The sequence below is a fragment of the Hoeflea sp. TYP-13 genome (genome assembly GCF_040932035.1).
Lineage (GTDB): Bacteria > Pseudomonadota > Alphaproteobacteria > Rhizobiales > Rhizobiaceae > Hoeflea_A.
On sequence record NZ_JBFRBB010000005.1, the window covers coordinates 230,686 to 288,356 of the forward strand.

A 57,671-nucleotide genomic window follows, 5' to 3' on the forward strand; every position below is an offset into this window, starting at 1 on the left:
GATATTCGTGCCGACAATGTGTCAATTTCGCCATCTGTTCTGTCGGCTCGCCGCACCTGTTCGGCGATATAGTCTTCCTGTACCGACCCGAATTGCACGATATCGCGATAAATCGCCGCAATCAGATCCGCATGCTGTGCCGGCGTGATTTTGCGGTAATCGGGCAGCGCGCACACGTCCCACAGCCGCTCCACGGTTTGCGGTGTTGTTGCAAGACGGGCGATATCGGCATCGCGGACAAGGTGGTCCAGCGCCTGCCGGTCAACCGCCGGCAAGGCCCGGCTCAGCCCGGTGATTGACGGCGCGGCGTCGAGGCTTGCGCAGAGCGCATCGACCGAGCTGAAATCGAGATCCTTGCTGCGCCATTGCAGCACTTTGAGCGGCTCGAAATCATGCCCCTCGATGCGTTCGACCAGATCTTCGGCGAACGGATTGACCCGGCCGGTCACGCCGAACGTGCCGTCATGCATGTACCGTCCCGCCCTGCCGGCAACCTGACCAAGCTCAGCCGGGTTCAGGTTACGGAACTGATAGCCGTCAAACTTTCGGTCCTGGGCAAAGGCCACATGGTCGACATCGAGGTTGAGCCCCATTCCAATGGCGTCGGTGGCGACGAGATATTCGACGTCGCCTTCCTGATAGAGCGCCACCTGCGCATTGCGGGTGCGCGGGCTGAGCGCTCCGAGAACCACCGCCGCACCGCCGCGCTGGCGGCGGATGAGTTCGGCGATCGCGTAGACCTCGTCGGCCGAAAAAGCGACGATAACCGAGCGCCGCGGCAGCCTGGTTATCTTCTTGGAGCCGGCATAGGCAAGATGCGACAGCCGCGGACGGGAGACGACGGTCAGTCCGGGCAGAAGATGTTCGAGTATGCCGCGCATCGTTCCGGCACCGAGCAGCAGCGTCTCCTCGCGGCCGCGCAGGTTGAGAACCCGATCGGTGAATACGTGACCGCGCTCCAGATCACCCGCAAGCTGAACCTCGTCTATCGCAACAAATTCGGCATCCGTTTCCTTCGGCATCGCCTCGACGGTGCACACGGAGTAGCGCGCGCCCTGCGGGCTGATTTTCTCCTCGCCCGTTATCAGCGCCACATTGCCCCGGCCCGCCTTGGCGCAGATACGTTCATAGACCTCCCGCGCCAGCAGCCGCAAAGGCAGACCTATGACGCCGCTTTTGTGAGCGACCATCCGCTCAATCGCGTAGTGGGTCTTCCCCGTATTGGTCGGTCCGAGAACCGCGGTCACGCCGCGGCCGCTGAAAACCATCGGATTACTTTTGGCAGGGGTGTTTTGGGGCATCAAACAGAAAACATCTTCAGATTGAACGGGCGCGTCTTATCACAGCAAGATGGTGTGTCGCACGGCAATTTTCATGGCATCAGTTAACATTTGGAACAGGGATGGAACGAATCGGCGACGAATCGCTGACTCCGGGTGATTCAGGGTTTGTTCACGGCAAAATATTCCGTTTTGCAATTGAGGCCCTACTAGATACTGATTCCCCTTGTCAAAGGACATTGGCAATAAGAGGCGAATTCGCGCATCTTGTTAACCTTTGGTCACAGTCTCGCATCCGGTGTCGATTCTTATGGTTAACCAATTGTAAACGCAACTATATTCTGAACAGTTGGTTAATGGAACCACCGTAAGAAATCACAAATTTCGTTAGGAATGCGACCAAATCCGGAACGAATCGGCGACGAATCGCTGACCAGCATATGTTCAGCTTTTGTTCGTACCACATCTGGCGTTTTCAACAAAGGCAGGCACTAATTTTCCGGTGCATTCTGCTGGATCAGCAGATCCATGCCCCGGCATCCGTTAACACTTCGCGTCTGTCGGCCTGAATTGACGGGCCGCAGGCAACCGTTCGTGTTGAACGCAGGCAACCAAATGCGAATCACATGCCAAACAAAACGGTGCCCGCCGGGGGCGCCGTTGAAAATCACGTTTATGCTGAGGTTAGGCGAAGTACTGACCGCCATTGGCCGACAGGGTCGAGCCGGTGATGAAACCGGCATCATCCGATGCCAGGAACACGACACAGCGGGCAATTTCCTCCGGCTCGCCGAGGCGGCCGACCGGGATGAGCGGCAAAATGCGCTCGTTGAGAACCTTCTCGGGCACGGCACGCACCATTTCCGTTCCGATATAGCCCGGGCAGATTGCGTTGACGGTAATGCCCTTGGCGGCCCCCTCCTGGGCAAGCGCTTTCGTCAGACCGAGATCGCCGGCCTTGGCCGCCGAATAGTTCGCCTGACCCATCTGGCCTTTCTGGCCGTTAATCGAGGAAATGTTGATGACACGGCCAAAGCCGCGGTCCCGCATGCCCGGCCAGATCGGATGGGTCATGTTGAACAGACCGGTCAGGTTGGTATTGATCACATCGCTCCACATATCCGGTGTCATCTTGTGGAACATCGTGTCCCTTGTAATTCCGGCATTGTTCACGAGCACATCGACCGGACCGAGGTCGGCTTCAACCTTGGCAATGCCGTCAACGCAGGCCTGGTAGTTCGACACATCCCATTTATAGACGGCAATTCCGGTCTCGTCCTTGAATGCGTTGGCCTTTTCGTCATTGCCGGCATAGCTGGCGGCAACCTTGTAGCCGGCTTCCTTAAGACCCACCGAGATTGCGGCGCCTATGCCGCGCGTTCCACCTGTGACGATTGCTACTCTGCTCATGACACTTCCCTGATGCTTGGACAAAAGAAAGGCAGCCTTGCGGCCGCCTTGTACTCAATTTCGTTAGTCGCGCTCGATGCACATGGCAACGCCCATGCCGCCGCCGATGCACAGGGTTGCGAGACCCTTTTTGACATCACGCCTCTGCATTTCGAACAGCAGCGTATTGAGAACCCGTGCTCCCGACGCGCCGATCGGATGACCGATGGCGATCGCCCCGCCGTTCACATTGACGATCTCCGGATCCCAGCCGAGGTCCTTGTTGACGGCACATGCCTGGGCCGCAAAAGCCTCATTGGCTTCGACCAGTTCCAGGTCGCCGACCGACCAGCCCGCTTTTTCAAGCGCCTTCTTGGACGCCGGGATCGGGCCCGTTCCCATGATCTGCGGATCGACACCGGCGGTCGCCCAGGAGACGATCCTTGCCATCGGCTTGATGCCGCGCTTTTGCGCCTCTTCTTCGCTCATCAGAACAACGGCCGCCGCGCCGTCATTGATGCCCGATGCATTGCCGGCGGTGACCGTGCCTTCCTTGTTGAAGGCCGGACGCAGTTTCGCCATCTGGTCAATTGATGCGCCGTGGCGAATATACTCGTCCTGGTCGACAACCGTTTCGCCCTTGCGAGTCTTGACGGTGAAGGGAACGATCTCGTCTTTGAAGCGCCCCGCCTTCTGGGCTGCTTCAGCCTTGTTCTGCGAGGCAACGGCAAACGTGTCTTGGTCTTCGCGGGTCAGTTGCCAGCGTTCGGCGACATTTTCCGCTGTGTTGCCCATGTGGTAGCCGTAGAACGCATCGGTCAGACCGTCCTTGATCATCGAGTCGATCAGCTTCATGTCGCCCATTTTCTGGCCGAGGCGCATATGGGCGACATGCGGAGCCATGGACATCGATTCCTGGCCGCCGGCGACAACGATAGACGCATCGCCCGTCGCAATCTGCTGCATCCCAACCGCCACGGCACGCAGTCCCGAGCCGCAAAGCTGGTTGAGACCCCAGGCCGTTGCCTCCTGCGGCACACCCGCCGACATGGCCGCCTGGCGGGCGGGGTTCTGTCCCTCGCCGGCCTGAAGGATCTGGCCCATGATCACCTCGTCAACATCTGCGGGTTCGACACCCGCCCGCTCCAATGCGCCGGAGATGGCCGTGGCGCCGAGCTCATGCGCGGGAACTGTTGCAAAGGCGCCGTTGAAGGAACCGACGGCCGTACGGGCCGCACTGGCGATTACGATGGATGGATTTGTCATAAGTCTTCCCTGAAGTTTGGGTTGCATTCCAGGATCGTGCCTGCCTTGAAAGTGAAGCAGGTTGCTCCGGAAGTCAAACGCACCTGCAGCATAAGCGCAATTCCTTGCGCACATTCGGTTCCCGCCGCATTGATGGACCGCATGCACTGCATTGCACAAATCATTACAAATAATGCTATACTTTTGATCACACTCATGTTCATGTTGTTTTCGGCACCCGATATTACGCGAAATTTTTGGCGCTGGCTCCGGGGCAAAAAGTACAATGCTTCCCGTTACGGGCCTTGCGCCAGAGGTCCAGAAGGGGCGTAAAACCGGCATCAGCCGACAGGGAGGTGGTATGCATGGCTAAAGCTGATGGGCAGATTGTAATAAAAAAATACGCCAATCGTCGGCTCTACAACACCGGCACAAGCACATATGTCACGCTCGATGACCTTGCGGTGATGGTCAAGAACGGCGATGACTTTGTTGTTCTCGACGCCAAGTCAGGCGACGACATTACCCATTCGGTTCTCACCCAGATCATTTTCGAACAGGAATCGAAGACCGGCAATACACTGCTTCCGGTTTCCTTCCTGCGTCAGCTCATTTCCTTCTACGGCGATCAGATGCAGATGCTCGTGCCCAGCTATTTGGAGCAGTCCATGAGCGCGTTCACGGAGCAGCAGGATCAAATGCGCGAGCAGATCTCCAAGGCCTTTGGCGAAACTCCCATGGCCCGCAACATGCAGATGCCGATGGCCATGATGGAAGAACAGGTACGGCGCAACACCGAAATATTCCAGCAGGCCATGAAAATGTTCTCTCCCTTCGCCGGCGGTCCGGCCGGCACGCAGAAAGCGGCGGAAGAGGAAAAGCCTAAAGCCGACAGCAAGGACCTGAAAGATCTCAAGGACCAGCTGCGTGCGCTCCAGGACAAGCTCGATTCCATGGATGAATAGGCCTGCGGGCTAGCCGATACGGCTGCGTGTGGCGCGCGATGCGCCCTGCGGCGCCAGCACCGGCACGAACACCCTGCGCGAAGCACGCTCGGCAACAGGCAATCCCTGATAAAGCCGTTTCTGCGCCTCAACGAGAACAAGACCGCTGAAGAACGGCCAGTAGCGCCGGCCGAGCCGTTCGGTGGTGCGCGCCATGCTCTGGACAGCCTTGTGCCTGGACGGCGGAAAGAACAACGCCTCCGCAAACGCACCCGGTGTAAAGCTTGCTTCGCGCAAAAGCCCGGTTATCTGGTTGCGCGAATAGGGCGTTCCGGAACCGAAAGGCGTGTGTTCAAGCCGCGCCCAGACGCCGCGGCGGTTCGGCACGACGATCACCAGCCTGCCGCCGGGGGCAAGCACGCGCCAGGCCTCCATCAGCGTCTCACGCGGATTTTCGGCATATTCGAGCGAATGAACCATCAGGATGCGATCCAGCGACGCATCGGGCAGCGGCAGTTCCTCGTCGAACACCAGCGCTGTCGCGGACGCCTCAAGCGTCGGCCAGTTGATGGCCCCCTGTCCGGCCGGCATGAAGGCAAATGTGCGCTCTGCATCGGCCCTGAAACGGTCGAGATAGGGTGCAGCGAATCCGAGCCCCATCAGCCGCTCACCGGGAAGTTCGGCCCACAGCGAGGCAAGCGCCATGGCAATCGCCTCCTGGGCCAGCTTGCCGAGCCGCGTGTGATAAAACTGACGTAAATCAACGATATCCGTGTGCATAGCCAAAACCTAGTGCATGTCGAGGCCTGTTTGAACCTTCCTCTTTATTCCGTTTCGATTTGACGTTAACGGCGTGACAGGACACACGGCACCGGTTTATGTTGCAGCAAAACCGGGAGATGAATGTGGCCAATTTGCAGATTGAACTCTTTCCATGCCGCGAGGACAATTTCGGCGTTCTGATCCATGACCCGCAAACGGGTGTAACCGCGTCGATAGACGCGCCTGAAGAAGCGCCTATCGTCGAAGCGCTGAACCGGACCGGTTGGGAGCTCAACCACATTCTGATCACCCATCATCATTACGACCACGTCGAAGCCAATTCGGTGCTGAAGGCAAAATACCGGGCGGATATTACCGGACCGGCATCGGAAGCGGACAAGATACCGGGCATCGACAGGACGGTACGCGACGGCGACAGCTTCCATTTCGGCAGCTTTTCGGTTGAGGTCATCGAAACGCCCGGCCATACGCTGGGTCATGTCTGTTACTACATACCCGACGCAGCGGTGCTTTTTGCCGCCGACACGCTATTTGCGCTGGGCTGTGGCCGGGTGTTCGAGGGAACACCGCAGCAGATGCACCACGCGCTGCAGAAACTTGCCGCGCTTCCGGGCGAAACGGAAGTCTATTTCGGTCACGAATACACCGAGGCAAATGCCAGATTCGCCGTCACCATCGACCCGGAAAACGCCGCCCTGGTGCAACGGGCCTCTGAAATTCAGAAAATGCGCGCTGCCGGCATTGCCACCTGTCCGACAACGATCGAGGCGGAAAGGGCGACCAATCCGTTCCTGCGCGCCGCGGATCCCGCTGTCAGGGCCAACCTGGGCATGGAAGATGCCGATGACGTTGCGGTCTTTGCCGAGATCCGCAAGCGCAAGGACAATTTCTAGGCAAGCCCGAGCACCGACAACGCAATCAGCAACTGCGCCAGATAATAGCTGATCCACACAAAAAGCGCGCGCGGATGCGGTGCATCTTCCTGCGGCAACAGGAACTTCTGCGCCGCCAGAACTGTATCCGACGCCATGAAAAGAACAGCCCCGCCGACAACGCCCCAGCCCGGTGTCGACAGCGCCGCGAGCCCCATCGACAATATGACGAGGATGTAGGCGGCCACCGGCAATTTGAGGTCGCCCACGGCCGGCAGCAGCCGTAGGGCGATCATCACAGTCGATAAGATCATGACCGCGGCAATCACCAGACGCAGCGGCTGTGTCGCAAGCCCGATATCGCCGCGGCTGACGAAGACAATGACGTAGAGAACGTGACCGGCGAGGAACGCGGCAAGACCGGCGAGGAAAGCACGGTCGTCCTGCGCCAGGAACGCATCGCCCGCTGCGCAGGCCAGCAGCGCCGCCGTCAGAAGCACTGGTCCGTCGACGACAACCGAAAGCACGCCAAGCAGCGCCACCGACAGCGTCTTGACGCCGGTGCGCCGCGCCGATGGCGGCCTTGCCACCATGAAGAGGTAGATGAAGGCAGCGACAGCGGAAAACAGCAGCGTGCCGAGCTGCGGGGAATCAAGACCGTACTCGAATATCTGCATCACTCGTCAGCCTGCCCCTTTATTGTCGCGCGTGCAAAAAGCAGATCCTTGGCGGCCAGCGCCGCACCGCCGGTTATCAGAACGCAGGCAAGGGCAATACGCCAGTCTGCCTGGCCAACACCCGCGGCAATGAGAATGAGCGTCGACAGCAACGGCGCGGCATAACTTGCGGCACCCAGAACCTGGATATTGCCGCGCTTGACGCCAAAATCCCACGCGTAAAAGGCTGCGCCCACCGGCAAAAGGCCAAGGCCAGCGACGGCAAGCCACTGACTTGTCCCTTGCGGCCAGACCGTCTGTTCCAGCGCCAAATGGCAGGCGAGCGACAATATGGCGGTCAACGCGCAGAAGCCGGTGACAACATCGGTCGGAACCGCACCAAAACGGCGCGACAGCAGCGAATAGCCGGACCAGGTAAAAGCGCACAGCAGTGCAGCGCCATACCCGAAAGCGAAACTGTCATTGAAGGAAAGGCCGTTTTTCGAAACGATCAGCACCGTTCCCGCAAGCCCCGCCAACGCGCCGGTTATATGCTGCCAGCCGAGCCGTTCCCCGGGAAGAAGCGCCGAGCCGACAACTATCAGCAGCGGCCACAGATAGGCGATAAGCCCGGCTTCCACGGCGGGGGCGTTGCGCAGGGCTGTGAAATAGAGGAAATGATAGCCAAACAGACCGCCAACACCCAGACACCAGACCCGCATTGGCTGGCGCAGATTTCGAAATCCGGAAGGTTTCAACGCAAGCGCTATCAGCCCGATGGCCGTGCCAATGGAAAAACACATGGCGGCAAGCTGAAACGGCGGCACCTTTCCGGACGACGCCGTCAAAAGTGCCAGCAAAGACCACATGATGATGGCGCTAAATCCGATCAGCGTTGCTTGCATTGTCGCTTGCTTTCGATATTCGCATCTGGACCTGAAAAGACACAAAAACCGCAAGCGACTGGCAGACAGGCTTGCGGCACGCAATTATCTAGCCTAAACGGCCCGAAGGCACCAGCTTTGACTTGACGCGCGCCCTGCCTGCGACTATAGAACCGCGACTTTCCAATTACAGGCCAGGAAGCTGCGGCCGGAGCACGGCACCGGATACGCATTGCAACAGGCCATCAGACTGAAGGTGAAACCCATGTCCCGCAGTTGCGAATTGACCGGCAAGGCCGTCCAGTCGGGCAACAATGTCAGCCACGCCAACAACAGAACACGGCGCAAATTCCTGCCGAATCTGTGCAATGTGACCCTGATCTCCGACGCTCTCGGCCAGCGCTATCGCATGCGCATTTCCGCTGCCGCTCTGCGCACAGTCGAGCACCGTGGCGGTCTTGACGCTTTCCTCCTGAAGGCAAGCGAAAATGAACTGTCCATGCGCGCGCGCCTTTTGAAGCGGCAGATTGCCAAGAAGGTTGCCGAAGCGGCTGCCTGATTGATTGCATGTTGATATGCTAATAATGGCGGGCTGATTAATCAGCCCGTATTCTTGTGGCCGCCCCTCATCGGGCAACGGCTTCGCTGGTGGCATACCCCAGGATAAAAAAATGCTCAGCTCTTCTGCACGCTCGGCCTTCGGCCTTGTCTCCCGCGTTTACCCGTACATGCTTGCCATGGCCGCAGTGGTGATCGCATCGAATTATCTTGTCCAGTTTCCGGTCATGTACACGGTTGGTCCTTTCATTCTGGAGGACCTGTTGACCTGGGGTGCATTCACCTATCCGGTTGCGTTTCTTGTCACTGATCTTTCAAACCGGCATTTCGGCCCGGCCAAGGCGCGCGTCATCGTCACTGTCGGCTTCGTGCTCGCTGTCGGCATTTCGATCTATGTGGCAACCCCGCGTATCGCTATTGCTTCCGGCACAGCATTCCTCGTCGCCCAGCTTCTGGACGTGTCGATCTTCGACCGCCTGCGTCATTCGCACTGGTGGCATGCACCGTTGATCTCATCGGTTCTCGGATCGATCATCGATACGGTGCTGTTCTTTTCGCTTGCCTTTGCGGCCGGTCTTGCCGTGCTTGGCGCCAACGACGCATTTGCCATCGAGGCAGCTCCGCTGGTCGGCTTCTTCCAGATGGAAGCGCCGCGCTGGATGTCCTGGGCTGTTGGGGACCTGACCGTCAAGCTGCTGGTTTCGTTGGCAATGCTGGCGCCCTACCGGGTGTTTCTCTCGGTATTCCAGCTGCACAAGGCAGCAGACCAGAACTCCTAGATCACATTGAATCCAGCAGCTTGAACTCGAGCAAGAGGCTGCGCTGCAACAATGAATGATTGTCATCCGACGCCAGCATGATCCGCGTGCCGCCGTCGGATGCTTTATAGACGTCTAGGCTTTCCATGTTGTCGATCTGGAAGCCGAAATCCGCTTCTATCACAACGTCACCATCCACGGTCTTGCCGGGCGCTATATCGGCAGCCGCAATGCGTCGGATGCGCATGCCTATGCCGGCGAGCGAAAAACTCCGCTCCAAAACCAGCAAATCCCCATTGGGCAGAAAATCGCCATCCGTGATGTCGTAGGGCGCGTAGCGGCGCACAAAAAAGACACCCCTTTTTGGGCCATTCACGACGGCGGCAAATATGTCGCCTTTCTTGTCGAGGCTCTTTTCGCTGACGACCACGAGCGCGCCGGCGAGGGGCGAATCCGCCGGTGAGATTGCAATGGCTTCCATGCCACGATTGTTGCGGAATTCATAGTTCGGGATCGGATGCGGTATTTTTGCTTCCGGCGCCGCGTCGGGCAGGTCATTCAGGCGGTAGCGCTCAATCCTGTGATCCCGTTCGAAGCTGACATAGGCATTATCGCCATTGAGCGCCAACCCTTCCGCATCGACCTTCCAGCGCTGACTGATGACGTTCCCGCCGGCACTGCGCATGGGTGCGACGACAAAATCGGAAACGCCCGATAAACGCCCCTGCTTATCGCGATCCAGCCGTCCTGATATAAAGTGGCCGGTGTCCATAACGCCGACGAAATGCACACCGTCCTTCAGCAATCGCATGGCCGAAATGCCACCAAGGATCCGGTCAGGAGAACTGATTTCCATGCCGCCGACAAATTCGAGATCGCCGAAGCGTTTCTCGCTGGAACGCCCCTTGAAATTAGGGATCTGGCGGCCTTCGACAATGATTTGCCGCACACCTGCATCACGTTCGCCGGCCTGAGCCGGGGCCATGCCCAGAACCGCGACAAGCATCAGTGCTGTCCGGGCGATCATCGGATCATCTCTTTCTAACCGGCACGGCGCATTGCGGGACCGCCGGATTCTTCCTCGAAAAGAGACGCCAGCTGTTCGGTCATCGCGCCCGCCAGTTCTTCGGCATCGACGATGGTAACGGCGCGCCGGTAGTATCGGGTCACGTCATGGCCGATACCGATAGCCAGCAGTTCGATCGGCGAACGGGTTTCAATCTCCTCGATCACCGCGCGCAAATGCCGTTCCAGATAATTGCCCGGATTGACCGAGAGCGTTGAGTCATCGACCGGCGCGCCATCCGATATCATCATCAGGATGCGGCGCTGCTCGGGCCGCCCGAGCATGCGGTTATGCGCCCAGATCAGCGCTTCACCGTCGATATTCTCCTTCAAAAGGCCTTCTCGCATCATCAGGCCGAGATTACGCCGGGCGCGCCTCCAGGGCTCGTCAGCCGATTTGTAGATGATATGACGCAGATCGTTCAGCCGCCCGGGTGTCGCCGGCTTACCCTCGCCGAGCCACTTTTCGCGCGCCTGACCGCCCTTCCAGGCCTTGGTGGTAAATCCGAGGATCTCCACCTTGACCCCGCAGCGCTCGAGCGTGCGGGCAAGGATATCGGCGCAGGTCGCGGCAACTGTAATCGGCCGTCCGCGCATGGAGCCGGAATTGTCGATCAGCAGCGTAACGACCGTATCGCGGAAATTGGTATCGCGCTCCATCTTGAACGACAGTGGCTGCATCGGGTCGATCACCATGCGAACCAGCCGGGCGGAATCAAGATAGCCCTCTTCGAGATCGAACTCCCACGCGCGGTTCTGCTGCGCCATCAACCGCCGCTGAAGGCGGTTGGCAAGCCGCCCGACAACGCCCTGCAGGTTGGCAAGCTGTTTATCCAGAAAGGCGCGCAGACGATCGAGTTCGGCCTCTTCGCAAAGCTCCTCGGCAGCGATCGTTTCATCGAATTCCATTGTGTAAACGGAATAATCAACCTTCTGGCCAAGATCGTCGAACGGCATGTTGGGACGGCGGGTTTCGCCGGGTGTGTCGGCATCGTCGTCCTGGTCGTCGACCATATCCTCATCGGATATTTCGGCACCGTCCATTTCGCCGTCGTCCATCTGCTCGTCAGCCGATTCGTTTTCTTCGGCCGGTGCCGCCTCGGAACCCGCCTCTTCCTCGGAATTCTGTTCGTTTTCCTCGTCCGAACGTGGCTGATCCTCGTCGTCGGAATTGTCCTGCTGGTCCTGCTGGTCAGGGTCCTCGCCGAATTCTTCCGCTACATCCATATGCGCCAGCATATCGCGAACCAGCCGGGCAAAGGCCTTCTGGTCCTCGAGCACCTCGCCGACATGTTCGAGGTCGGCTCCGGCCTTTTCCTCAATCCAGTCGCGCCACAGATCAAGCACAGGACCGGCGTTCTCCGGTGGCGCCTGCCCGGTCAGTTTTTCACGCACCATCAGCGACAGCGCTTCGTGCAGCGGTGCCTGCGCGCGGTCGGTTATGTTGCGGTAGCCGGCCTTTGAAAATCGATCTGCAAGGACCGCCGTCAGATTGTCCGCGACCCCGGACATGCGGTTGGAGCCGATAGCCTCGACCCGTGCCTGTTCGACCGCATCGAAAATCTCGCGCGCATCATCGCCCTGCGGCGCCATGGCGTTGTGGATTGCCGGTTCGTGGCAGGCTTTGCGCAATGCCAGGGAATCGCCGACACCGCGGGTGACGAGTACATCGGCGCGCGTCGGACGCTTCGGAAGGTCCGGCAGGCGAGCCCGCTCGCCGGCAAGCCCGGGGCGGTCATTTGCAAAGACAACTTCCAGCTCGTGGTCGTTCGCTATCGAGCGCACGCACCCGGTCAAGGCGCGCTTGAACGGCTCGGTATCGACCGGCGGGCGGGATGCCGCCCTGGAATTGTCTCCGCGACCCGACATGGTTCCTACGAATCCAGTACGATATTGGCGGCGCTTTCCTTGAGTTCCTCGCCAAAGGCGCGCTGGTACTGTTCCGCCACAAGCGAGCGTTCCAGCTCATCGCACTTGTTGAGGAAGGTCAGCCGGAAGGCAAAGGCGATATCGCCGAAAATCTCGGCATTCTCGGCCCATGTGATCACCGTACGCGGGCTCATAACCGTCGACAGATCGCCATTGATAAAGGCGGCGCGGGTCATATCGGCAACGCGCACCATCTTCGATACCGTGTCGCGCCCTTCCTCATCGCGGAAGCTCTTGACCTTGGCCAATACGATATTGACCTCATTGTCGTGCGGCAGATAGTTGAGCGTGGTGACGATCGACCAGCGGTCCATCTGCGCCTGGTTGATCTGCTGGGTGCCGTGGTAAAGGCCGGTGGTGTCGCCAAGGCCCACCGTGTTGGCGGTGGCGAACAGGCGAAACGCCGGATGCGGGCGGATGACCCGGCTCTGATCGAGCAGCGTCAGGCGTCCGGACGATTCCAGCACCCGCTGAATAACGAACATCACATCCGGCCGGCCGGCGTCGTATTCGTCGAAGCAGAGCGCGACATTGTGCTGATAGGCCCAGGGCAGAATACCGTCCTTGAACTCGGTGACCTGCTGGCCGTCCTGCAGAACGATGGCATCCTTGCCGACAAGGTCGATACGGCTGACATGACTATCGAGGTTGACGCGCACGCAAGGCCAGTTCAGCCGTGCGGCAACCTGCTCGATATGCGTCGATTTTCCGGTTCCGTGATAGCCGGACACCATGACGCGCCGGTTGTGCGCAAAACCGGCGAGGATCGCCAGCGTGGTATCGTGGTCGAAAAGGTAATCCGGGTCCAGATCCGGCACATAGGCATCGGCCTGCGAATAGGCAGGAACCTTCAGATCAGTATCGATATCAAACGCTTCACGAACCGAAACGGTCGTGTCCGGCAGATTGGAAATATCGAGGTCAATCTTATTCATCATGTCTCCAACGCGGCCTTTATTTCCGGCCGTCTTACGTTCCACTGCAACCGAATTGTCGGTGAATTGTTTATTCGCAGGCATGCTCTAGCAGAAACCGGACTGTTTTAACAATTGGTAGGCCTGAATCACTTCACGAAACCGGTCTTCCGAGCCGCGATCGCCGCCATTTGCATCCGGGTGATGCTGTTTTACCAGTTCCTTGTAGCGGGTCTTAATGTCATTCGATGTCGCATTTGCGGCAAGACCCATAGTATCGAAGGCCTTGGCCTCCAGTGCTTTCAGCTTGCGCTTGCGCGGCTGCGCCCGGCCGCTGTTGCCGCCTTCTTCGAACAGGCGGAAGGGATCACGCATATTGGCATAGGAAGCGGCGCTGCCCGAGCGCGCCTGCGACTGCTGCGGATTGGCCCGCGCCGTCGAGGATTTGTTGACGCCTACTGTCCATGTCGGCCGGTGGCCGGTCAGCGCCTCTTTCTGATAGCGGGCGATCTCGCTGTCCGACAGGCCGGAAAAATAGTTGTAGCCCTTGTTGTACTCACGCACATGCTCGGAGCAGAACATAAAATACTTGCCTTCCGCATCGCGGCCGACCGGGGCCCGAAACTCCCCCTTTTTCTCGCATCCGTCCCACTGGCAGATCGGCGCTTCCTGCTTTGCCTTCGCGCCTCCCTTGCCCTTTTTCTTGGACGAACGGATGCTGTCAAAATATTTCGAATCCAGTTTCATGTGCTCAATTATGGTGTGTGCCGGCAATGCGAACAAGGATTGACTTGTTGTCCATTGCCCTATTATCGGGGTCAGGCCGAAAAAACGATTGGCTATATCGTCCCGCCTCGGCCCGGGGCGCAATAGCATAGCAGGAATGAGCTGTCATGACAGAACAAATCGGTCCCATTGAGAAACGCATGACAAAAAAACTTGATGTTGCATTTGCGCCCGAGCGCCTTGACGTCATCAATGAAAGCCGCCTTCACGCAGGCCATCAGGAGAGCTTCGACGGCACCGGCGAAACCCATTTCAGGATCCGCATCATCTCGTCAAAATTTGCCGGAATGCCGCGCTTGGCAAGACACCGCGCCATCAACGAACTGCTTGCCGACGAACTGGCAGAAGGCGTGCATGCACTGGCGCTCGAACCTGCTGCGCCGGACGAATCGGTACGCTGGTAGGAAAGGTCGCACGCAACAGGCGTTCAGCTTAGCTGCTCTCGGCCGCCAGCGGGCGAATGCGCAATTTGGTGATTCGGTTTTTTACCCGTTTCATCACGATGAAGCGCATGCCGTGATAGGTGAAAGCCTGACGCTCTTCCGGAATAATCTGGGATTCATGGATGACAAGACCGGCAACGGTCGTCGCTTCCTCGTCGGGCAGGCTCCAGTCCAGCGCCCGGTTGAGGTCACGGATCGGCACGCTGCCATCGACGACCACGGAACCGTCCGCCTCCTGGCGCACGCCCTGAATATCGAGATCGTGCTCGTCGGCAATATCGCCGACAATCTCCTCGAGAATATCCTCCAGCGTCACCAGCCCTTCCACCTCGCCATATTCGTCGACGACGATGGCAAAATGCGCGTGGCGGCGCAAAAAAGCGTTGAGCTGGTCCTTCAGATTTGTCGTATCTGGTACGAACCACGGTTTTTGCGCCGTTTTGACGATATCAACCGTCTTGCGATCGCCTCCGCTTCCGATCAGGGCCCGCAGAACATCCTTGGCGTGAATGACGCCGATAATGTTTTCGGTCTCGTCACGCCATACGGGCATGCGCGTATAGGGGCTTTCGAGGATCTGCCGCACGGCGACTTCCGGATCCTCATCGGCGTTGATCATCCGCATCGACGTGCGGTGCACCATGATGTCGGAGACTTCCAGTTCGCCAAGATCGAGAACGCCGCCCAGCCGGTCACGGTCGGCCTTGATAACCGATCCCTCGCGGTGCAGCAGCGCCACAGCGCCGCGCAACTCCTCATGCGCCGACAGCATCGAGCTTTCGGTCGAAAGCGTTATGCCGAGCAGACTGAGAAGACGGCGTACTATGGCGTTGACCGCGGTCGAAACGGGACCCACAACACCAACGAAGACACGCACCGCCGGCGCAACGCTCATGGCGAAACGGTCCGGCGACGAAATCGCCCAGCTTTTTGGCAGCACTTCCGAAAAAATCACCAGCAATACAGTCATGGCGAGCGTTGCATAGGCCACGCCCGCTTCACCGAACAGGCCCAGAAACACGCTGGTAGCCAGTGATGAGGCCAGGATATTGACAAGGTTGTTGCCGATCAGCAGAGCGCCGATCAGCCGGTCGCGGCGGTCGATCAGCCGGGCGACGATCCCTGCCTTCTTCTGACCATGCGCCTCGAGCTGATGCATGCGCGCACGCGATGCTGCCGTCAGCGCTGTTTCCGACCCGGAAAAGAAGCCCGAAAGAACAATCAGGCCAACTATGATGAGGATTACCAGCCAGTATTCGGCGATCATCGTTCGTGTTTTTCCTTCAAAAACCCGAGAACTTCGGAGGGCGGCACGTCATCGGCTATGAATGATTGGCCAATTCCCCGCGTCAGGACGAAGGTCAGCTTCCCCCTTTTAACCTTTTTGTCCTGCGCAATGTGCTCCATCAATATATCGGGTGTGGACAGGTCACCGTCAATATCGCTTAGCTTTGTTGGTAAACCGACCGCTTGCAGATGCGCGGCAACACGGCGTGCATCGTCGGGGCTCGCAAGGTTCATGCGCGCTGAAAACTCGTGCGCCAGAACCATGCCGATGGCAACACCTTCACCGTGCACAAGCCTTTTACCGTCATAGCCGGTGGCCGCTTCAAGGGCGTGTCCGAATGTGTGGCCAAGATTGAGCAGTGCCCGCTTGCCGCTTTCAAGCTCGTCGGCGGCAACGACATCGGCCTTGGCCTGGCAGCTTGTGGCAATGGCATGAATTCGCGCAGCGCCACCGGCAAATACCGCGCTCCAGTTGTTTTCCAGCCATGCAAAGAACTCGGGCTTGTCTATGAGGCCGTATTTCGCCACCTCTGCGTAGCCGGCGCGAAATTCGCGCGGTGAAAGCGTGTCGAGAACATCCGTATCGGCAAGGACGAGGGAAGGCTGATGGAATACGCCAATCAGGTTCTTGCCGTGCCCGGAATTGATGCCTGTCTTGCCGCCGACCGAAGAATCAACCTGCGCCAGCAGCGATGTCGGCACCTGGATGAACCGCATGCCGCGCCGCGCGATACCTGAAACGAAACCGGCAAGATCGCCGATAACCCCACCGCCCAGCGCGACAACCGCATCACCCCGCTCGAGCCGCGCGGCAAGAACGGCATCGGTGGCGGCAACCAGATGATCGAAACTCTTGGTCTTCTCTCCGGCTGGAAGAATGATGGCCGTACTATCGATGCCGGCAGCCGACAGGCTCGCCTGGAGCGCGGGCAGGTGAAGGCCGGCAACCGTCTCGTCGCTGATGACCGCAACACGAATACCCGGCAGACGCGCCGCAATCTGCGCGCCTGCTGTTTCGATCTGTCCCGGTCCGATCAGTATGTCGTATGAGCGGTCCCCGAGCTCAACTTCGACACGCGCTCTGTCCGACGCAGCACCGCTAGCTTCCATGCAATTAGTCCTTTTTCGATTCTGCCGATCCTTCAGGACCGTTTGAGATTATTGCGTCCAACACTTCTTCAACAATGGTTTCCTTGGGAACATCGCGCGATTGAATGATCAGGTCGGCTTCCGAATAGACCGGGTAGCGGCTGTCCAGGAGTGCAGAGAGCGTTCCCTTCGGATCGTCGGTCTTCAACAATGGCCGGTGACCGCGCCGCTTGACCCGTTCCCACAAAATCTCCAGGTCGGCGCGCAGCCAAACCGACAGGCCGCGCCTTTTGATGTTCGCCCTGACGCGCTCCTGCATAAAGGCCCCGCCGCCGGTCGAAAGCACCATCGGCCCGTCACGCAAAAGCCGCCGAATGACCCGCGCTTCCAGCGCGCGGAACTCGTCTTCCCCATAGCTGGCAAAGAGGTCGGCAATGGACATGCGCGAGACTTCCTCGATCTCATGGTCTGAATCGACAAAGGGTATCTGCATGGCGGCGGCGGTCATCTTGCCGATCACGGACTTGCCCGCACCCATGAGTCCGACAAAAACGATCGTCCTTTTGCCAAGGCACGCCAGCGCCTCACCCGCCCTGGGTTGCGCCGGATCGATTGTATGGGTCTTCATTAGGCCGGTTCCATGTTGTGCACCAACGGTATCAACAAATGTTCCAGCGCCGTCAAGCAGCACCATACCGGCGATGGCTTGTCGATAACGCTGTTGCCGGACGCAAATCCGGTCTTGCAACCGCCCGGTGCCTCGCCCATAAAAGGGCTGATGAATTCAAACCAGTGGAATGACGCATGCCGTCCTTAATCCGGTTTCTTGTTTTTTGTGCGGTGATAGCCGGCCTCGTCTATGGCGCCATGTTTGCATTGACCATTTATGTCGATCCGAAGCCACGCGAGATCACAATTCGGGTGCCGACCGAAAAGGTCAATCCGAACTGATTTCGCAAAGCGAGGTCTGAATAGTGGGTACCGGTTTTCAATACGCCCGAGCAGCGATCAAAGCAGCCTGTAAGCCGGCGGGCCGTCATGGCTGATCTGAGCCTTGCACATCTTGAAGCCTTTCTCGAAATGATGAGCGCGGAACGGGGAGCTGCGGGAAACACGTTGTCCTCTTATCGCAACGATCTTGAAGACGCGCAGTCCTTCCTGCGCGGCGGCCGGTCGAGCCTGACGGGCGCTACGAGCGACGATCTTCGCCACTATCTCTCCGACGTCGCCGACAGAGGCTTTGCGGCCAGTTCACAGGCAAGGCGGCTATCGGCGCTGCGCCAGTTCTACAGGTTTTTATATGCTGAAGGCATTCGCGGTGACGATCCGAGCGGCGTGCTCGATTCACCGAAGAAGCGACAATCGCTGCCAAAGACCCTTAGCATGGAAAATGTCACCACATTGATCGACCGGGCGAGAAGCGAAGCCGACGAAGCCGGTCAGGACGACGGATCCCGGCTGCAGCGTCGCCGGCTCCTGGCTTTGATCGAACTGCTTTATGCCACCGGAATGCGGGTTTCCGAACTTGTCGGACTGCCGATGTCGGTCGCCGCACAGGATGACGACCGTTTTCTGATCATCAAGGGCAAAGGCAACAAGGAGCGCCTTGTGCCTTTGTCGTCTGCATCGCGCGACGCGCTGACACGCTATGTCGCCATGCTGTCGGCGAGCGCTGACGCGGATTCGCCCTTCCTTTTTCCGTCCCGCTCGGCCAGCGGCCATCTGCCGCGCCAGGTTTTTGCGCGGGAGCTGAAAGGTCTTGCCGCGCGCTGCGGCCTTAGCGCAAAATCCCTGTCGCCGCACGTGTTGCGCCACGCATTTGCAAGCCATCTTTTGCACAATGGAGCCGATCTTCGGGTCGTTCAGGAACTGCTTGGCCATTCCGATATCTCCACCACACAGATCTACACACACGTCCTCGAAGAGCGCCTGCACAGGCTCGTCAGCGACCATCACCCTCTTGCAATTGCGGAGAAAAACCGCACATAGACGGCCAAAACCAGCAATTTTACTTGCTTTGCAGAGCAATGGCTCTTAGCCAGAACAACAAACGCGCCCAACAAACAGCCCGAGATCGATAAATACATGCTCAACTATCTCGACTTCGAAAAACCGCTATCCGACATCGAAGGCAAAATTCACGAGCTCAGAAAGCTAGCCGGTGAAGATGAGATCATCGACACCACCGCCGAAATCGAGAAGCTGGAAGCAAAAGCAAAAGAAGTCCTCGCCGACCTCTATTCGAAATTGACGCCGTGGCAGAAAACCCATGTTGCCCGTCATCCGGCCCGTCCGCATTTTTGCGACTACGCCGAGGCGCTCTTTGACGAGTTCACGCCGCTTGCCGGCGACCGCAAGTTTTCCAATGACGAGGCCATTCAGGCCGGACTTGGCCGCTTCCGCGGCCAGGGCGTCGCCATCATCGGCCAGGAAAAGGGCAACGACACCAAGTCGCGCATCCGCCACAATTTCGGCAGCGCCCGGCCGGAAGGCTACCGCAAGGCGGTACGCATCCTTGAAATGGCCGACCGGTTCGAACTTCCGGTCATTACGCTGATCGACACGTCGGGTGCCTATCCGGGCGTCGGAGCCGAAGAGCGCGGCCAGGCCGAAGCCATCGCCCGCTCGACTGAAATGTGCCTCAATGTAAAGGTGCCGATCATCTCCGTTGTCATCGGTGAAGGCGGTTCGGGCGGAGCGATTGCAATCGCCACCGGAAACCGCATCTATATGCTCGAACATGCCATCTACAGCGTGATCTCGCCGGAAGGCGCGGCCTCGATCCTGTGGCGCGATGCCACCCGCGCCAAGGACGCCGCGGCCAATATGAAGATCACCGCACAGGACCTGAAAAATCTCGGTGTGATCGATGATATCATCGAGGAGCCCGTCGGCGGCGCGCACCGTGATCCGGCTGCGACCATCGCGGCGACGGGCGACAGGATTGCAGCCGGCCTTGCCGAGCTTCAGGCAGAAGACGGCGACACCCTGCGTAAAAATCGCCGCAAGAAGTTTCTGGAAATGGGCCGCAATCTTTGATTGCCGACTGAAAGCGCGCTTGCAGTTACAATTTTGTGAAGTCACGTAAAATCGCGATTGTGGTAAAGAATTCGGAAACATCTCCGTCATATTTTTGGCGACATGAGATGTTTCATTCTGCGACGTTCTGTCGGCCGCAGGGGAAACGGGTCCAAAAATGGGATCACGGCACTACCATTGGCTGTCGAGATCGCCAGCGGCAAATGGATAGGAAAGGGGCACAGTGCGTCTGATTGGCTGGAAAACGGCGATTGTTGTATCGGGACTGGCCGTGGCCCTGGCAGGCTGCCAGGATGTTCTTGAGTCCGTCGACAACAAGGCTGAATACAAGCTTCCCAAAAAGCTGGTCAACAAGATGAAAGCCCACGATCAGCGCGTGCGCGCGCCGATCATGATGCGTATCTTCAAGCAGGAAGGTATTCTCGAGGTCTGGAAGGCGAAGGGCACCGGCCGCTATGCGCTCGTAAAGGAATACGAGATCTGCAAATGGTCGGGTCAGCTGGGGCCGAAATTCAGGGAAGGCGACCGGCAGGCGCCAGAGGGCTACTACGATATCAGGCCCCACCAGATGAATCCCAATTCCAGCTACTACCTGTCCTTCAACATGGGTTACCCGAACAGATATGACCGGGCCCATGGCCGCACCGGCAGCAATCTGATGGTACATGGGGCATGCTCCTCGGCGGGCTGCTATTCCATGACCGACGAACAGGTCATCGAAATATACGCATTTGCGCGCGAAGCCTTTCGCGGCGGACAGTCGGCATTCCAAGTTCAGGCCTATCCGTTTCGCATGACCGCCGACAACATGGCCGCCCACCGCGACAGCAAGCACTACGAATACTGGCAGATGCTGAAGGTCGGCTACGATCATTTCGAGCTGACGAAAAGACCTCCGAAGGTCGATGTGTGCGACGGCAAATATGTCTTCAACCAGATGGTTGAAGAAGAGGGTGACGAATTCCATCCGAGACGTGCCTGCCCGCCATCTGCGGCGCCACAGTCGCTGCAGCTCGCCTATGCCGCTCACCAGAAGAAATATGACGCCCAGTTCGCCAAGGCGGTTAAGGAAATCGAAAAACCGCTCAAGACGCCTGCGATTGCAACTCTTCTCGCGCCGAAAACGACCGAAAAGCAGAGCAGAATAGAGCAAAGGGCAGTGTCGGCGCGCGAGCCGCTGCCAAGCACGGCGCCGGCCTCTGTCTCGCCGGAACCACTGCCTCCGGCTGCCTCGGTTGATACGGCCGTAACAACCCCCACGCCCACACCTTCACCTTCCGAAACCGCGAGCACAAAACAGCCGCGCAAGAAGAAATCCTGGTGGCGGGTCTGGTAGACAGAATGGACGAAAACAATGTGGCCGCGCGTTATGATCTGCGCGGGCTGAAATGTCCACTGCCGGTGCTGAAGACAAAAAAACGCATGACGGCGCTTGAACCGGGCGCGCGCATCTGGGTTGAAACCAGCGATCCCCTGGCAACTGTCGACATCCCGCATTTTTGTTCCGAATACGGCCACAAGCTGCTTGAGACGCATAGCGTTGAAGGCGGCCACCGTTTCCTCATCGAAAAAGGCAGCTGACCGTCCCGCGTTGCTCGGGAGGTATCAAGAATTCAACGCGGAACGGTCGTCTCTACCGGTTTGTGCCGGGAGCTCGACGACATGACGAATGCCCGCCGCCATGCCGGTGACTAGAGCCCGCAACGGTGCACTGCGGGTATAGCGGGTCTCTCTATGATCGAATATTTTTCGGATACGACCGCACCGGAGATGCGCTACGGGCATTGATGGCGAGTGCCTATTGGTCGTTCGCTTATCGGCGATGAAATAAACTAATGATTACAGGACAACCCCGTTTACCAGCTTGTGACGAAGCAGATAGGCGGCCCTTACGGCTTGAAGCCCGGAATGGAAAGCGGGTTGTTTTCCACCGCGTCGCGGTCCGGCGTGTCGATCTGCGGATTTCCGGTAAACGCCGCAAACAGCCTTGTGACATAGTCCTGATCGAGGTCGCGCGTGATGACCACCAGCCGCGAACGGTGGTCGTCATCGGGCCATTGCGCCAATCTTGCCGGCGGGTGGAAAATCGATTGCACGCCGTGAACGACGACCGGACGTTGCGGATTATCCGATAGCTTCACGATCCCCTTCATGCGCAACAGCTGGTCGCCCTGGCTGGAGCGCAGAAGATCGATGAACATTTCGAGCGCGCCTGGATCGATCGACTTGTCCTCGACAAGCGTGAATGCGCGAATGCGCGCATCGTGCCTGTTGACGTCATGCGCGTGGTCATGGCGGTGCGCATAGGCCTCATCGCGCAGCCACCTGGCGACATCGGCGGTTTTTGTCGCCGGATCGTACAGTCCGCAATCGAAAAGCTGTGCGACAATCGCGTCCTCGTCATGAGACGATATTTGCGGTGCGCCCGGATTGATACGCATTAGCCGGGCGGTAAAGTGCGCGAAATCCTTAGACGCCGGATCGATGAGGTCGGTCTTGGTCAAAACGATCCGGTCGGCAACGGCTACCTGCTTGACCGCTTCCTCGTGATGATCGAGCGTGCTGTCGCCATTGACGGCATCGACCGCAACAATCACCCCGTCGAGACGGAAATTCTGCATCAGGACAGGATGCCCCATGATCGCATGCAGCACCGGCGCCGGATCCGCAAGTCCGGTGGTTTCGATCACCACACGCTCGAGCGACTTGAGACGCCCTGTCTGCAGGCGGTCGATAAGATCCGCCAGCGTGTCGACCAGTTCACCGCGGACCGTGCAGCACAGGCAGCCGTCAGACAGCTCAATGACACCGTCGCTCGATTGTTCGACCAGCAGATGATCGATACCGACATCGCCGAATTCATTGATTATCACCGCCGTGTCGCGCAATTCCGGGTCTTTTAGAAGCCGGTTCAACAGCGTCGTCTTGCCGGATCCCAGAAAACCGGTCAGCACCGATACGGGAATTGGATTTTGCTGATTCATGCTGATTACAGCCTTGGGCGGGCCTTCGGTACCGGGACGTTGTACGCCGGCTTCAGCTGTGTCGATGCGACCGGCTCCGCCGAAGAGGCAATGTTCCGGGGCCGCGATCTCGGTACGGGTATCTTGCCTGAAGCCAGCCCAGGTGGAACGCGGCCCGAAAGGCCGACCCGGACGGCTCTTGCTTTTCTTCTCAGCGGCTTGATATAGGCCGATTCAAGCTTCATGCGCCCTTCGACATCCCTTCCGCCATAGCGGGCCTTGCGCGCCTCCTTGGTGCAGACAACCGATCTGAGGTTGACGAGTTGCGAGCGGTTCTTTCCATAAGGCCGCATGGAATAAAGCACGGGCTTCGCCAATCCTGGCGTTGTCAGCCCCTTGTGCAGGAGGCGCGCCGATTCAACGGCGCGTTCTTCCTGATCCTTGGCGCCGAGCACAACCGATACGACTGTTTTACCGTTGCGGGTGGCCGAAGAAACCTGATTGAAGCCGGAGGCGCAGATAAAGCCGGTCTTCATCCCGTTGGCACCGGGAAACCGGCCGATCAGGATATTGTAGTTCGTATAGGTCTTCTTTCCGGTGTTGATCGCTTCGAGCGAAAAATAATGCTCGTGCTGCGGAAATTCGCGCTTCAGGGCAACGCCAAGCAGCGCCATGTCCCGCGCCGTCGTTCTTTGCCCCTTTCCGGGCAGGCCGTTGGCATTGATGAACCTTGTATCCGTCATTCCAAGGCGGGCGGCCTCCGCATTCATCATGGCAACGAATTGCGCGTGGCTGCCTGCCACCGATTCGGCTATCGCCACGGATACATCGTTGGCCGATTTTACCAGTATGATCTTCATTGCATTGTCGAGGGTCAGCTGTGAGCCGGCCTTGAAATACATCTTGCTCGGTGGTGCCTTGGCTGCGTTGACAGAGATTGTAACCGGGCTCTGCATCGACTTCTTTCCGGCCTTGACCTGGCGAAACACGACATAGGCTGTCATCAGCTTCGTCAGCGAAGCCGGATACCAGCGCTGGAAGGCGTCCTTGTGCTCAAGCACCTTGCCGGAGTTGACATCGACAACGATGGTCGGGCCGGCACTGTTGGCTGCGATGGTAAAAACAAGCACACACCAAAGTGCAGCAAAAACAATTGCGAATATACTTGTTAGACGGCGCATGGGCAGGGTTGAACTCCGGCGAACTACGGAACACAAATTGTATGTACCGGAAACCTGCCTTATATGCCATACATCCAGAACGTCCAAATACGACAACGAGGTATACTTAATGCCGATACTGAACCGCGCTGCTGAACTGCAGTCAGAAATAACCGAATGGCGACGGCACCTTCACACCCATCCTGAACTGCTTTTCGATGTGCATGAAACCGCCGGTTTTGTCGAAGAAAAGCTGAAGGCGTTCGGATGTGATGAAGTGGTAACCGGCCTCGGTCGCACAGGCGTTGTCGGCATAATCAAGGGCCGCAATAGCGGAACCGAACGTGTCATCGGGTTGCGCGCGGATATGGACGCTCTGCCGATCAAGGAGACGACCGGCAAACCCTGGGCGTCCACAACCGACGGTAAGATGCACGCTTGCGGCCACGACGGGCACACCGCGATGCTTCTGGGTGCAGCAAAATATCTGACCGAGACCCGTAATTTCGACGGCACGGTGGCGGTGATATTCCAGCCGGCCGAAGAAGGCGGCGCCGGCGGCGACGAAATGGTCAAGGACGGCATGATGGAACGCTTCGGCATCCAGGAAGTCTTCGGCATGCACAATATGCCCGGCCTTGCAGTCGGCGAGTTCGCCATTCGCAGCGGCGCAATCATGGCCGCAACCGACGAATTCACCATCACGGTCAGAGGCAAGGGCGGCCATGCGGCCATGCCCTATCAGACAATCGATCCGATCACCATTGGAGCACAGATCGTCTCCGGCCTGCAGCTCATTGCCTCGCGCAATGCGGATCCGCTGGAATCCATTGTCGTCTCGGTGACCAAATTCAACGCCGGAAGCGCCTATAACGTCATTCCTGAGGAAGCCGAGCTCGCAGGCACGGTGCGTACACTCGACGCAGATGTCAGGGCGATGGCTGAAGAGCGCATTTCCCAGATTGTCCACAACATCGCCGATGCCCACAATGCCGAGGCTTCAATCCACTACCATCGCGGATATCCGGTGACCTTCAACCATGCGGATCAGACTGAATTTGCGATCTCGATCGCCGGCGAGATCGCCGGCGCTGACAAGGTCAATTCAGAAGTGGCCCCGACGATGGGCGGAGAGGATTTTTCCTTCATGCTCCAGGCAAGACCGGGTTCGTTCATTTTTATCGGCAATGGCGACACGGCCTCGCTTCACCATCCCGAATATGATTTCAACGATGAGGTCATTCCGCACGGCGTCACCTATTGGGTGAAGCTGGCGGAAACCGCTCTCACGCGGAATTAGAGCAGTATCGATGGCGGCTGGCGCGGCGTTTTTCCCTATAGACCGATGGATACGTCGCGTCCGGCCGATTTGATCGATACCGAGAACCCGGCGATCAGATCGATAAATGCGACAACCGCCAGGATAAAGAACGTATCGGTGGCTGCGCCCTTTATCAGCAGGAACTCGACAAGATAAGCAACGAATACCAGGGTCGAAAGCAGGTGATCGACGACTGACCATCCACCTGTCCTGGTTGCCTTGACCACTTCAAAAAACAATAGGGCAAGAGCGGTAACGACAACCACGTCGCCAAGCTGCATCATCCAGACCGCGCCGGACAGCATTTCGACGCTGAACATCTCCATCGACAGCGCCGCAACGCCGGACCCGCTGAACGGACCGAAGATCAGCACATTGTAGAAAATCAGCGGAATGATCATTAATGGAATTGCCGCCAGCATCGTTTTTTATTCGCCCCCGCTCTGCTCTCAATTCAATTTCGATAACACATAATTGCAGATCACATGCGTCTGATGTGTGGCGCTTGCCACTGAAAATGGATGGGTGTGCCATTTTCAAACAAAAAAAGGCCGGCTTTGGCAGCCGGCCTCAAAGATCAGACGAAATCTGTCGCTTTATGCGTTTTCTTTGTTGGTCAGAACCTGACGTCCGCGGTACATGCCGGTCTTCAGATCGATATGGTGCGGACGGCGCAGTTCGCCTGAGTTCTTGTCTTCCACATAGGTGGGAGCCTTGAGTGCATCGGTCGAGCGGCGCATGCCGCGCTTCGAGCGGGTTATTTTACTTTTAGGTACAGCCATGGGTCTACTCCACTCGCGGGCAATACGTGTTCACCGGCCGGTCTGGGGCCGAAAAGGACACGTGTCAATCTCGGAAATTGCGCGGGCTTATACATGGCAATTGGCCGTTTGACCAGCACCCGCGCCTATTTTTTTGCCAAATGTGCGGTTCTGGGCTTCCAAAGGCCGTTTTTCCTGCCGGTCAGACCTCGTCCTCGTCCACGATCCATTCTTCCGCCCGACTTGCGGCTTCCCATTCCTGCCAGGCGGGCAAGCCCTTCATGTGGTCCATATAGGACCGGACAACACGGTTTTCAGTAAGACAGTAGATGTCGAGGCGGTTAACCACCGGCGCAAACATGGCGTCCGCCGCCGAAATGTGCCCGAAGAGGAACGGTCCGTCGTAGCGCTCGAGGCAGTCCTGCCAGATTTCCTCGATTCGCGCCACATCCCTTCTTGCCGCGTCGGACACGTCGAGGGCGGCGGGTGTGCGTCGCATATTCATCGGACACTCGTTGCGGAGCGCTGCAAATCCACTGAGCATCTCGCAGCAGATCGACCGCGCGTGAGCACGGTGGTCATGCTCGTGCGGCCAGACATGGACTTCGTAGAAGAGATCGTTGAGATATTCCAGGATCGCCAGCGATTCCCAGATCGTGTGTTCTCCATGCTTGAGAACAGGCACCTTATTTGTCGGAGAAAATGCAGAGAAGGCCGGGTTGCCAGCTTTCATGTCGAAGGGAACCAGCTCTTCCCTGAATTCAATTCCGAGGGCACGCATTGCAAACCATGGCCTGAACGACCAGGACGAATAATTCTTGTTGCCGATGTAAAGTACCAACTCGCTCATGGGTTCATGCTCCTTCAGTGGACGAGCTCCCGCTCCTAGCGCAGATAAAGCAACGGCTCGAAATGGTTCATATCCTCGAAGCTGCAAAGCGCCGGCTGTCCCAACTCCAGCAGCGAAACGGTTTGCGTGAGGCGGTCCAGCATCTCGTCAAGCGCCACTTCGTACAGTTCCAGCGCCTCGGGCGGCAACCATTTTGCCAGATAGGCAATAGTAATGTGGAATACATAGGCCTCGTGGTCGGGATGGCGATAGCCGAACGGATCACACAGCGCGTCGCGCCAGCGCTGCAACGTTTCGTTATCGCGCTCCGTCGCACCGGTGACAATCACACCATAGGGTGTGACGGCATCGACCCGCATGCTGTAGGATCCAAGATCCTGAAAGTCGGCGAACCGCTCCAGATACGTTCGGGTGATATCATCAACCGGTGCCTCGAGATCAAATCCGGCGGGCCAATAATGCTGTTTGCGCCGGGTTTCGATAATGCCCTGCGCAAGTGTCATGTGCAGGCTGCCCGGGGCTGTGAATGCAAAGTGGTCGGCAAAGGGCAGTGTCATCAGACGACGGCGCACCTCAAGCAGCGCCCGTTCCGTCTGCGTGCCGGCAACCACATGATTGACGATGGTATTGCCGCGTTCCTGCAAAAACCGTCCGGTCTCGTCGAACCGTGACCCGACAAATGGCGGTCGCGGAGACATTCCATCCCCGGTAAGTCGGCGAAGATCAGTCCAAAACGGTGTTTTTCCCATAGTCACGCACCCCCAGTCAGGCCCCGCACATAAGCCCAACGCATTAAGATTACAAACAAATAGGACTTGGCCTATTCATAAAGACATTTGATATATGCGCCCGATTGGTGTGCGCGGCGCTCAACGACGCCTGCAAGGCGTGTCAGCCCCCGTGACGGATTCACCGGATCGCGCCTGTGAGGATTGGGCAGGGTGACGGCAAGATAGGCTGCCCGCCTGCGCGATAACTGAGCGGCCGGAACGCCGTAGTAATAGAGCGAAGCGGCCTCGATGCCATACACGCCCGGAGCCCATTCGGCGACGTTGAGATAGATTTCCATCAAACGCCGTTTGGACCAGATCGCATCGGCCGAAATGGCCAGCGGCACTTCCAGCACCTTTCGGACATAGGACCTGCTCGACCACAAAAAGAGATTCTTGACCGTTTGCATTGGAATGGTGCTTGCACCGCGCGGTCTTTCGCCGTCCAGAGCCTCGTCGATGACAAGGTTGATCGCACTCCAGTCCACACCATCATGGGAACAGTACCGGCCATCCTCGGACACTAGCACCGATTGAACCAGCGCTGGTGCGATGTCATCGAATTTCACCCACTGACGCTCATAGCCGCGCAGCAGGACGATATCGCCCAACATCATTGTGGATACCGGATGAACAAAGGACGGTTTGTACAAAAGCATCAAGATAAACGGAACCGCCACAACAACGACGATCGCGCGCAACACAAAACGCCTGATGCGACCAGTCCGTCGCTTGTTTTTTCGTTTTTTCTTCTTTGGCGCCAAAACATCCCCGGTTTTCTGATCGCTTGTTCCTCAATAAAGCAGCATTGCACAAAATAGAACCTACTTTGGTATGCGGCTAACAACCGCGCGGATGTAATATCAAACCATTGCCGTTACAGACGCATCGTGCGAAGAGGACGCATGAACGGCGACACAAACGACTTTTCAGAACGGCTTGTCGAAAGAGCGGTACAGGTCGAAGGGATACTGGCGGAAATTCTCGACACGCGCATTCGCGACGGCGAGATAGCGCGGCCCGGCCACCTGCTGGCCGCCATGCGCCACGGCGCATTGAATGGCGGCAAGCGGCTTCGGCCGTTCCTGGTGCTTGAAACGGCCGCGCTGATGGGTGCAGACCCGGCCGCGGCCCTTCGTGTGGCGGCCGCCATCGAGTGTGTTCACTGCTATTCGCTTATCCATGACGATCTGCCGGCCATGGACAATGACGATCTGCGAAGGGGCCTTCCCACGGTTCATATCGCCTTTGACGAGGCAACGGCCATTCTGGCCGGCGACGCGCTTTTGACCCTTGCATTTGAAATCGTAACCGCACCGGAAACGGAACTGGACGACGGACGCAAGGCTGAACTGGTGCTGGCGCTTTCCCGTGCCGCAGGTCTGGGTGGCATGGCAGGCGGGCAGGCGCTGGACCTGCTGGCGGAATCGGCGCCACCGGATGAGGCCGGCATCATCACACTGCAGGCGATGAAAACCGGCGCACTGATCCGCTATTCCTGCGAGGCCGGCGCCATACTGGCCGGCGCTCCGGCGGCCGATCGCGAGAGTCTCAAACGCTTCGGTGAAGCCATCGGCCTTGCTTTCCAGCTTGCTGACGATCTGCTCGACGTCACATCTGATAGCGGATCGATGGGCAAGGCGACCGGAAAGGATGCGGAACGCGGCAAGGCAACCCTCTTGGCACTGTACGGCGCCAGCTGGGCACGCAATCAGCTTGCGGGGCTTGTAACCGAGGCATGCGAGCTGCTCGAACCCTATGGAGGCCGGGCTCATGTCTTGCGCTCAGCAGCGCTTTTTGTCGCCGACCGCGAGCACTGAAACGCGGCCTTGTCCATCAAGACATTAGCCGCGAAACGGTTAGAATCGCCAAAGACCGCGCGAACTGCCCCAAAATTGAAACGTTTAAGGACACATTAACTGTTCCTTGAAAAAATGCGGGCGCAATCATGACGATACGCCTCTGACCAGATGCCCGTCCTGCGCGACAATTTTCGCGCAGTGCAAAACCTGATTTCCCGCGGCGAGACGTGCAGAGCTGGATGCCTTTCCGCAACATATTATTCGTTTAGTTATTGGTACCCGAATGGAAGATTTGAGCGACAATAGAAAGGGCCGGAAACGGATATCTGCCTTTCTGCGCATCAGCTATGTCGCCACTCTGGCTCTGATCGGCAGCATCTGCATCTATTTTTACGGAGAACAGCAGGCTCAAAATCGTTCAATCGGTCATCTGGGGCTGATGGTAAAGGAGCTCGGCAAGCTTGATGAGGCACTGGCATCCCTGGCCGCTCGCGCCGAACAGGTGGAACAGCTGTCAGACGACGCCAGCATCGAATCTGTAAAAAAGGGACTTTTATTCCGACAAAACGCCGTCAAGGAGGAGTTTCAACATTTCCGCGACCTGTGGCTCTCTCCCAAGACACCGGAAGAACTGCGGGAAACTGTGTATGCCGCCGATCGCTACATGCGCGCGGATGATCCTTTCAAGCAGTATGAGCGCATCACCGACGGCTCGAAAATCGAGGCAGCCAAAACAGTTGACGATCTGCGCTGGTCCGGCAAGCTCCTGTTTTCCATTTACGACAGTTTCCTCAACCACACCGGCGCCAAGATTTCCCAGATCATCCTGGAATCGCTCAAAGATACGACTATGGCACAGGGCCGAAAGGTGCAGACCTTTCTCCTGACCACGATTGCGGTGCTGCTTGCCCTTGGCTTTTTCGTTTTCTTGCCAATCGACATTCTGTTGTGGCGCACGGTAAGACGGCTGGATATTGCCGTTGCCCAGGCGCAGCGGGAAAGCAGCAAGGCCAAAGCCGCCGAAAGGACCAAATCCGAGTTTCTGGCAAATATGAGCCATGAAATCAGGACACCGATGAATGGCGTGCTCGGAATGGCGGAGCTTTTGGCCCGCACCGACCTCGACAACAAGCAGCGCACCTTTACCGACATCATCGTCAAATCCGGTCAGGCGCTCCTGACCATAATCAACGATATCCTGGACTTCTCGAAAATCGACGCCCGTCAGATGCAGCTTAACCCCGCACCGTTCAGCCTGCGCGAAGCGATCGAGGACATCGCCACTCTGCTTGCCGGCAATGTTGCGGAAAAAGACCTCGAAATGGTGGTGCGATACGATCCCAACCTGCCCGACGCCTTTGTCGGTGACGTCGGGCGGATCCGCCAGATATTGACGAACATTGTTGGAAACGCGGTCAAATTTACGGATCACGGCCAGATTATTGTCAACGTCCACGGACTTGTAACGGACGGCAAGGCTGATATCCGCATGACCGTCGAAGACACCGGTCCCGGAATCCAGTCTGACAAACTCAGTATAATATTCGACAAATTCAGCCAGGTTGATGGTTCTTCGACACGCAAATACGAAGGCACCGGCCTTGGCCTTGCCATCGCAGCCGGCCTCATTGAACTGATGGGAGGCCGAATCGGTGTAGAAAGCACCGTCGGAAAAGGATCGACCTTCTGGATTGAACTCAAATTGCCGGTCAGCCGCAGGGTTGACCATGAACAACCGGAAATGCCGGTCGATATCAACGGTGCGCGCATTATCGTCATCGATGGCATGAAAATCAGCCAGGATGTCATACGAGAGCAACTGCGCAGCTGGTCGTTTGACTGCGCCGCCGTGGAGTCGATCCCTCTTGCCGTGGCTCTTGCAAGAAAGTCTGCCGAACTCGGGCTACCCTCCGACCTAATCATCCTCGATACGCCGACGCCGGATGAGTCCGGCAGAAGGCTGCGCTCGGAACTGGCCGCTTCGCAGCATACGGCCAATATCCCGGTTCTGCTGATGACGGCGGTCGACCAAACGGGGACCGCCGAACTTTGCGATCGGCTCGGCTTCGCCGGCAATCTGACAAAACCGGTTCGAGCGTCGCTGATGCTGGAGACGATCACATCTGTTTTGACAAGAAGGCATTGTGGTCCGGTTGACGCTGCTGCAGCTCCGCAGCCGGAGGTTCAGCTGAATCCACTGCCGACGCTCGTCAAACAAGAGGCAGTCAGGGAAGTTGCGCCGGCTCCCAAGCCGCAAACCCTCGACATCCTTGTCGCCGAAGACAACGATGTTAACCAGATGGTCTTCGATCATATGCTTGGGGAAACAGGATTTACATTCCGCATCGCCAGTGACGGCCAGGAGGCTATCGAACTGTGGCAGGCCTTAAAGCCCAAGCTCATCCTGATGGATGTCTCCATGCCGCGCATGAACGGCTACCAGGCAACGGCCCATATCCGTCAACACGAGGAGGGCAGCGGTGTGCGCACACCGATCATCGGCGTCACCGCCCATGCGCTCAAGGACGACCGCTCCCGCTGCCTTGATGCCGGCATGGACGACTATCTGCCGAAACCGATTTCACCGGAAAAGCTGGCGGCCAAGCTAGAGACCTGGCTCGGAGGAGAGTTCGGTGATGAACTCCCGGCCCATCGCGATACCGCCTAGACAGCGCACAGGACTAAGCAGCATCGGGCCCCTTTTGACGGCCCTGCCCGAAACGGTTTTCGATATAGTCATTCACCATCGCTTCGAATTCCCGGGCTATATTGGAGCCCCGCAGGGTTTTGACCTTCCGACCGTCGACGAAGACCGGTGCGGCGGGGCTTTCGCCGGTGCCGGGCAGTGAAATCCCGATATCGGCATGCTTGGATTCACCCGGTCCGTTGACGATGCATCCCATGACCGCGACGTTGAGCGCCTCAACCCCGGGATATTTTTCCCGCCAGACCGGCATGTTGCGCCGAATGTCGCTTTCGATCTTCTGCGCCAGTTCCTGAAACACCGTGGAGGTTGTACGCCCGCAGCCGGGACATGCGGCGACCACCGGGACAAACTGCCTGAAGCCCATGACCTGAAGAAGCTCCTGTGCGACCTGCACTTCCCTTGTCCGGTCGCCTCCGGGCTCGGGCGTCAGCGAAATACGGATAGTGTCACCAATACCCTGCTGGAGGATAATGCCAAGAGAGGCGGATGACGCAACAATGCCCTTGCTGCCCATGCCCGCCTCCGTGAGGCCGAGATGCAAGGCGTGGTCCGAGCGCTTGGCAAGCTGTGTATAGACAGCAATAAGGTCCTGTACCTGGCTGACCTTGGCCGACAGAATGATCTTGTCGCGCCCAAGACCTATCTCTTCGGCAAGCTCGGCCGAAAGCAGTGCGGATTGCACAATCGCCTCCTGCATCACCTCCTGGGCGCTGAGGGGGCCTCCCTTTTCGTGATTTTCGTCCATCAGCCGCGTCAGCAGCACCTGGTCGAGCGATCCCCAATTGACACCGATGCGCACCGGCTTGTCGTGGCGGATCGCCGTTTCCACGATCTGGGCGAATTGCTTGTCCTTCTTGTCCTTGAAACCGACATTGCCCGGATTGATGCGGTATTTGGCCAGTGCCTCGGCACAGGCCGGATGATCGGCCAGCAGCTTGTGGCCGATATAGTGGAAATCGCCGACAATCGGCACGTCCAGCCCCAGGCGCTCCAGCCTTTCGCGGATTTTCGGCACGGCAGCCGCGCTTTCGTCCCTGTCGACGGTAACACGGACGATCTCTGATCCGGCCTTAAAGAGCGCTGCGACCTGCGCAACGGTTGCATCGACATCCGCCGTGTCGGTATTTGTCATGGACTGCACCACGACCGGATGGTCACCGCCGATCTTCACGCCGCCGACATCGACCGCGACCGACGGACGTCTTGCAAATACGTGCGAATAATAGTTGCTCATCGGAACCTCTGTGCCGGCCAGGATGCATTATGCCGTGAGGTGGTACAATCAGCCCTCAATGTCAACACGATGACGCTGCGTCATCGGCTGCCGGCCATCACAATAAGATTTGCGAGATCGCGAAACTCGGCCTCGATCTGCTCGAGGGATTGGGCTCTGGTCTTGATTCCCTCGATCGTGTTGACAATCAGCCTGGCAAGAGCCCCGCAATCCATGCTTTCATCCGCCAGTTTGAACTCCCCGCGCCGCATTGCCTCCAGAAGGCCTTCATGCAGCGCCGCCTCGATGTCGAGCAGCCACGCATCGAACATGTCGCCGGCAATCTCTTTGTTGAGGCCAAGCAGTTCGTCGCCATGGGGCGTTGCCGAAATCTCCCTGTGCACCTGCAGGATACCGCGATCAAAGGCGTCGAATAGCCTTTCCGTAAATGGCCGGTCCGTGAACAAAGCCTCGTTCACTTCTTCAACCATCACCGCCTTCATCGCAGCCACAAATGCCCTGAAAATGTCCGCTTTGTTGCGATAATGCTGGTAGAGCCCAGGTCGTGACATACCGGCTGCCACGGCAATGTCCTCCATTGAGGTGCGCTTGAAACCATAATTCACGAAGCGCTTGTAGGCAGCTTGCAATATCAGGTCGCGACGCGGATCGTCGGTGCTCGGTATCATATTATTGACATTCTGACATTAATTGTTATTTTGTCAAATACTCATAATTACGCATCCTATGCGCCACCGGTTTTGCACTATTGCGTGCAGTCAAAGCAAGTCCGACACGGGAGAAGACAAGCCATGAAACTGACTGTCAACGGGACGGTCCACGAGCTGGACATCGAGTCCGAAATGCCTCTTTTGTGGGTTTTGCGGGATGAATTGAAAATCAAGGGGCCGAAATTCGGTTGCGGTATCGCAATGTGCGGCGCTTGCACGGTCCATGTCGATGGAGAGCCGGTGCGCTCCTGTTCGCTGGCGATCGGCGATGTCGACGGCGAAGTGACCACGATCGATGCGATCGGCTCGCAGGAAACGCTGCATGCCGTCCAGGAGGCCTGGATCAAGGAACAGGTTCCGCAATGCGGCTATTGCCAGTCCGGTCAGATCATGAGTGCGGTGGCACTGCTTCGTGATATTCCGAATCCGACGGATGAAGACATCGATGATGCCATGTCCGGCAATCTTTGCCGCTGTGGCACCTACCCGCGCATCCGCGCCGCCATCAAGAGCGCTGCGGCCATGAAAGTGGGAGCCTGATCGATGAGCAAACCAGCAAGCAAACCGAAAAAATCCCGCCTTCGCAAAATCGCCCGCCGCACCTTCCTCATCGGCACGGGCGCTGTCGCCGGCGGCCTTGCGGTCGGCTACTATTTCTACCAGCGCGAACACCCCAATCCCCTGCTGGCGGATTTGGACGACGGCGAGGTCTCCTTCAATCACTATGTGACGGTCGCGCCCGACAATACGATCACGATTATCGTACCGCGGGCGGAGATGGGCCAGGGCGTATCGACAACGCTTGCGGCGCTTGTAGCCGAGGAGCTTGATGTCGGTCTGGAAGACATCGTGGTCGAGCATGGCCCGGCATCGCCTGCCTATATGAACCAGGCAATGCTGATCGAATCGGCTCCGTTTCCGACCTTCGACAGGAGCTTTTCCGCCGAGGGCATGCGCAGCGTCATGGAAGTTATTTCCAAGTTCCTGGCATTGCAGGCTACCGGCGGCTCGTCGGCAACCATCGACGCATTCGAAAAGATGCGCCATGCCGGATGTGCCGCACGCGAAGTGCTGAAACAGGCGGCAGCCGAGAAATTCGGCGTACCGGCATCAACGCTGGTAACGGAAAATGCAACCGTCACCGATCCCGCCAGCGGCAAGTCGGCGACCTATGGCGAACTGGCAGCGGCCGCGGCCGGCAAGACGCCGCCCGCCGATATGGAGCTGCGCGGCCGCTCCGAATGGAAGCTGCTCGGCAAATCCCAGCCACGCACCGATGTCAGAAAAAAGGCGACCGGCGCACCCATCTACGGTGTCGATGTGGATCTGCCCGACATGCTCTACGCAACGGTCAGGATGAACCCTCGCCTGGGTGGCGCAGTCAATTCCATTGACGCGAGCGATGCCGAAAAGATGAAGGGCGTCGTCAAGGTCGTTCCGATCGAAAGCCAGACCGGAAACGGTTTCGGGGTCATCGCCGACAACAGCTGGCGGGCTTTCCAGGCCGCCGAGGCTGTCAAGGCCGATTGGGGTCCGGCGCCCTATCCGGCCGATACGGACGGCATTACCGCCAAGCTGAAGGAAGCGCTCGACGGCGGTGAATACTCTTCATTGCGCGAGGCCGGCGATGTCGTGACCGCATTTGCCGACGCGCCGAGCGACAACCTTATCGAAGCTGAGTACCAGGTGCCGTTCCTTGCCCATGCCTGCATGGAGCCGATGAACGCAACGGCCTGGTTCCGGGACGGCAAACTGGATGTGTGGGCACCCAACCAGGCGCCGACGATCCTGCAGGACATCTGCGCATCGACAGCCGGTATCGACAGCGATCAGGTCAACATCCACACCACCTTCCTCGGCGGCGGCTTCGGCCGGCGCGGCGAGGTTGATTTTCCCATTTATGCGACCAAGCTCGCCATGGCGGCGGAAGGAAGGCCGGTCAAGGTCACCTGGACCCGCGAGGAAGACACCACGCACGATACCTACCGGCCCGGAGCGGTCAGCCGCTACCGGGCCGTGCTCGACAATGCCGGAAATCCCAAGGCACTGCACGCAACCGTTGCAGCACCATCGATCATGGCAAGCCTGCTTGGCCGCACCTATCCGAGCCTGCCCGCCGGTGGACCGGACAAGACGATCATCGAAGGGGCCTACGACCAGCCCTACGACATCGACAACTACCGCATCGACGCCGCCAAGGCGGACCTTTCGATACCGGTAGGCTTCTGGCGTTCGGTCGGCAACTCCTTCAACCCGTTTATGCAGGAGAGCTTCCTGGATGAGATTGCAGCGAAATCAGGCAAGGATCCGCTGGCTCTCAGGCTGGAACTGGCCAGCTCCTGGCCGACGGCAACGGGCGTTCTTCAAAGGGTTGGCGACATGGCCCATTGGGGCGAGCCGATGCCGGAAAACCGGGCACAGGGCGTTGCCTTTGCACTGTCCTTCGGAACCTGGGTCGCGCAGATCGTTCAGGTCAAGGACGAGGACGGTTCGATCCGCATCGAAAAGGTCTGGTGTGTTGCGGATCCGGGCGAAGTTCTCGACCCCGAAATTTTCAAGGCCCAGATGATGTCGGGCATCGTCTTTGGCCTGTCATCGGCGGTCGGACAGGAGATCACCTTCTCCGACGGCATGGTCGAGCAGTCCAACTTCCATGACTATGATGCAATACGGATGAACCAGTGTCCTGACATCGAAGTGGAGGTGCTGGAAAATGCCGCGCACATGGGTGGCGCCGGGGAGCCCGGCACGCCGCCGTCCATACCCGCCCTCGCCAATGCGGTCTTTGCGCTGACCGGCAAGCGCATCAGGAAACTCCCGCTGTCGAACGAAGTGGACTTTGTCTAGAACAGATTGACCCGCCCTCAAGGCGGGTCTTTTGTTTTCGGATGGTTACACCGCAGCGAAAGCTCTGTTTTGCTGTGGATGCGCGGCAGTCACTCCCAGATCGGCCAGTGCAGCGGCAACGGCCGCCTGCGGTTCGGTACACGGCACGGCGCCGATTGCCGCGTCCAGCGCATGTCCGTCAAGGCTGTGCGGCACTTTCCACAAGTATGCCATCTCGCAGACCTCCCGCAGCATCGGCACCACCAGCGCTCCCGCTTTCAGGAGCGGCCAGGGAACGCCGGCCCGTTTTAATGGCATATCGGCTGCGGCGTCGCAGTAGCGTTTCAGCTCGTCGCCGGTCATCGTGTGCCCGGGAAACAGAAAGGTTGCGAACCGCTGCAACTCGCCGGCTTTGCCGGCAAGACGAACAAATGTCTCCGCAAGATCAGGCAGATAGGCCCAGCTGTGCGCAACATCCGGAGGGCCCGGATAGGTGAAAACGCCCTTAGCCATCTTCGATGCAATGACAAGATCGAACCAGGACCCGGTGACCGGCCCACCGTAAAAATCTCCGGCGCGCAGCAAGATTGTCTGGACGCCGTTGCGTTTTGCCCGGTCCTCAAACAGTTCTTCCAGCCGGATGCGGATCAGTCCCTTGCGTGTTTCAGCTTTTTGTTGCGTGTAACTGTGCACATGAGACGGAATGGTGCGGCCGTAGTTGTAGACATTGCCGGGAAACAGGTGAACCGCACCGTGCTCGCGGGCCGCCGCCATGACATTCTCACCCATCGGCAGGACAAACCGCTTCCATTGCGTATAGGCCGGGTTAAGCCCGTTGAAAATGAAACCGGCGCCCTGTGTTGCGCGGATCAGGGCCTGCCGGTCCATCGCATCGGCAGTGCGTTGTTCGATTTCTGCGGCAAGCCCTCGGGCATTGCCTGAACGGGTGACTGCAATCACCCTGTATCCGGAAGCATGAAACGCCTTTGCAACGGCGTTGGAGAGCCGCCCGTTGGCACCGAGAACCGCGATTGTCTGCATTGATCCATCTCCTTCAGAATTGAAAATCATGCCTCGACACTATCGCTTCATTATCGTATTTTAAATTGAAGACCATGCATGATTAATATTCAAATATGTATCGAACTATATGGACTGGAACCTGATTCGAAGCTTTCTCGCGGTGGCGGAACACGGAACGCTTGCCGCCGCTGCCGACCATCTCGGCGTCAGCCAGCCGACGCTCGGGCGCCATATCGACGCCCTTGAGAATTCGCTCGGCCTCATTCTGTTCGTACGCGGGCGCAGCGGCATGAGCCTGACCGAGGCGGGCCTGTCGATTGTCGATGACGCAAGGGCCATGCGTGCCGAAGCCGAGCGATTGACGGTCAAGGCAGCCGGCCGCGCGCAATCCGTCAGCGGAACGGTGCGCATTACCGCAAGCGAGGTTGTCTCAACCTATATTTTGCCCTCAGTTCTCGCAGCGCTTGGCGATGCGGAACCCGACATTCAGATCGAGCTGGTTCCCAGCAACACCGTTGAAAACCTGTTGAGCCGTGACGCCGATATCGCCGTTCGCATGGTGCGGCCGTTGCAGAACGACGTAATCGCCCGCAAGACGAATGATCTCGGCATGGGCACCTATGCGCATGAGGATTACCTTGCGCGCCACGGCACGCCCGCCAGCGCGGATGAGCTCTTTCAACACCGGCTTATCGGAATGGACCGGTCGAGCCTGATCATTGATGGCATGGCGGATATGGGCATCCGGGCGCAAAGAACCTCCTTTGCCATGCGCACCGATGATCAGGTGGCCTATGTGGAGCTGATCAAGGCCGCAGCCGGGATCGGCTTTGCCGCCCATTTTTTGGCCCATGGCCACCCGGGAATGCGCCGCATTCTTCCCGAAATAGAGATTCCCGCGCTGCCGATCTGGCTTGCATCGCATCAGGAACTGCGCACCAGTCAACGCATCCGGCGTGTGATGGATTTTCTTCACGAACATATCAGCGCGCTGCCGCTCAACGCTGTGTGATGCACTGCCAATTTATGATTGCCGGTGTTGCAATATTTCAATCGGCAGGCGACTATGGCGCGCGGCCTGCAACGGTGCGTCGGTAACAGGGATCCTACAAGGGGAGGCGGCTCAATGCACTTGGTTGACTGGACATTGACCGGGTATGATTACCTGACCTTCCTCTTCCTGCTCGTCCTCATCATCGCATTTTTTTATATCCTCATTCAGCTCGGCAGCCTGCCCGGCAAGATAGCCGAGAGAAGGAACCACCCGCACGCTGAAGCGGTCAAGATTATCGGCTGGATCGGCCTGTTTACCGTATTTCCCTGGATTCACGCCATCATCTGGGCACTGCACGAAGCAACCCTCGTCGATGTCCGCTCCATGCCCGACAGCGATTCGGATCTGGATGTGCAAAAGGCTTCCGTCTACGGAATTCCGCTTCCCGGGGGCCCGGCGAAACGGGTTGTAACAAGGGATGGACCTTCGGGAGACGACATCCGGGAAAACAACAATGGAGACGAGACGCAGCAATCCGCCGAAAGCAGTTCCGACAAACCCGACAAACCGGCATAGCGGGGTAGGTGGATGTTTGTAGCGATCGGTATTGTCGTAGCCTATATCGTCTTTGTCTGGCTCGTATTTTTCCGGTTTCGTCTGCTGAAGTTCAATATCGTCTGGGGCATCGTCGGCTTCTGGGTAGGCGTCCATCTTCTGCTGATATTCCTTGTGGCGCTGCGGTTTTTCCAGCCCTTTTCGCTGGACAGCCACGTCGTGCGCCCGACCATTCAGCTCGTTCCCAGGCTGACGCAGCCGACCATCCTGAAGGAAGTACTCGTCACCGCCAATCAGCAGGTCAAGGCCGGCGACGTTCTCTACCAGTTCGACAAGACGATCTATGAGGCCAATGTGGCAACGGATCAGGCCAATCTCGTCCAGGCGCAGCAGAACGCCAAGATCCTCGATACCGATGTTGAACTTGCCAACGACGCGCTCGCCGAAGCCGTCGCCAACCAGACCTATGCGCAGGAAGAGGTCAATCGCTATACCGACCTCGTGCCCAAGGGTGGCGCGCGTCAGGAAACGCTCGACAAATGGACGCAGCAACTGGCCGCCGCAAACGCCCAGGTCGCCGAAGCCCAGGCCAATGTGCAGAAGGCGGAGCTTGCCCGCGACGCCAAGGTCGACGGCGTCAACGCGCAAGTCGTCAGCGCCGAGGCGCAGCTTAAAAAATCGCAGTACTATCTCGAACAGACCACCCTGCGGGCACCCGAAGACGGGGTTGTCATCACCCAGCAGGCCCGTCCCGGACTTGTCGTCGGCAACCGGCGCATTGCCGCACTTGCGGTGCTGGTCGCCGATGCCGACCCTTACCTGCTTGCAACCTACTATCAGGAACATCTGAAGTTCGTGGAACCCGGCCAGGAAGTGGAAGTGGCGCTCGACATCTATCCCGGTCAGATCTTCAAGGGCAGCGTCGAGGCTGTCTGGTGGGGCACCGGCCAGGGTCAGATCAAGCCGAGTGGCAATGTTCCGGCTTTCCGGCTGCCGAAGCTGCAGGGCCGTATCGCAGTCCAGATCAAGGTTGACGACCCCAATCTGAAACGGCTGCCGGCCGGTGTGCACGGAGCGGCCGCAATCTATACCGGCCTTGGAAAAGGATTTGCGCCCTTGCGCCGAATCAACATTCGGCTCTACAGCTGGGCCAACTTCCTGTTCCCATTGGATCTGTAATCATGGCGGGTGTGCTTGGAAAATTCAGCCTGGGCTCCGGACACATAATAACCGTCGCGGCCACGGCACTGACCGGTCTTTTGTTGGCCGGATGCATGGTGGGCCCGGATTTCGAACGGCCCGAAGCACCCTATCTGGGAAGCTGGAGCAAGGGCGCGGGTTTGCCTGTCGACAGCAAAACCGGCTTCACCACCCGCAGCCAGGCGGTCAACAACTGGTGGACCCTGTTCAAGGATCCGGCTCTGACATCGCTGATCGACGAAGCATACAAGCAAAATGTGTTGCTTGAGGCTGCCGGCGTTCGGGTCTACCAGGCACGTGCGCAGCTCGGTATTGCCAAGGGCGAGCTTTTTCCGCAACAGCAGCAGGTCGGCGCAGGCGTCGAATCCGTCCAGCTCAGCGAAAACGAACCGCTCGTGCGCGATATCCAGCAGTTCATCCCGCTCGATCCGAACTTTACCCGCTATAGCACCGGCTTCGACGCCGGCTGGGAAATCGACCTGTGGGGCAAGATCCGCCGCGACGTGCAGTCGGCGCGGGCAAACCTCCTCTATCAGATCGCCAGCTACGACGATGCTCTCGTCACGCTGACCGGCGATATCGCTGCAACCTATGTGACCATCCGCGAACTGCAGGGCCTCATCGCCATCACCCGCAGGAACCTCGCATTGCAGAAAGAGAGCCTCGATATCGCCAAGGTCAAGCTTGAAGGCGGAACCACGACGAGGCTCGATGTCGACGAGGCAACGGCATCCTACAACAGCACGCTGGCAACGCTGCCCGGTTATGAGGCTGAGCTTGCACAGGCCATGAACGCCATGAGCGTGCTTTTGGGAGAAACCCCTGGAAAGGTTGCGCCGCGGCTGAAGAAATACAAGCGGCTTCCGCGCGTGCCGGCCACCGTGGCCGTGGGCGTTCCCGCCGACATGCTGCGACGCCGGCCCGATATCAGAGCTGCGGAATATATGGCCGCCGCCCAGTCGGCACAGATCGGTGTGGCAAAAGCCGATCTCTACCCGGCATTCACCATCTCCGGCGCCGTGGGCCTGAAGGCCAGCGATTTCAGCGGCCTTTTCAATACACGCAGCTTCGAGGGTTTCATCAACCCTGCCTTTTCCTGGAACTTTCTCAACTATGGCCGCATACAAAACAATGTGCGTGTTCAGGACGCGGAATTCCAGGAAACACTGCTGCAATACAAGAACACCGTGCTCAACGCCTATTCGGAGGTCGAAACCGCACTGGTCGCGTTTGTAAAGTCGAAAAAGCAGGCCGTTTACCTGTCCCGCAGCGTCGCGGCGTCCAAAAGCGCCGAAGCCGAGGTGCTTGAACAGTACCGGGACGGCACCGCCAGCTACGACCGTGTTCTCGATGCGCAACGGTCGCTGCTCAATTCGGAAGCCCGCCTGCTGGCAGCGCGCGCAAATGTCCTGACCAACCTGATCTCTGTCTACAAGGGTCTGGCAGGCGGATGGATTCCGCCAAACGTCAAGGGCTTCATCAGCGACAAGACCCGGACCCAGATGGAGGACCGCACCAATTGGGGCCGGCTGCTTGAAAAGCCGGTTGAACCGAAGGCGACGCCGACCCAGTGATGAAGCGCAGGCAGCAATTGGCATACGGCACAGGAAGGATCGGTGAGCATCACCTGCCGGCGCGCATTCCATGAACACGTTTGTCATCATCAATCCGCGCGCGGGAAGCGGCCGCACCGGCCGGCGCTGGCCGGAGATTTCCAACAGGCTTGCCCGCGGGATTGGGCCTTTCGACCATGCATTCACCACCGGCAACGGCGATGCCACCAGACTTGCAAGCACCGCTCTGGATCGGGGCGCAAACCTTATTATCGCGGTCGGCGGCGACGGCACGGTCAGCGAGGTCGTCAACGGTTTCATGGATGACGGCGCCAATGTCAGGGAGGGATGCGCATTCGCCGCTATCAGTGCCGGAACAGGGGCTGATTTTGCCCGCAGCCTTGCGACCCGAAATGACGGGCACGATGCGGTCGCCGATATCGCATCGGGCAAGGAGCGGCGCATCGATCTTGGACGCGTCACCTATACCAACAATGATGGAAAAACCGCCAGGCGGCTGTTCATCAACATTGCCAGTATGGGCCTATCCGGTGAGGTCGACCGGGCGGTCAACGCCGAACGGATGACCGGTCTGCTGCCCGGCAAAGCAGCCTATTACATCGCCACACTCGGCGCGCTGCTGCGGCACCGCAGCAAAATGCTGCGGTTGGTCATCGATGAAAGGGAGGAACTGACGGTCGATACGACGATGGCGGCCATTGCCAATGGTCAGTATTTCGGCGGCGGCATGCGCGTCGCACCATACGCCTCGCTGCATAGCGGCGAATTCGAGATCATCATTCTGCGTGGCGGCTCGAAACTGACCCTGATAAAGGACATGACGCAGGTCTACCGCGGCGCCCATATGGATCATCCGATGATCATCGCCCGCACCGGCCGCCATGTGACCGCCGAGGTTGTTGATGATCGCGGCGGAAAAGTCCCGCTCGATATAGACGGCGAATCGCCGGGATATCTGAAAGCGACTTTCGAAATCCTGCCCGGCGCACTGACCCTGCGGCAGTAGAGCGGGCCTATTCTCCGGCAGGTGCCGCTTCCTCCGCACCGATATCCGCGTGACGTGCGACGGAAGAAAGCAAAAGGACAACGCCAAACAGCGCCGCTAGCCCCATAAACGCGACCGAAAAACCGTTATACTCGGCGACAAAGCCGATCAGCGCCGGCGCCAGCAGAATTCCCGAATAGCCCATGCAGGTCGCGATGCTGATACCGACGCCTGCGGGCAGTCCCGGAAGGTTTCCGGCGGCCGAAAGCGCGACGGGCACCAGATTGGCAATCCCGAGACCCGAAAGCGCAAATCCGGCAATCGCCATCGACGGTCCGCTGGCCGTTGCCGCCAGCACCAGTCCAACGGCAGCGACAATCGCCGAATAGCGGATGGTCGCAACGGCGCCGAGACGCTGGCGCACCGCATCGCCGGCAAACCGCATGAGCGCCATCGTCGCCGCCACCGCGCCGAAGGCAAGGCCGGAATAGGTGACGTCCGCGCCAAGGTCCTGCCGCAGATAAAGCGCGCCCCAGTCGAGTATCGCGCCTTCCGGAACCATCGAAAACAGGGCGACAAGCCCTACCACATAGGGCATAGGAGCAAGCGTCAGCTGGAATTTCGGCTTGGTTTCGGCAGCGACCGGCAGGTCGGGCGCCAGTCGCGATTGAAAATACAACGCGACGAGCAGGGCGATAACGGTCACGATCCCCACCTGCTCGAATGTGCCGAACCGGTCGATCAGCAATCCGCCGGAAGCCGCGCCGACAAGACCGCCAAGGCTCCAGAAACCGTGGCACGATGACATGATGGCGCGTTTGCGCCGCCGCTCGACTACCACGGCATTGGCATTCATCGCGATATCCATGGAACCGATGATGCCGCCAAAGATGAAAAGCACCGCCGCAAGGATTGCGACACCGGGCGCAAGGACCACCGGCAGCAGGGCGAAGGAACACAATATGCAGGTGACGCGCAGCACAGGCAGCGCACCGATCCTCGCGATGAGCGCACCGGAGACCGGCATGATAAGCAGCGATCCGAATCCAAGCGCCAGGATCATCATGCCGACCTGCCCCTCAGACAGGCCATGACGGCCGGCAAGCTCGGGAACCAGCGGTGCCCAGCTTCCGACCACGAAGCCGTTCATCAGGAACATTGCCGAAACCGCTGCCCGCATCCGCCGATGCTCCCTAAACTATTGGCCGCCTGAACGGTGTCAGGCGTAGACCACCAGAAGGTCCTTGGCGTCGATCTGATCGCCGGCCTTGACGAGAACTTCCGAGATTACGCCATCTTCTTCCGCATGGATGGCGGTTTCCATCTTCATTGCCTCGATGGAAAGCAGAACGTCGCCGGCCTGCACCTCCTGCCCGGCCGCGACAGCGATTGTCGACACCACGCCCGGCATCGGCGCGCCGACATGTGCGTCGTTTCCGGCCTCGGCCTTTCTGCGCTGCGCCGCCGCCGATGCGCCGTGGGCACGGTCCGGCACCTTGATGCGCCGCGGTTGGCCGTTGAGTTCGAAGAACACCGTGACCATGCCCTTTTCGTTCGGTTCGCCGACCGCAAGGTTCCGGATGACCAGCGTCTTGCCTTTTTCAAGGTCGACGAACAGCTCGTTGCCTGCAGGCAGGCCGTAGAAATAGGACGGCGTCGGCAGGGTTGAAACCGGGCCGTAGGTCCGTCGCGCCATGGCGTAGTCGGTAAAGACCTTCGGATACATGAGGTAAGACGCAAACTCGAACTCGTTGACCTTCCGGTCGATGGTCTTTTCGATCGCCTTGCGTTCGGCCTCGAGGTCGGCCTCCTCCAGGAGCGAGCCCGGACGGTCGGTATAGGCCTTTTCGCCCTTCAGCACTTTTTTCTGCAGCCCCGCGGGCCAGCCGCCCGGCGACTGGCCGAGATCGCCGCGCATCATCGAAACAACCGAATCCGGGAAGGACACGTCACGCTTCGGGTCTTCGACGTCTTCCACCGAAAGGTCCTGCGATACCATCATCAGCGCCATGTCGCCCACTACCTTGGACGATGGCGTCACCTTGACGATATCGCCGAACATCTGGTTGGCGTCGGCATAGGCCTGCGCCACCTCGTGCCAGCGGGTTTCAAGACCGAGCGAGCGCGCCTGTTCCTTGAGGTTGGTGAACTGGCCGCCCGGCATTTCGTGCAAATAGACTTCCGATGCCGGCCCCTTCAGATCGCTTTCGAAGGCAACATATTGCGCGCGCACCGCTTCCCAGTAGAAGGAGATGCGGCGAATCCATTCAGGATCGAGCCCCGGATCGCGCTCGCCGCCACGCAGCGCCTCAACGATTGAGCCGAGGCAAGGCTGCGACGTGTTGCCCGAAAGCGCATCCATCGCGGCATCCACCGCATCGACGCCGGCATCCACTGCCGCAAGCACAGTCGCGGCTGAAATGCCGGACGTGTCATGCGTGTGGAAATGGATCGGAAGGTCTGTTGCATCGCGCAGCGCCGTGAAGAGCTGTGTTGCCGCAGCGGGCTTCAAAAGGCCGGCCATATCCTTGAGCGCAATGATATGCGCGCCGGCATCGGCCAGCTCGCGTGCAAGCTCCGTATAATATTTGAGGTCGTATTTCGGCCGCGCCGAATTGAGGATGTCGCCGGTATAGCAGATCGTTGCTTCGCACAACTTGTCTTCCTCGCACACCGCATCCATTGAGACCCGCATGTTGTCGACCCAGTTAAGACAGTCGAAAACGCGGAACAAATCGATGCCGCCGGCCGCTGCCTGGCGGACGAAGTGCTTGACGACATTGTCCGGGTAATTGGTGTAGCCGACACCGTTGGCGCCGCGCAGCAGCATCTGCAGAAGAAGGTTCGGCGCACCCTCGCGGACCTGCGACAGGCGCTCCCACGGATCCTCCGTCAAAAACCGCATGGAGACGTCGAAGGTGGCTCCACCCCAGCATTCCAGGGACAGAAGGTTCGGCAACGCCCGTGCATAGGTGCCTGCAATGCGGGCAATATCATAGGTACGCATGCGTGTCGCAAGCAGCGATTGATGACCGTCGCGCATTGTCGTGTCGGTCAAAAGGACACGGCTTTCATTACGCATCCATTCACCGAATTTCTTCGGGCCCAGTTCATCGAGTTTCTGCTTGGTGCCGTCCGGGATGGCGCCGCCAATGGGCGGAACAGCGGGAGCGCTGACGTCTTCGGCAGGCTTGATCCTGTCCCGGGTTTCCGGGTGGCCGTTGACTGTCACATCGGCGAGATAGGTCAAAAGGCGTGTCGCCCGGTCCTTGCGCCGGACCTGCGCAAACAGTTCCGGCGTGTTGTCGATGAATTTGGTCGTATAGCTGTTGTCGCGGAAATGCGGGTGTCCGATGATCGCTTCGAGGAAGGTCAGATTGGTTGCCACCCCGCGTATGCGGAACTCGCGCAGGGCCCGGTCCATGCGGTCAATCGCCTCTTCCGGCGTCGGCGCCCAGGCGGTCACCTTTTCAAGCAGCGGATCATAAAAGCGCGTGATAACCGCACCCGAATAGGCCGTGCCGCCATCGAGCCGGATGCCGAAGCCGGTCGCGCCGCGATAGGCGGTTATGCGCCCGTAATCGGGTATGAAATTCTGCTCCGGATCTTCCGTCGTGATGCGGCACTGTAGCGCATGCCCGTTGAGCCGGATATTCTCCTGCGCCGGCACGCCCGACTGCTCGGTGCCGATGGCATGGCCGTCGAGAATATGGATCTGCGCCTTGACGATGTCGATGCCGGTCACCTCTTCGGTAACCGTGTGCTCGACCTGGATCCGGGGATTAACCTCGATAAAGTAGGGAGCGCCCGTGTCGGCATCCATCAGGAATTCGACGGTTCCCGCTCCGATATAATCGGTGGCCTCACCGATCCTGATCGCATGGGCTGCAAGATCGGCCCGTTGCGCATCGTCGAGATAGGGCGCTGGTGCGCGTTCGACGACTTTCTGATTGCGCCGCTGTATGGAACAGTCGCGCTCAAAAAGGTGAACGACATTGCCGTGCGTGTCGCCAAGCAGCTGGACCTCGACGTGGCGTGCCCGTTCGACCAGCTTTTCCAGATAGACCTCATCCTTGCCGAAAGCAGCACGCGCCTCGCGCTTGGCCTCGGTGACTTCCCGTTGAAGATCATCCTCGGAGCGGATAACGCGCATGCCGCGGCCGCCGCCGCCCCAGGACGCCTTGAGCATCACCGGATAGCCTATTTCCCGGGCCATGCGGGCGGTTTCTGCCGGATCGTCCGGCAGTGGGTCTGTTGCCGGAACCACCGGCACACCGACTTCGAGCGCCAGATTGCGCGCCGCGACCTTGTTGCCGAGGCGGCGCATCGTCTCCGGCTTCGGCCCGATGAATATGAGCCCATTGTCGGCGCAGGCTTCGGCGAATTCGGGACTTTCGGATAGCAGGCCGTAACCCGGGTGAATGGCATCCGCGCCGGACAGTTTGGCGACACGGATCATTTCCTCGATGGAAAGATAGCTTTCGATCGGTCCGAGATCGGCATGCAGATGCGGCCCGCGGCCCACCTGATAGGATTCATCCGCCTTGAAACGATGCAGCGCCAGCTTGTCTTCTTCGGCCCACACGGCGACCGTTTTGAGACCCAGTTCGTTGGCTGCGCGAAACACTCGGATCGCTATTTCAGATCGGTTCGCGACCAGGATTTTCGAAATCGGCAAGGCAAAAAACTCCAGATATCACAGGTGTCGTAAGAGCGGCGGCGGCCGCATGACGCACCTATTAGAGCGTTTCGTGCGTAAAATGAAGCAGTGCGGGCAAAGAACTTGCCGCAATTCCGTAACACTTGCACACAGCCGCACCGCCTGTTCCGTGCGAAATTCGCACGGTCCGGTCGGTCCGACTTGTCGTCAAGCGGCGTTTTGTTACGAAATCAGGCCGAGCCGGAACGCGATAGCCACCGCGTGATGCCGGTTCTTGGCTTTCAGCTTGATCTGGAGTGCGTTCATGTACCAGTCGACCGTGTGGTTCGACAGGTTCAAAACCGAGGCAATCTCGTTGGACGTCATTCCATCGGCAAGATAGCTCAGTGCTTCCATTTCGCGCCGCGTCAGCTGAACATCGACCGTGGACGACAATTCTTCATTGACGATCGGATCGGACAGCTCGAGCAACCGCCAGAAGACGATTTTTGCCAGCGCGTCAAACAGGGTCATTTCCAGGGGGCTGAGATCGACCTGTCTGCCGCCGACGGACAGGTTGCCCATCAGGCCGCGCCTGCCGTGTATGGGAAAGATATAGCCGCCCTCTAGTCCGAATTTGAGCGCGTCGACCATCATGCGTTGCATGCGGCGGCGATGCGGGTCCGATTGGAAAGCCGGGATGGCCTCGGCCCAGCTGAAGCCTTTGCGCGCATGTCCAAGATACCGGATCGTCGGATCGATCAGCACATATTTCTTCTGCATGTAGCGCGCTGGCCAGCCGTCGGGCCAGCGTCCGGCCAGAACAAGGCTGAGCGGATCTTCGGATGCCTTGGGTTGGCGTATAACGCCGTAATAGTCGAAGCCACAGGTATCCAGTACCGATTCGAGCCCGTCAATAATATCCGGTTGCGACTCGAGATCATTCACCGACTCAAGAAAGTCAATTATTGCGGCTGTTTTCACTGAGTTCCCCATAGCTGTCACCTGGTTGGCTGGCCGGCTAAATATATCCCGGCTCTATCGTATCTATCGGTTGCCATCCACCAATTTTATCCGCCCTATCGGAGCTTAACCGGCTTCAAACATCTGGCGGGCCTTCGGACTGTTGTCCCAATGCCCAAAAGTCCCCAACCACGGACAATTCCCATCGTCGGCAATCATAGTCATTCTTGCCGATCTGGCAAAGCCAATCATTGTTCTACTAACACCATAATATTTTGCTCAAATTCAGACTGTCCTTTCTTCGGCCAGCCTTGCCAGCCCCGACCTTGCTGATATGCTCTGGCCATGCTGAGCAATCAAATGACACTGTGGATCTGCTTGACGCTCGCCGTAATCGTGATGCTGTTTCCAGCGCCGCTGCAGGTCCAGGCGAAACCGAGTTTCAGGAATTTTGTCGATTCGCTTTATCCCGACGCCGCGGCCGCTGGCGTTGAATGGGAGACCTTCGAAGCGGCGACTGCCGGTCTGCAACCCAACAACAAAATCATCAAATTCACCAAAAGCCAGCCCGAATTCAAACGCTCCATCGGTCAATACGTCGAAAAACGTGTAACGGCTGCCCGTATACAGTCCGGTCAGGCGATGGCAAAAAAATATGCCCGGACACTATCCGCCATAGAAAAGAAATACGGCGTCGACCGGTATGTGCTCCTGGCAATCTGGGGCATGGAAACCAATTACGGCGGCTATATCGGCAACAGCGACACGCTTCGCTCGCTGGCAACACTTGCCTATGTCGGCTATCGCGGCGACTATTTTCAAAAGGAATTCATCAACGCCCTTCTGGTTCTCCAGCAGGAAAAACTCAGCCGGAAGCATATGCGCGGTTCCTGGGCCGGTGCAGTCGGTCACACGCAGTTCATGCCATCGAGTTTCCTGAAATATGCTGTCGATCACAATGGCGACGGCAAGCGGGACCTATGGGGCAGCAAACCGGACGCACTCGCGTCGGCTGCCAATTACCTCAAGGGCAACGGCTGGAAAACCGGAGCGCGCTGGGGCTATCAGGTAAACCTGCCAAAAGGACTGGACCTGACCAAGGCTGATGATACCTACCGCAATTGGGTCAAGCGCGGCGTCGTCCGCATGGATGGCGGCAACCTTCCCGACAGAGGGTCGGCGACACTTCTTTTTCCAAGCGGCATCGAAGGCCTCGCCTTTCTCGCGACGAACAATTTCATGGTGCTCAAATCCTATAATTTCTCCGATGCCTATGCCCTTTCGGTCGGCCATCTGGCGGACAGGATAGCGAACCGCGCATCACCACTGGCTGGCAACTGGAATGTCGAAAAGCCGCTGAACAAGGCCGAGCGGATCGACATGCAGAAAAGAATGCAGGCGGCAGGCTACCCGGTTCCCCGTACCGACGGCCGCGTCGGCCTGGAGATGCGGGCAGTTATTCGCGACTACCAGGCCCGCAACAATATGACACCCGACGGGCATGCCGATCAGGCGGTCTACAAATCCGTTAAAAGCAAATAGCTATTCGACAATGATGTCGACGTTGGCCGTGCGGCCCGCCGCATCGATGACCGAGAGGCTTGCGCTGCCGCGGCCGTCGGGCGACCACTGCCACTTGCGCTGACGCACAACGCTGTCCACCGGCTTTCCATTGGCCAGCCAGCGGAACGGCGGGCGGCCACCCTGCAGCTTGACAACCAGAGGCAAAAAAGCCTCTCCGGATGTGCGGCTGAGCGCGATGCGTGCGCCACTCGGCGGATAGGCAATCTGTGGAGCCGTCTCGCCGCTGGTTGAACGCTCGAAACGCTCTTCAAATGTCAAAAAGCGCCGCATGGATTGGGGAAGATCGGCACGGGCCAAGCGCACGGCGCCCGATGGCGGCGCATTGAACGGTTCGATGGCTTTTCCCGATCGCGCAAAGGCCTCGAACAGAACCGGAGCGGCAGCTGAGCGGCCCGTGAGTCCCGGCACCGCGCTGTTATCGGGCCGGCCAATCCAGACACCAATAACGTAGCGGCCATCAAAACCGACGGACCAGGCGTCCCGGTAGCCATAACTGGTGCCCGTCTTGTAGGCAATTTCCAGCCGCGGCGAACCGACCGGGGCAACAACACCGCGCAGGATATCGCGCACGTGCCAGCGTGCGACGCTCTGCAGAAGAGGTCCGTTACCCGATCGGACGGACTGCGCATCGACCCCGTTTGACAGCATGACGGACCGGCCATCTATGGCCACCAGGCCACTATAGAGCTGGACAAGATCAACGAGCGTCGTGCCGATACCGCCAAGGCCTATGGAAAGGCCGGGACGGTCGGTTGCCGGCAGACGGTAGCGCATTCCACCGCGACGCAGCAGCGAAGCAAGCCTTGCCGGCCCTACCGCTCCCAGCAACCTGATTGCCGGGACATTCAACGACATCTGCAGCGCATGCCGGATGCTGACATCGCCTTGAAACTGCATATCGAAATTGCGTGGCCGGTATCCTGAAAAATTCGCGGGCCTGTCCGAAATCAGCGTTTCGGGCAACACCAGCCCTTCTTCAAACGCAAGACCGTAGATAAACGGTTTTAGGGTCGATCCGGGCGACCTTGACGCAAGGCTCATATCGATCCAGCCGGCGCGGCGGCTGTCGAAATACCCCGCGGAGCCCACCTGGGCGAGTATGAACCCATCACGGCTGTCGGCCATGACAATGGCTATGGACAGGCGTTGCTGAAGCCGCTCTGCGGCTTCCTTCGCCACCGATTCCAGATTGGCCTGTACGTCTCTTAACAGCGTGGTCTGATGCAACAGCCGTTCAGGATTGCCGGCGCGCGCGCGCTGCGCCAGATGGGCTGCAAAAGCCGGCAGTGGCCGGCGCCTGACGAGAAAGTCGAGCCCGGCAACCCGCTCGATTTCAGCCGGGTCGATCAGGTCTTTTTCCGCCGCCCGCGCCAGCACCCTGAGGCTGGATTGCCGCGCCGCTTGTTCGTTGCGGTCGGGGCGCCGGGTTTCAGGCGATTGCGGCAAGGCAACAAGGAGAGACGCCTGCTGCAGGTCCAACGATGCCGGCTCCTTGCCGAAATAGGCAAGACTGGCCGCCCTGATACCTTCCAGATTGCCGCCATAGGGTGCGAGCGTCAGGTACCATTCCAGGATTTCATCCTTGCTAAGCTGCCGCTCAAGCTGAACCGCCCGCGCAATTTGCAGCAGCTTTGCATCGAGCGTGCGAGAGGGCCGTGGCTCCAGAAGCCGCGCAAGCTGCATGGTGATGGTCGAACCACCCGAAACAATGCGGCCATTGGTTATCATCTGCCCGAGCGCCCGCATCATCGCCAGCGGGTCGACGCCGCGATGCGTCGCGAAACGCTTGTCCTCATAAGCGATCAAAAGCGCCAGAAAATCCGGATCGACGGCGTCAAGCCGGGGCTTCAGCCGCCAGCGCCCCTCTTCGGTGGCAAAAACGCGAAGCAGAGCTCCGTCGCGATCGGTGACCTCGACGGAAAGCGAACGGCTATTTGGAAGCGGCGGCGGAAACGACCGGTCAAGAACGAGCGCAAGCACCACAACAAGCGCGGCAAAGACTGCCACGCAACCTGACGCAACCGCTATCCGGCCGCCGCGTGACATTACCGTCCTCCGGTTTTGACCATCATCCATCGCGATGCGGTTCGCGCCGCATATTCCGGCCGGTACATGTCCTCAACCTGCGCTGCCGGATGGGTGTACACGCCCGGAACGACAGCTCGAACGACATAGGCAACCGTGATCGGATCATTGCTGCCGCTCGATGTCTCGAAAGCGGCCACGAAGCGGTCGTCGCGGAACTCGGTGTGAGCCGGAGCCGTTTCGCCAAGCCATGAAAAGCCGGAGAGCGCGGCACTGTCAACAAGGCGCGGATTGTCGATTTCGAGACCGGCTGGAAGCAGATCCGTAACGACGATGCGCGACGGCAGCGCATTGGTCTGCTGAATGGAAAGCACGACGACGAAACGCTGGTTCTGAGAAACCGTATCGACCGAAACCTCCTTGCCATCCAGATCGTGATAGCTGCGGGCGATTGTAAACCCGTTTCCACCGGCCTCCGGTGGCTGTATCGGGGCCGCAACGGTCGTCACATAGGCGGTGATCGGCTCGGCGCCATTGTTTTCGACGCGGATCGGATGCCGCGCAAGATGGGCGCCCGATATGCTACGGCTGATGGCACCATCCACCGCTTCACCATCCACGCGCAATTTCAGCGCGCTGCCTGTTTCCTGAACCGCCCGCGCCGCCAGGAGCATCCATGCCTGCTCCTGCGTGGTCCTTGCCGGCGTGACCGTCTGGCGTTCTGAGACCAGTTTGATCATGTCGCCCACCAGTGGCGAAACCGGCCGGCTCTCTCCGGCCAGCGCAAGCATGGCCGCATCGTCACGCAACACCGAACCGTAATCGGTCCTTCTCGGATCGATCTGAGCGCTGTTTGCGAGCCTGTAGGAGGAGCCGAACGCCCGTTGCGCCCGTTCCGCGTCACCGTAGAGCGCCAGCGCCGCAGCGATCTGCGCCCGCGCCAGCGGCGTGCGGAAGGCATCCAGCTGTGCATCGGAATAGTAGCGAAGATCGCCGGCCGAGGCCCGCTTGTTGCGTGCAAGCACGTAAAGCGCATAGGCGATGCCGTCACCATTGTCGGCAACATCGGTTGTGTAGGACAGAATATTCTGCAGGTTGTCGAGCGCGATACGCATCGACTGTTGCGGAACATCATAGTCCTTCTCCCGTGCGCGGGTCAGGAAGTCCGCCACATAGGCATCAAGCCACAGATCGCCGCCACCCGGCCCCCAAAGACCGAAACTGCCTTCTGCGGATTGGTAGGAAAGGACACGCGCCACCGCCTTTTGCACGCGGTTGCGCAGGTCCGGATCCTCCAGAAGCGATGCCGGCGCGTCGAATTCGCTCAGATAAAGCAGCGGCAGCGCACGGCTGGTCGTCTGCTCGGCGCAGCCATAGGGATAACGGTCGAGCGACATGAGAAGGCCCGGCACGTCAAAATCCGACCGCGACACATCGATACTGACGCTGGCGCCGTCTACATAGTGGGCGGCAATCAGTTCGCTGTCGATGATCGCCGACCCGCCATTGGCGGCAAGCGGCAGCTCCATGCGGGTTGTAACGGGCAAAGTCGCAGGACGGATTTGCAGCGATTGCGCATTTTCGACCGCGACCCCGCCGGGACCGGACAACCGCAACACGATATCGGCGATTCCTGGCCGGTCTGCCTTGACGTCGACAGACAGCACCGCGCTCTTGCCCTTCTCAAGCTCAAGCGTTTCGGGAATGCCGTTGCCTTCGAGCGAGATTTCATCTCCGGTCTGCAGCAAGACCTCATAGGTGCCAGCAGGACCGTCCGCATTGGCGATATCGAACCGCAACTGCGAAGTATCTTCCGGCGCCAGGAACTTCGGCAGGCTGGCCGTGACCACCACCGGGTCGCGGACAATGACATCCTTTTCGCCATGGCCGACACCGCTCTTCGTCCAGGCGACGGCCATCAGCTTCAGGGTTCCGTTGAACTGGGGAATGTCGAAGGACACGACGGCCTTGCCCTCGTCATCCAGAGTAACGATGCCGGAATAAAGCGACACCAGCTTTTCCCGCGGCGGGCTTCCCTTTATCTGCGCCTGCGGCCCATCGCCACCGGTGCGCAACCGGCCCGATATTCCCTGCGATCCATCGATCAGACGTCCGTAGAGATCGCGGATCTCAACCCCCATGCGCCGCTGTCCGAAATACCAGTTTTCAGGATCCGGCGCGGTGAAGGAAGTCAAGTTCAGGATGCCGACATCCACGGCAGCGAGCGTAATGCGTGCCTCCTCGCCGGCACCTGCGCCCGAAACCGTAACCGGTATGTTCAGCGTCGAATTGGGCTGGATTCTTTCAGGCACATCCAGCGCCACATCAAGCGCCCGGTCCTGCGGGCTGATCGACAGCCATTTGATGCCGACGGCACGCGACGGCATTCGGCTTTCCGCATCGCTGCCGGGACGGATCAGCGTTGCCGTGACATAGGCCCCGGCGCCCCAGTCGCCCTTTACCGGAATATCAATGACGGTTCCGCCCTCAGGCACCGGCGCCGTCAGGACCTCATAGAGGCGGTCGCTGGAAACGGTAATCAGGGCTTCGCCGGAAAAACGCGGCGAAATCTGCAGTTTGGCTGTATCGCCCGCCGCATATTGCTCGCGGTCGAGCGCAACCTCAAGACCGTCCGGCGTTTCGGTCGAGGCGGTGCTGACATACCAGCCGGCATTGAACTCCGTGCTGGTCGCCGGTCCGCCCGTTTCGGCCGTCTCTACCTTGAGTCGGTAACGGCCCCAATCGACGGCAACGCTGATTTCCGCCGGAGATTTGTCCGTCACGGCAATAACGCCGTTATTGACCTGCTTGGTATATTCGACCGGCTCGTAGCGCCAGGAATTGCCTTCGCGATACCACTGATAATCGCGCTCAATGCGAAGCAGTGTCCACTTTAATCCGTTTGCAGCCATGGCCCGGCCATCGGGGCCGGCGGCAATGATCTGGAAGCTTGCCGCCGCATTTTCCCCGACCAGCCCGTCTTCGAATTCGGGTTTGATGCCGATCATCATTCCCTCTGGTTTGACGGCCATGACGCCCGTGCGCTCGACGGCGCGGCCGCCGCCCTCGCGAACGCGAACAGTCAGATCCGCCTGCAGCGGATGGGTCGTTGCGGGCAGTGCCTGAAGATCGATATCGATTGTGCCGCGCCCACTGTCATCAAGGTTTTGTACGGCACCCACGTCGAACTGCGATTCAACCGGCGTCTCATCCGCAAGCCCGAAAACAAATCCCGGGAAATCCGCACGATCGCGCACAGACTTCAGTTTCAACTCGGCTTCCACGGCAAGACCGGCTGCCGGTGCGCCATAGAGGAAACGGCCATCGATCCCCGCCTTTTCCGCCACACCCGCCACCAGCTGATTTCTTGGCAGTTCCAGTTCGAATTCAATGCGGTCGGGTCTGAAATCCTCGACCAGAAAGCGGGTTTCGCTCAAATGGGAACCCTTCGGATCGGCAAATGTCCTGACGGTCCACGATCCGTGCATGGCGTTGGCCGGCAGATCGAGATCAAGCTCGTAGCCGCCGGCGGTTCCGCCGGTGCGCACCACACGCTGCTCTTCCTTGCCGTCCGGCCGCAGCACGACGAAGGTCAGCGGCAGATTGGCAACGGCCATGGCTTCATCATCGCGTATGATGGCAGCGAGATGCGCCGTTTCACCTGCCCGGTAAATACCCCGGTCCATCCAGGCAAATAGATCGAGCGGTCCGGGCGACGCTCGTCCGGTCACGCCTCGGTCGGAAAGATCGAAGCCGGCGCGTGACAGATCCAGGAAGACGAAATCGCCATCCCCGCTGTCTGCGGTGACAATTGCCGGTTCGCGCCCGTGTTTGCCGCGCACCAGACCGGCGGCAAAGTCGGCGCGCCCGTTTTCATCCGTGGTCGACTGCCCGAGCACCTCGTTGTTGCGCGCAAGCAAGGTCAGGCTGACCCTGGGTGCCGGTTTTGCCGAATCGAGCGATCGGGCAAAGACATGAAGCCCCCCGCTGCCGGAAAAAGTCGAAAGGCCGATATCGGAAACCACCAGCCACTGGGTCGCACGGCTGCGCCAACTGTCGAGCCGCTCACCCGCGACCCGTGCCGTCATCACGTAAACACCCGGTTTTCGTTCCGGCACCGCCTCGTCGATGGGAAAACTGGTCGTGGTTTCGCGGTTGAGTTCGTTCTGGGTCTGCAGCTCGCCCTGCCAGACGAGCTCACCCAGCTCGTCGCGAATACGGTCGGCATCATAGGCATCAAGCTGCCGCAAAAACTGCGACTGTGCCATCACGGCGGCCAGCGAGCGGCTGCCGATCCGGTAAAGCTCGATCGCAACAGCGTCAGCATTGACGCTGACCACCGGAACACCCTTGCGCCCGGCGCCGGGCAGGACGAAACGGTCGCCATCGAAACGCACCGTCGGCGACCGGTCGCGGATATAGGCGTTGATGGTAACCGGCGCCTCTAGGACTTCGCCGACCTCTGCCGGCAGCCCGGCCCTCAGTGTCAGCCGGTAGTTTTTTCCGTGTGCCAGACCGTCGGCGCAGATTTCCCGGTCTCTCGCAACCACATTGTCGGCGGCGCGCCCGTCGATCGTAACGTAAGACGCATAGTCAACGCCGGCCGCAGCCAGCGGATCCGAAAAGTGCACGCAAAGACGCGCTGACGCGCTGTCGGCATCGACCTGATGTTCGATGACACGAAAGCCCCTGCGCGCCCTGAGGTCCTGGAAGTCCGCCCTCACGCGCCGTGAATCGACCAGCGACAGGCTCTCCTTGTAGGCCTCAAGCGCTGGCCGGTACTGCTGGCGTTGCTCAAGCGCCTTTGCCAAAAGGTCGAGTGCTGTGGCGCGGGTTTGCGTATCGCGCGAAATCTCGTAGCCGTTGAGGGCTGCCGATGTCGCGGTGCGCTGCAGCTGGTAGTCGCTGCGGTTGGAGCGGATCAGGTAGTTGATGGTGGCGTTGGAAAGGTCCAGCCAAAGTCCGGCGTCCGTGGGATCGATTGCGAGTGCGCGGCTGAAATGATCGATCGCCCCCCCGTCGTCCCCTGCCGAAAGTGCGCTGCGCCCCGCGGCAACTGTCGCCAGCAAGCCGGTTTCAGCATCCGGCCGGTTGACAAGACTGG

49 protein-coding genes (2 of these 49 only partly in view) are annotated in these 57,671 nt (G+C 59.0%); 21 read left to right on the forward strand and 28 right to left on the reverse strand.

Translation table 11 applies throughout. The annotated features are described in order from the left end of the window. The 3 genes from ABVT35_RS24135 to ABVT35_RS24145 form a co-directional block, all read right to left on the reverse strand. A protein-coding gene (locus ABVT35_RS24135) for a helicase-related protein (protein ID WP_368470028.1) crosses the window boundary here: on the reverse strand, positions 1–1,268 show its beginning. Its footprint begins 1,825 nt before the window's first position; the window shows 1,268 of its 3,093 coding nt (coding positions 1–1,268); its start codon is at positions 1,266–1,268; its stop codon lies off the left edge, out of view. Positions 1,269–1,964: 696 nt separating this feature from the next. After that, a complete protein-coding gene (locus ABVT35_RS24140) occupies positions 1,965–2,690 on the reverse strand; it encodes a beta-ketoacyl-ACP reductase (protein ID WP_368470029.1) in 726 nt (241 codons plus the stop codon). A 63-nt stretch (positions 2,691–2,753) separates the two neighbouring features. Then, a complete protein-coding gene (locus tag ABVT35_RS24145; protein ID WP_368470031.1) occupies positions 2,754–3,935 on the reverse strand; it encodes an acetyl-CoA C-acetyltransferase in 1,182 nt (393 codons plus the stop codon). Positions 3,936–4,279: 344 nt separating this feature from the next. Between ABVT35_RS24145 and phaR the strand changes: the two genes are divergently transcribed. Continuing rightward, on the forward strand, positions 4,280–4,879 hold the full coding sequence (gene phaR, locus ABVT35_RS24150) for a polyhydroxyalkanoate synthesis repressor PhaR (RefSeq protein WP_368470032.1): 600 nt from the start codon (positions 4,280–4,282) through the stop codon (positions 4,877–4,879). A gap of 9 nt (positions 4,880–4,888) precedes the next feature. On the opposite strand, the gene ABVT35_RS24155 is transcribed toward phaR, so the two are convergent. Continuing rightward, entirely contained in the window at positions 4,889–5,638 is a 750-nt protein-coding gene (locus tag ABVT35_RS24155; RefSeq protein ID WP_368470035.1) for a class I SAM-dependent methyltransferase, read from the reverse strand. A 125-nt stretch (positions 5,639–5,763) separates the two neighbouring features. On the opposite strand from ABVT35_RS24155, the gene gloB reads away from it, so the two are divergent. After that, on the forward strand, positions 5,764–6,534 hold the full coding sequence (gene gloB / locus ABVT35_RS24160) for a hydroxyacylglutathione hydrolase (protein ID WP_368470037.1): 771 nt from the start codon (positions 5,764–5,766) through the stop codon (positions 6,532–6,534). Here the strand turns inward: gloB and ABVT35_RS24165 are convergent. Both ABVT35_RS24165 and ABVT35_RS24170 read right to left on the reverse strand, forming a co-directional pair. Next, positions 6,531–7,190 (reverse strand): lysoplasmalogenase, encoded by a 660-nt coding sequence (locus tag ABVT35_RS24165; RefSeq protein WP_368470039.1) that lies wholly within the window; start codon positions 7,188–7,190, stop codon positions 6,531–6,533. The two genes, gloB and ABVT35_RS24165, sit on opposite strands and share 4 nt — an antisense overlap. Beyond that, positions 7,190–8,074, reverse strand: coding sequence for a DMT family transporter (locus tag ABVT35_RS24170; protein WP_368470040.1), 885 nt, complete (start codon positions 8,072–8,074; stop codon positions 7,190–7,192). The genes ABVT35_RS24165 and ABVT35_RS24170 overlap by 1 nt, the downstream gene beginning before the upstream one ends. 244 nt (positions 8,075–8,318) lie before the next feature. Here ABVT35_RS24170 and rpmB point away from each other — a divergent pair, with 244 nt between their 5' ends. Continuing rightward, complete coding sequence (gene rpmB / locus ABVT35_RS24175) at positions 8,319–8,612, forward strand: 50S ribosomal protein L28 (protein ID WP_368470042.1); 294 nt, start codon at positions 8,319–8,321, stop codon at positions 8,610–8,612. A 112-nt stretch (positions 8,613–8,724) separates the two neighbouring features. Next, a complete protein-coding gene (locus ABVT35_RS24180; RefSeq protein WP_368470044.1) occupies positions 8,725–9,390 on the forward strand; it encodes a queuosine precursor transporter in 666 nt (221 codons plus the stop codon). 1 nt (position 9,391) lies between these two features. On the opposite strand, the gene ABVT35_RS24185 is transcribed toward ABVT35_RS24180, so the two are convergent. The 4 genes from ABVT35_RS24185 to ABVT35_RS24200 form a co-directional block, all read right to left on the reverse strand. Next, complete coding sequence (locus ABVT35_RS24185) at positions 9,392–10,396, reverse strand: esterase-like activity of phytase family protein (protein ID WP_368470047.1); 1,005 nt, start codon at positions 10,394–10,396, stop codon at positions 9,392–9,394. A 14-nt stretch (positions 10,397–10,410) separates the two neighbouring features. Continuing rightward, positions 10,411–12,303 (reverse strand): cobaltochelatase subunit CobT, encoded by a 1,893-nt coding sequence (gene cobT, locus ABVT35_RS24190; protein ID WP_368470049.1) that lies wholly within the window; start codon positions 12,301–12,303, stop codon positions 10,411–10,413. Positions 12,304–12,308: 5 nt separating this feature from the next. Continuing rightward, a complete protein-coding gene (cobS, locus tag ABVT35_RS24195) occupies positions 12,309–13,298 on the reverse strand; it encodes a cobaltochelatase subunit CobS (RefSeq protein WP_368470051.1) in 990 nt (329 codons plus the stop codon). 87 nt (positions 13,299–13,385) lie between these two features. Next, entirely contained in the window at positions 13,386–14,033 is a 648-nt protein-coding gene (locus ABVT35_RS24200; protein WP_368470443.1) for a J domain-containing protein, read from the reverse strand. Positions 14,034–14,170: 137 nt separating this feature from the next. On the opposite strand from ABVT35_RS24200, the gene ABVT35_RS24205 reads away from it, so the two are divergent. Beyond that, on the forward strand, positions 14,171–14,467 hold the full coding sequence (locus ABVT35_RS24205) for a BolA family protein (protein ID WP_368470052.1): 297 nt from the start codon (positions 14,171–14,173) through the stop codon (positions 14,465–14,467). A gap of 28 nt (positions 14,468–14,495) precedes the next feature. Here ABVT35_RS24205 and ABVT35_RS24210 read toward each other — a convergent pair whose 3' ends face one another. The 3 genes from ABVT35_RS24210 to ABVT35_RS24220 are packed head-to-tail and all read right to left on the reverse strand — an operon-like array spanning position 14,496 to position 17,585. Then, complete coding sequence (locus ABVT35_RS24210; protein ID WP_368470054.1) at positions 14,496–15,773, reverse strand: HlyC/CorC family transporter; 1,278 nt, start codon at positions 15,771–15,773, stop codon at positions 14,496–14,498. After that, a complete protein-coding gene (gene aroB, locus ABVT35_RS24215) occupies positions 15,770–16,903 on the reverse strand; it encodes a 3-dehydroquinate synthase (RefSeq protein WP_368470055.1) in 1,134 nt (377 codons plus the stop codon). The genes ABVT35_RS24210 and aroB overlap by 4 nt, the downstream gene beginning before the upstream one ends. Before the next feature lie 4 nt (positions 16,904–16,907). Beyond that, positions 16,908–17,585: a shikimate kinase gene (locus ABVT35_RS24220; RefSeq protein ID WP_368470444.1), complete on the reverse strand. Its 678-nt coding sequence runs from the start codon at positions 17,583–17,585 to the stop codon at positions 16,908–16,910. A 101-nt stretch (positions 17,586–17,686) separates the two neighbouring features. Between ABVT35_RS24220 and ABVT35_RS24225 the strand changes: the two genes are divergently transcribed. The 5 genes from ABVT35_RS24225 (at position 17,687) to ABVT35_RS24245 (ending at position 21,502) form a co-directional block, all read left to right on the forward strand. Continuing rightward, positions 17,687–17,833, forward strand: a complete 147-nt coding sequence (locus ABVT35_RS24225; RefSeq protein ID WP_271089338.1) for a histidine kinase — start codon at positions 17,687–17,689, stop codon at positions 17,831–17,833. Between the two features lie 87 nt (positions 17,834–17,920). Continuing rightward, the gene (locus ABVT35_RS24230; protein WP_368470059.1) at positions 17,921–18,871 is read left to right on the forward strand and encodes a site-specific tyrosine recombinase XerD; all 951 of its coding nucleotides are present in this window, start codon (positions 17,921–17,923) and stop codon (positions 18,869–18,871) included. Positions 18,872–18,967: 96 nt separating this feature from the next. Next, on the forward strand, positions 18,968–19,921 hold the full coding sequence (locus tag ABVT35_RS24235; protein WP_368470060.1) for an acetyl-CoA carboxylase carboxyltransferase subunit alpha: 954 nt from the start codon (positions 18,968–18,970) through the stop codon (positions 19,919–19,921). 223 nt (positions 19,922–20,144) lie between these two features. Continuing rightward, on the forward strand, positions 20,145–21,257 hold the full coding sequence (locus ABVT35_RS24240; RefSeq protein WP_368470062.1) for a L,D-transpeptidase family protein: 1,113 nt from the start codon (positions 20,145–20,147) through the stop codon (positions 21,255–21,257). 5 nt (positions 21,258–21,262) lie between these two features. After that, positions 21,263–21,502 carry a sulfurtransferase TusA family protein gene (locus ABVT35_RS24245; protein ID WP_368470064.1) on the forward strand — a complete coding sequence of 80 codons (240 nt, stop codon included), beginning with the start codon at positions 21,263–21,265 and terminating at the stop codon, positions 21,500–21,502. A gap of 308 nt (positions 21,503–21,810) precedes the next feature. On the opposite strand, the gene ABVT35_RS24250 is transcribed toward ABVT35_RS24245, so the two are convergent. Both ABVT35_RS24250 and ABVT35_RS24255 read right to left on the reverse strand, forming a co-directional pair. Then, positions 21,811–22,905, reverse strand: a complete 1,095-nt coding sequence (locus tag ABVT35_RS24250) for a GTP-binding protein (protein WP_368470066.1) — start codon at positions 22,903–22,905, stop codon at positions 21,811–21,813. A gap of 5 nt (positions 22,906–22,910) precedes the next feature. Then, positions 22,911–24,065: a D-alanyl-D-alanine carboxypeptidase family protein gene (locus ABVT35_RS24255; protein ID WP_368470068.1), complete on the reverse strand. Its 1,155-nt coding sequence runs from the start codon at positions 24,063–24,065 to the stop codon at positions 22,911–22,913. Positions 24,066–24,174: 109 nt separating this feature from the next. Between ABVT35_RS24255 and ABVT35_RS24260 the strand changes: the two genes are divergently transcribed. Next, complete coding sequence (locus ABVT35_RS24260) at positions 24,175–25,344, forward strand: M20 aminoacylase family protein (RefSeq protein ID WP_368470070.1); 1,170 nt, start codon at positions 24,175–24,177, stop codon at positions 25,342–25,344. Between the two features lie 35 nt (positions 25,345–25,379). Here ABVT35_RS24260 and ABVT35_RS24265 read toward each other — a convergent pair whose 3' ends face one another. From ABVT35_RS24265 to ABVT35_RS24285, 5 genes are all read right to left on the reverse strand, one after another. Further along, positions 25,380–25,787 (reverse strand): hypothetical protein, encoded by a 408-nt coding sequence (locus tag ABVT35_RS24265; RefSeq protein ID WP_368470072.1) that lies wholly within the window; start codon positions 25,785–25,787, stop codon positions 25,380–25,382. A gap of 174 nt (positions 25,788–25,961) precedes the next feature. Further along, complete coding sequence (gene rpmF / locus ABVT35_RS24270; protein WP_368470074.1) at positions 25,962–26,147, reverse strand: 50S ribosomal protein L32; 186 nt, start codon at positions 26,145–26,147, stop codon at positions 25,962–25,964. A gap of 181 nt (positions 26,148–26,328) precedes the next feature. Beyond that, a complete protein-coding gene (locus ABVT35_RS24275) occupies positions 26,329–26,976 on the reverse strand; it encodes a glutathione S-transferase family protein (protein ID WP_368470076.1) in 648 nt (215 codons plus the stop codon). A gap of 35 nt (positions 26,977–27,011) precedes the next feature. Then, positions 27,012–27,674, reverse strand: coding sequence for a DUF1868 domain-containing protein (locus tag ABVT35_RS24280; protein ID WP_368470078.1), 663 nt, complete (start codon positions 27,672–27,674; stop codon positions 27,012–27,014). A 122-nt stretch (positions 27,675–27,796) separates the two neighbouring features. Then, entirely contained in the window at positions 27,797–28,462 is a 666-nt protein-coding gene (locus ABVT35_RS24285; protein ID WP_368470445.1) for a biosynthetic peptidoglycan transglycosylase, read from the reverse strand. A 189-nt stretch (positions 28,463–28,651) separates the two neighbouring features. Between ABVT35_RS24285 and ABVT35_RS24290 the strand changes: the two genes are divergently transcribed. Then, positions 28,652–29,566 (forward strand): polyprenyl synthetase family protein, encoded by a 915-nt coding sequence (locus tag ABVT35_RS24290; protein WP_368470080.1) that lies wholly within the window; start codon positions 28,652–28,654, stop codon positions 29,564–29,566. Between the two features lie 274 nt (positions 29,567–29,840). Continuing rightward, on the forward strand, positions 29,841–32,216 hold the full coding sequence (locus tag ABVT35_RS24295; protein WP_368470084.1) for a response regulator: 2,376 nt from the start codon (positions 29,841–29,843) through the stop codon (positions 32,214–32,216). 13 nt (positions 32,217–32,229) lie between these two features. On the opposite strand, the gene ispG is transcribed toward ABVT35_RS24295, so the two are convergent. Continuing rightward, positions 32,230–33,489 carry a flavodoxin-dependent (E)-4-hydroxy-3-methylbut-2-enyl-diphosphate synthase gene (gene ispG, locus ABVT35_RS24300; RefSeq protein WP_368470086.1) on the reverse strand — a complete coding sequence of 420 codons (1,260 nt, stop codon included), beginning with the start codon at positions 33,487–33,489 and terminating at the stop codon, positions 32,230–32,232. 80 nt (positions 33,490–33,569) lie between these two features. Further along, positions 33,570–34,157: a TetR/AcrR family transcriptional regulator gene (locus ABVT35_RS24305; protein ID WP_368470087.1), complete on the reverse strand. Its 588-nt coding sequence runs from the start codon at positions 34,155–34,157 to the stop codon at positions 33,570–33,572. Positions 34,158–34,280: 123 nt separating this feature from the next. Between ABVT35_RS24305 and ABVT35_RS24310 the strand changes: the two genes are divergently transcribed. Next, a complete protein-coding gene (locus ABVT35_RS24310; protein ID WP_368470089.1) occupies positions 34,281–34,739 on the forward strand; it encodes a (2Fe-2S)-binding protein in 459 nt (152 codons plus the stop codon). Positions 34,740–34,742: 3 nt separating this feature from the next. Beyond that, positions 34,743–37,046 carry a molybdopterin cofactor-binding domain-containing protein gene (locus tag ABVT35_RS24315; protein WP_368470091.1) on the forward strand — a complete coding sequence of 768 codons (2,304 nt, stop codon included), beginning with the start codon at positions 34,743–34,745 and terminating at the stop codon, positions 37,044–37,046. 45 nt (positions 37,047–37,091) lie between these two features. Here the strand turns inward: ABVT35_RS24315 and ABVT35_RS24320 are convergent, their stop codons facing one another. Beyond that, positions 37,092–38,066, reverse strand: coding sequence for an NAD-dependent epimerase/dehydratase family protein (locus ABVT35_RS24320; RefSeq protein WP_368470093.1), 975 nt, complete (start codon positions 38,064–38,066; stop codon positions 37,092–37,094). A gap of 109 nt (positions 38,067–38,175) precedes the next feature. Between ABVT35_RS24320 and ABVT35_RS24325 the strand changes: the two genes are divergently transcribed. The 5 genes from ABVT35_RS24325 (at position 38,176) to ABVT35_RS24345 (ending at position 43,377) form a co-directional block, all read left to right on the forward strand. Beyond that, a complete protein-coding gene (locus ABVT35_RS24325; RefSeq protein ID WP_368470095.1) occupies positions 38,176–39,060 on the forward strand; it encodes a LysR family transcriptional regulator in 885 nt (294 codons plus the stop codon). Between the two features lie 114 nt (positions 39,061–39,174). After that, complete coding sequence (locus ABVT35_RS24330) at positions 39,175–39,618, forward strand: DUF3302 domain-containing protein (RefSeq protein WP_368470096.1); 444 nt, start codon at positions 39,175–39,177, stop codon at positions 39,616–39,618. A gap of 12 nt (positions 39,619–39,630) precedes the next feature. Further along, entirely contained in the window at positions 39,631–40,776 is a 1,146-nt protein-coding gene (locus tag ABVT35_RS24335; RefSeq protein ID WP_368470098.1) for an HlyD family secretion protein, read from the forward strand. Between the two features lie 2 nt (positions 40,777–40,778). Continuing rightward, entirely contained in the window at positions 40,779–42,371 is a 1,593-nt protein-coding gene (locus ABVT35_RS24340; RefSeq protein WP_368470100.1) for an efflux transporter outer membrane subunit, read from the forward strand. Positions 42,372–42,441: 70 nt separating this feature from the next. Continuing rightward, a complete protein-coding gene (locus ABVT35_RS24345; protein ID WP_368470102.1) occupies positions 42,442–43,377 on the forward strand; it encodes a diacylglycerol kinase family protein in 936 nt (311 codons plus the stop codon). Between the two features lie 7 nt (positions 43,378–43,384). On the opposite strand, the gene ABVT35_RS24350 is transcribed toward ABVT35_RS24345, so the two are convergent. From ABVT35_RS24350 to ABVT35_RS24360, 3 genes are all read right to left on the reverse strand, one after another. Continuing rightward, the gene (locus tag ABVT35_RS24350; protein WP_368470105.1) at positions 43,385–44,536 is read right to left on the reverse strand and encodes an MFS transporter; all 1,152 of its coding nucleotides are present in this window, start codon (positions 44,534–44,536) and stop codon (positions 43,385–43,387) included. Between the two features lie 39 nt (positions 44,537–44,575). Further along, positions 44,576–48,034: a pyruvate carboxylase gene (gene pyc, locus ABVT35_RS24355; RefSeq protein WP_368470106.1), complete on the reverse strand. Its 3,459-nt coding sequence runs from the start codon at positions 48,032–48,034 to the stop codon at positions 44,576–44,578. 204 nt (positions 48,035–48,238) lie between these two features. Further along, a complete protein-coding gene (locus tag ABVT35_RS24360) occupies positions 48,239–48,991 on the reverse strand; it encodes a LuxR family transcriptional regulator (RefSeq protein ID WP_368470107.1) in 753 nt (250 codons plus the stop codon). A 327-nt stretch (positions 48,992–49,318) separates the two neighbouring features. Between ABVT35_RS24360 and ABVT35_RS24365 the strand changes: the two genes are divergently transcribed. After that, positions 49,319–50,500 (forward strand): lytic murein transglycosylase, encoded by a 1,182-nt coding sequence (locus ABVT35_RS24365; RefSeq protein ID WP_368470109.1) that lies wholly within the window; start codon positions 49,319–49,321, stop codon positions 50,498–50,500. Here the strand turns inward: ABVT35_RS24365 and pbpC are convergent, their stop codons facing one another. Continuing rightward, complete coding sequence (pbpC, locus tag ABVT35_RS24370; RefSeq protein WP_368470110.1) at positions 50,501–52,588, reverse strand: penicillin-binding protein 1C; 2,088 nt, start codon at positions 52,586–52,588, stop codon at positions 50,501–50,503. Then, positions 52,588–57,671 carry the 3' portion of an MG2 domain-containing protein gene (locus ABVT35_RS24375; protein WP_368470111.1) on the reverse strand. 376 nt of this gene lie beyond the right edge of the window, so the window shows 5,084 of its 5,460 coding nt (coding positions 377–5,460); the start codon falls outside the window, past its right edge — the gene reads right to left on this strand; its stop codon occupies positions 52,588–52,590. Before ABVT35_RS24375 ends, pbpC begins: the two co-directional genes overlap by 1 nt.

Excerpts from the sequence above, each read along its gene's own strand:
- ABVT35_RS24280 (WP_368470078.1), bottom strand. The coding sequence starts at position 27,674 with ATGTCTCCGCGACCGCCATTTGTCGGGTCACGGTTCGACGAGACCGGA.
- ABVT35_RS24225 (WP_271089338.1), top strand. The coding sequence starts at position 17,687 with ATGCCGTCCTTAATCCGGTTTCTTGTTTTTTGTGCGGTGATAGCCGGC.
- ABVT35_RS24145 (WP_368470031.1), bottom strand. The coding sequence starts at position 3,935 with ATGACAAATCCATCCATCGTAATCGCCAGTGCGGCCCGTACGGCCGTC.
- ABVT35_RS24330 (WP_368470096.1), top strand. The coding sequence starts at position 39,175 with ATGCACTTGGTTGACTGGACATTGACCGGGTATGATTACCTGACCTTC.
- ABVT35_RS24320 (WP_368470093.1), bottom strand. The coding sequence starts at position 38,066 with ATGCAGACAATCGCGGTTCTCGGTGCCAACGGGCGGCTCTCCAACGCC.
- ABVT35_RS24305 (WP_368470087.1), bottom strand. The coding sequence starts at position 34,157 with ATGATACCGAGCACCGACGATCCGCGTCGCGACCTGATATTGCAAGCT.
- ABVT35_RS24250 (WP_368470066.1), bottom strand. The coding sequence starts at position 22,905 with ATGAATCAGCAAAATCCAATTCCCGTATCGGTGCTGACCGGTTTTCTG.
- ABVT35_RS24205 (WP_368470052.1), top strand. The coding sequence starts at position 14,171 with ATGACAGAACAAATCGGTCCCATTGAGAAACGCATGACAAAAAAACTT.
- ABVT35_RS24230 (WP_368470059.1), top strand. The coding sequence starts at position 17,921 with ATGGCTGATCTGAGCCTTGCACATCTTGAAGCCTTTCTCGAAATGATG.
- ABVT35_RS24275 (WP_368470076.1), bottom strand. The coding sequence starts at position 26,976 with ATGAGCGAGTTGGTACTTTACATCGGCAACAAGAATTATTCGTCCTGG.
- ABVT35_RS24310 (WP_368470089.1), top strand. The coding sequence starts at position 34,281 with ATGAAACTGACTGTCAACGGGACGGTCCACGAGCTGGACATCGAGTCC.
- ABVT35_RS24265 (WP_368470072.1), bottom strand. The coding sequence starts at position 25,787 with ATGCTGGCGGCAATTCCATTAATGATCATTCCGCTGATTTTCTACAAT.
- ABVT35_RS24335 (WP_368470098.1), top strand. The coding sequence starts at position 39,631 with ATGTTTGTAGCGATCGGTATTGTCGTAGCCTATATCGTCTTTGTCTGG.
- phaR (WP_368470032.1), top strand. The coding sequence starts at position 4,280 with ATGGCTAAAGCTGATGGGCAGATTGTAATAAAAAAATACGCCAATCGT.
- ABVT35_RS24325 (WP_368470095.1), top strand. The coding sequence starts at position 38,176 with ATGGACTGGAACCTGATTCGAAGCTTTCTCGCGGTGGCGGAACACGGA.
- cobT (WP_368470049.1), bottom strand. The coding sequence starts at position 12,303 with ATGTCGGGTCGCGGAGACAATTCCAGGGCGGCATCCCGCCCGCCGGTC.
- ABVT35_RS24155 (WP_368470035.1), bottom strand. The coding sequence starts at position 5,638 with ATGCACACGGATATCGTTGATTTACGTCAGTTTTATCACACGCGGCTC.
- ABVT35_RS24210 (WP_368470054.1), bottom strand. The coding sequence starts at position 15,773 with ATGATCGCCGAATACTGGCTGGTAATCCTCATCATAGTTGGCCTGATT.
- ABVT35_RS24290 (WP_368470080.1), top strand. The coding sequence starts at position 28,652 with ATGAACGGCGACACAAACGACTTTTCAGAACGGCTTGTCGAAAGAGCG.
- cobS (WP_368470051.1), bottom strand. The coding sequence starts at position 13,298 with ATGAATAAGATTGACCTCGATATTTCCAATCTGCCGGACACGACCGTT.
- ABVT35_RS24235 (WP_368470060.1), top strand. The coding sequence starts at position 18,968 with ATGCTCAACTATCTCGACTTCGAAAAACCGCTATCCGACATCGAAGGC.
- rpmB (WP_368470042.1), top strand. The coding sequence starts at position 8,319 with ATGTCCCGCAGTTGCGAATTGACCGGCAAGGCCGTCCAGTCGGGCAAC.
- ABVT35_RS24255 (WP_368470068.1), bottom strand. The coding sequence starts at position 24,065 with ATGCGCCGTCTAACAAGTATATTCGCAATTGTTTTTGCTGCACTTTGG.
- rpmF (WP_368470074.1), bottom strand. The coding sequence starts at position 26,147 with ATGGCTGTACCTAAAAGTAAAATAACCCGCTCGAAGCGCGGCATGCGC.
- ispG (WP_368470086.1), bottom strand. The coding sequence starts at position 33,489 with ATGAGCAACTATTATTCGCACGTATTTGCAAGACGTCCGTCGGTCGCG.
- ABVT35_RS24360 (WP_368470107.1), bottom strand. The coding sequence starts at position 48,991 with ATGGGGAACTCAGTGAAAACAGCCGCAATAATTGACTTTCTTGAGTCG.
- ABVT35_RS24345 (WP_368470102.1), top strand. The coding sequence starts at position 42,442 with ATGAACACGTTTGTCATCATCAATCCGCGCGCGGGAAGCGGCCGCACC.
- ABVT35_RS24260 (WP_368470070.1), top strand. The coding sequence starts at position 24,175 with ATGCCGATACTGAACCGCGCTGCTGAACTGCAGTCAGAAATAACCGAA.
- ABVT35_RS24185 (WP_368470047.1), bottom strand. The coding sequence starts at position 10,396 with ATGATCGCCCGGACAGCACTGATGCTTGTCGCGGTTCTGGGCATGGCC.
- ABVT35_RS24140 (WP_368470029.1), bottom strand. The coding sequence starts at position 2,690 with ATGAGCAGAGTAGCAATCGTCACAGGTGGAACGCGCGGCATAGGCGCC.
- ABVT35_RS24170 (WP_368470040.1), bottom strand. The coding sequence starts at position 8,074 with ATGCAAGCAACGCTGATCGGATTTAGCGCCATCATCATGTGGTCTTTG.
- ABVT35_RS24245 (WP_368470064.1), top strand. The coding sequence starts at position 21,263 with ATGGACGAAAACAATGTGGCCGCGCGTTATGATCTGCGCGGGCTGAAA.
- ABVT35_RS24340 (WP_368470100.1), top strand. The coding sequence starts at position 40,779 with ATGGCGGGTGTGCTTGGAAAATTCAGCCTGGGCTCCGGACACATAATA.
- pbpC (WP_368470110.1), bottom strand. The coding sequence starts at position 52,588 with ATGTCACGCGGCGGCCGGATAGCGGTTGCGTCAGGTTGCGTGGCAGTC.
- ABVT35_RS24350 (WP_368470105.1), bottom strand. The coding sequence starts at position 44,536 with ATGCGGGCAGCGGTTTCGGCAATGTTCCTGATGAACGGCTTCGTGGTC.
- ABVT35_RS24165 (WP_368470039.1), bottom strand. The coding sequence starts at position 7,190 with ATGCAGATATTCGAGTACGGTCTTGATTCCCCGCAGCTCGGCACGCTG.
- ABVT35_RS24365 (WP_368470109.1), top strand. The coding sequence starts at position 49,319 with ATGACACTGTGGATCTGCTTGACGCTCGCCGTAATCGTGATGCTGTTT.
- aroB (WP_368470055.1), bottom strand. The coding sequence starts at position 16,903 with ATGGAAGCTAGCGGTGCTGCGTCGGACAGAGCGCGTGTCGAAGTTGAG.
- ABVT35_RS24180 (WP_368470044.1), top strand. The coding sequence starts at position 8,725 with ATGCTCAGCTCTTCTGCACGCTCGGCCTTCGGCCTTGTCTCCCGCGTT.
- ABVT35_RS24315 (WP_368470091.1), top strand. The coding sequence starts at position 34,743 with ATGAGCAAACCAGCAAGCAAACCGAAAAAATCCCGCCTTCGCAAAATC.